Raw genomic sequence first — 53965 nt, 5'->3', positions numbered from 1 at the left:
ACGACGCAGGATGGGGCATCACGTAGGTTGGCTGCTCCTGGCAGCCAACATCCCGGTGCCGTTACACCGGAGTGAAAACGTCGGCTGCCGGGAGCCGCCGATCTGCGATCGCGACAGGCACCTCCCCCATTGCGGGGGAAGGCACGCTATCCCAGCGCCCGGCGGGCGTTGCGGAACAGCCGCATCCAGGGGCCGTCCTCGCCCCAGCTCGTGGGGTGCCAGGCGTGCTGCACGGTCCGGAAGACCCGTTCGGGGTGGGGCATCATCACGGTCACCCGGCCGTCCCGGGTGGTGAAACCGGTGAGCCCCAGGGCGGAGCCGTTGGGGTTGACGGGGTAGGCCTCGGTGGTCTCGCCGTGGTTATCCACGTAGCGCAGCCCCGCGAGGCCGGCGCTCATCACCTTGCGCGGTCCGGAATCCGCGGCGTAGACGGTGCGCCCCTCGCCGTGGGCGACCGCGATGGGCAGCCGGGAGCCGGCCATGCCGGCGAGCACCAGCGATGGCGAGTCCATCACCTCCACCAGCGCCAGCCGGGCCTCGTACTGCTCCGAGCGGTTGCGCACGAACCGCGGCCAAAGCTCGCTGCCGGGGATGAGCTCGCGTAGCGCGGAGAGCATCTGGCAGCCGTTGCACACGCCCAGGGAGAGGGTGTCCGGGCGCTCGAAGAACGCCGCGAATGCCTCGCGCAGCTGCTCATTGAAGAGCACGGACTTGGCCCAGCCGCCGCCGGCACCGAGCACGTCGCCGTAGGAGAAGCCGCCGCAGGCGGCGAGGGCCTGGAAGGCCGCGAGGCGGTGGCGTCCGGCCATGAGGTCGCTCATGTGCACGTCGACGGCCTCGAAGCCGGCGCGGTCGAAGGCGGCGGCCATCTCGGTATGGCTGTTCACCCCCTGCTCGCGGAGCACCGCTACCCGGGGCCGGGTGCCCTCGTTGATATACGGCGCGGCGATGTCGTCCGCGGGGGCGAACGAGAGGCTGGCGTTCAGGCCCGGGTCGGTGTCGTCGTCCACCGTAGCGAGGGCCTCATCGGCGCAGGCCGGGTTGTCCCGCAGGCGCTGGATCTGGTGGCTGGTCTCCCGCCAGAGCCGTTCCAGCGTGGCCCGGGGCTCGTCGAGCAGCGTCTGGTCACCGGCGGTGACGCGCAGGTGCTGGTCATCGCGCAGGCGGCCCACGCGGTGGAGGTGGTGTCCCAGGCCGGCCTCGTGGAAGGCGGCCTCAACGGCCTCGATCTCGCCGGCGGAGACCTGGAGCACCGCGCCGAGCTCCTCGCTGAACAGCGCCGCGAGCGGGTCCCGGTCGAGGCCGGCGACGTCGAGGTCCACACCGGTGCGCCCGGCGAAGGCCATCTCTGCGATGGTGGTGAAGAGCCCGCCGTCGGAGCGGTCGTGGTAGGCCAGCAGCCGGCCGTCCGTATTCAGGCGCTGGATGGTGGCGAAGAAGGCGGCCAGCCCGCGGGGATCGTCAAGGTCCGGGGTCTCATCACCGATACGGCCATAGACCTGGGCCAGCGCGGAGCCGCCGAGGCGGTTACGACCCTTGCCCAGGTCGACGAGCAGCAGCTCGCTGCCGTCCTCGTCCCGCCGCAGCTCGGGGGTGAGGGTCCGCCGTGCGTCGCCCACCGGGGCGAACGCGGAGATCACCAGCGTGAGCGGGGCGGTCACGCTGTGCTCGCCGTCCCCGTCCTCCCACACGGTGCGCATGGACAGGGAGTCCTTGCCCACCGGAATGGTGACGCCGAGGCTGGTGCACAGCCGGCCGACGGCGCGGACGGTGTCGTACAGCCGGGCGTCCTCGCCGGGGTGGCCGGCGGCGGCCATCCAGTTGGCGGAGAGATTGACGTCACGAAGGTCGTCGACCGGTGCGGCCGCGAGGTTGGTGAGGGCCTCGCCGACGGCGAGTCGGCCCGAGGCCGGCGCGTCCAGCACCGCCACCGGCGGGCGCTCACCCATGGCCATGGCCTCGCCGCTGTAGCCGTCGTAGTCGGCGAGGGTCACCGCGACGTCGGCCACCGGTACCTGCCAGGGCCCGACCATCTGGTCTCGCGCCACCAGGCCGGTGACGGAGCGGTCGCCGATGGTGATCAGAAACTCCTTGGAGGCTACCGTGGGCAGGCGCAGGAGCCGGGTCACGGCCTCGGCGACGTCGACGCCCTCGAGGCCGAGGGCGGGTTTCGCGAAGGGGTGGTGATGGACGTCGCGGAGCATCTTCGGCGGCTTACCGAGGAGCAGCTCCATGGGGATGTCCACCGGGGTGTTGTCGAAGTGGCCGTCGCCGACCACCAGCTGTGCGTCGTCGGTGGCCTCGCCCACCACTGCGAAGGGCGCGCGCTCGCGCTCGCAGATCGCCTCGAAGGCGGCCAGACGGTCCGGGTCCAGGGCCAGGACGTAGCGTTCCTGGGCCTCGTTGCACCACAGCTCCATGGGCGACATGCCGGGTTCGTCGTTGGGGACGGTGCGCAGCTCGATGCGCCCGCCGCGCCCGGAGTCGTCGAGGAGCTCGGGCAGGGCGTTGGACAGTCCGCCGGCGCCCACGTCGTGGATGGCGACGACGGGGTTGTCCCGGCCCAGGGCCCAGCAGGCGTCGATCACCTGCTGGCAGCGGCGCTCGACCTCGGGGTTGCTTCGCTGCACGGAGGCGAAGTCCAGCGCCTCTTCGCTCTCGCCGCTGGCCACCGACGAGGCGGCGCCGCCGCCGAGGCCGATGAGCATGGCGGGCCCGCCGAGCACCACCACCGGAGCGCCGGCCACGGCACGGCCCTTGTCGACGTGCATCCCGCGGATGTTGCCCATGCCGCCGGCGATCATGACCGGCTTGTGGTAGCCGCGGACCTCCTCGCCGTCCGGGCCGGGCACGCGCTGCTCGAAGCTGCGGAAATAGCCGGCGAGCTGGGGGCGGCCGAACTCGTTGGCGTAGCTCGCCGCGCCCACCGGGCCGTCGATCATGATCGACAGCGCCGGGGCGATGCGCCCGGGCCGCGCCGGCTCGTTCTCCCACGGCCGGGGGGCGTCCGGGAGGTGGAGATTGGAGACGGTGAATCCGGCGAGTCCCGCCTTGGGCCGGGCGCCGCGGCCGGTGGCGCCCTCGTCACGGATCTCGCCGCCCACGCCGGTCGCCGCGCCGGCGTGGGGCGAGATCGCGGTGGGGTGGTTGTGGGTCTCCACCTTCATGACCAGATGGGCCGCCTCCTCGTGGCGGGCGTACGCGCCGGTCTCCGGGTCGGCGAAGAACCGCTGCGCCGGATGGCCGGCGGCGACCGCGGCGTTGTCGCTGTACGCGGAGAGGACGCCTTCGGGGCGGGCCTCGTGGGTGGCCCGGATCATCGCGAACAGCGACTGCGGCTGGCGCTGGCCGTCGATGACCCAGTCCGCGTTGAAGATCTTGTGGCGGCAGTGCTCCGAGTTCGCCTGGGCGAACATCATGAGTTCCATGTCCGTGGGGTTGCGCCCGAGGGTGCCGTAGCTCTCCACCAGGTAGTCGATCTCGTCCTCGGCCAGGGCCAGGCCCAGCTCGGCGTCCGCGTGCACCAGCGCGTCGCGGCCGCCGCCGAGCAGGTCGACGGTGACCACCGGGCGCGGTTCGTGCCGGGTGAACAGCGCCGCCGCCTCGTCCGGGCCGGCGAGCACGGACTCGGTCATGCGGTCGTGCAGCGCGGCGAGCAGCCGGGCGCGGGCGCCGGCGTCCAGCGTGGCGCCGTCGGCGAGCTGGATGTTCCAGAGCACGCCGCGCTCGATCCGCCGGATCCCGGTGAGCCCGCAGTTGTGGGCGATATCGGTCGCCTTGCTGGCCCATGGCGAGATGGTGCCCAGGCGCGGCACGACCAGCAGGATCTCGTCCGCCCGGGCGGTATCCGGGCCGGGCTCGCCGTAGTCGAGCAGCGCCTCCAGGACCGCGCGCTCCTGCTCGTCCAGTGCCGAATCGGTGTCGACGAAGTGCACGTGGCGTGCGGACAGGCCTGTAAGGGCTGGGGTCCCTGGAGCGAGGTCGCCGAGGAGGCGCTCGATGCGGAACTCGGAGAGGGCGGGGTTACCGGTAATTTGCAGCATGGGTGTGGCCCTGCAGGCGACAAAAGGGGGCACGATGGCCCCCCGGCTGTTGATCGGCTTGTCCTGCGCCGGGGCGTACCGGAAGGGTACGCCCCGGCGACGCGGGGCGCCGCGCTAGCGCAGCTGCTCCGCGATCAGGGAGAGCATCCGCTCGACGATCTCCGGATCAGCGGTGGTGTCCGCTTTGTCCGCCTCGACCCGCACCCGGGTCTCGCCGTCGGCGCTGTCGAGGACGACGCGGTAGGTCCGCACGGTATCCGGCACTGGCTCGTCCCGCCAGAAGGCGAAGGATTCCAGGAAGCCCTCCTCCGGCGGTTCCGCCCCGGTCTCCGCCTTGGTGTCGTAGCGGACGTAGTAGATGCCATCGCTGCGGTTGCGGTCGCTCACGGTGAAGCCGGCCCGATCGAGGGCGAGGCCGACGCGGCGCCATGCATTGAAGAAGTCATTGCCGAGCACCAGGCGCGGCGCGCCGTCGACGCGGGTCACGTTGGCCTGGGGCTGGGTCGCGCTCGCCGCGGCGACCGCCTCGTGGCTGCGTTCCTGCGCGTAACCGAAGTAGACGAGCATGCTGCGCAGGAACTCCGCTTCGAGGAACGGGTCGTTGCCGGCCAGCGTCCAGCCGTCGCCTTCGCGCCGTACCCGGCGGTGGGCGACGAATACCTCTGCGGAGTCCGCCTCGCGGCCGGGCTCGACGCGGATGAGGTAGCGATCCGCCACGGTGGCGTCCTCGGGGCCGGGCAGGGTCGGCGCGAATACGCCGCCGGTCACCGGCTTATTGGTGAACAGCCACTCGGTCTCGGCGATGCCGACGGCGGGCTGGCTGCGGGCCTTCTTCACGCCCTGGTGGTCGAGGAAGTCGGACACCCACTGCCAGACCTTCTTCGGCGGTGCGCTGACGTTGAGCCAGCGGTCGTCGCCGGCGCGCTGGACGGTGACCGAGTCCGGCTGGGGCAGGACGGCGTTGTTGCCGCCCCGGGCGGTCGCCACGCCGTCTTCGGGGATCAGCATGCTTCCGGAAGCCTGATCCCTGGTGAGATCCGGCGGCAGCTGGAGCTGCTCGATCCGGGACTGCGACGACGGGGCGTCATCGCCCCAGCCGAACCAGCTGCAGCCGGACAGGGTGACCGTCAGGGCAACGGCGGCGGTGAGGGCGAGGGAACGATTCATGTTTTTCACAGGCAGCCCGCGAGCTTCATCGCTTGCAGCACCGTCTCGTGGTGCTGCTCGGAAAGCGGCGTCATGGGCAGACGGATGCCGGGCCCGATGAACCCGAGCTGCTGTACCGCCCACTTGACCGGAATGGGGTTGGTCTCGACGAACAGCGCCTTGTGCAGCGCCGCCAGCCGCGCGTCGATGCGCTCGGCCTCCTCGCGGTCGCCGCGCAGCGCCGCTGCGCACATCTCGTGCATCTGGCGCGGGGCGACGTTGGCGGTCACCGAGATCGCGCCCTTGGCGCCCACGAGCATGAGCGCGAGGTTCTTGGCGTCCTCGCCGCAGAACACGTCGATGCGGTCGCCGCAGCGCTCCACCAGCTCCTGGGCGCGCTCGACGCTGCCGGTGGCCTCCTTGATGCCGACGATGTTGGAGATATCGGCCAGGCGGTCGACGGTGTCCGGCAGGATGTCGCAGGCGGTGCGCCCGGGGACGTTGTAGATGAGCTGCGGGATCGGGACGTCCTCGGCGACGGTGCGGAAGTGCTGGTAGAGCCCTTCCTGCGTCGGCTTGTTGTAGTACGGGGTCACCAGCAGGGCCGCGTCGCAGCCGCCCTCCATGGCGCAGCGGGTGAGCTTGACCGCCTCCCAGGTGGAGTTGGCGCCGGTGCCACCGATGACCACGGTACGCCCCTGAACCATCTCCACCACCCGGCGCATCACGTAACAGTGCTCGTCGTAGTCGAGGGTGGCGGACTCGCCGGTGGTGCCGACGGCGACGATGGCGTCGGTGCCGTTGGCGATGTGAAACTCCACCAGCCGCTCCAGCGCCGCCTCGTCCACCGAGCCGTCGTCGTGCATCGGCGTGACCAGAGCCACCATGCTGCCGCGGAACATTTGCGCGATCTCCCCGCTGGAACCCGATAAAGGCCGCATAGTAGCGACGGTGCCGGGGTGTGACAAGCAAGCACCGGGCGCGTGCTACACTCGGACGCCGTTGTTCCACCGCGCACGGAAAATCCCAGCATCATGCACAACAGTCTCCTGGTTATCTCGGCGCTCGGTGAGGACCGTCCCGGCCTGGTGGACGAGCTGACCCGGCTGGTGGCGGACGCGGGCTGCAATATCGAGGACAGCCGCATGACCGTGCTCGGCGGCGAGTTCGCCGCCATCGTGCTGGTCTCGGGGCGCTGGAACCAGCTCGCCAAGCTGGAGGCGACGCTGCCGAGCCTCGAGCGGCGCCTGTCGCTGACCGTGCAGACACGGCGCACCGCACGCAGCCGCCGCGGCGGCGAGCTCCTGCCCTATGCGGTGGAGGTGGTGTGCATGGACCAGGGCGGGGTGGTGCACCAGCTCTCGAACTTCTTCTCGGTGCGCGAGATCGATATCCGCGATCTGGCGACGACGACCTACACCGCGGTGTATACCGGCACCCCCATGTTCTCCGTGCGCATGACCGTCGATGTGCCGGCGCGCATGCAGATCGCGCGGCTGCGCGAGGAGTTCATGGACTTCTGCGACGAGCTCAACCTGGACGCGATCATCGAGCCGGCCAAGGCCTGAGCGGCGGCCGGTGCGCCGCCGGCGTGCTCCCCGCGGCGCGATTCCCTATGATCGGGATGGACGTGATCGCCAGGCGAAAGGAGGTTCCCGGATGTCCGATATCGAGATTGACCGTCCCGTCCCCGACTTCGAGCGCCCGGCCACGGGCGACACCGCCTTCCGGCTGTCCGGCTGCCGCGGCCGGCAGGTGCTGCTGTTCTTCTATCCCAAGGCCAACACTCCGGGCTGTACCCAGGAGGGCAAGGACTTCCGCGACCTTCACGACGCGTTTGCCGCGGCGAATACGCTGGTGGTCGGCGTCTCCCGCGACGGCCCGAAGGCGCAGCAGAACTTCAGCGACAAGTACGACTTCCCCTTCCCGCTGCTCTCGGACAAGGACGAGGGCGTGTGCACCCTCTTCGGCGTGATCAAGGAGAAGAACATGTACGGCAAGCGCGTGATGGGCGTGGAGCGCAGCACCTTCCTCATCGACGCCGACGGCGTGCTCCGCCGCGAATGGCGCGGTGTGAAGGTGAAGGGGCACGCCGAGGAGGCACTGGCGGCGGCGAAGGCGCTCCATGACGGCGAGTGATCAGCCCCGGGCCTACGTGCTCGACACCTCGGTGCTGATGCACGACCCGGCGGCGCTGTTCCGTTTCGAGGAGCATGACCTCTACCTGCCGGTGGTGGTGCTGAGCGAACTGGACGACGCCAAGCGCGGGGTCTCGGAGGAGGCGCGCAACGTCCGCCAGGTCAGCCGTTTCCTGGACACGCTGCTCGCCGACGCCGGCCCCGCGGAGCTGGCCGAGGGGCTGGTGCTGGCGCAGGCCGCGGTGGGCGCGGCCCCGGCCGGGCGGCTGTTCTTCCTGCGCGACGGCACCGAGTCCGGCGACGAGGGCATCCTCGCCGCCGCGCTGGCGTTGCGCGAGCGCCTGGCCGGCCATACCGTCGTGCTGGTCAGCAAGGACATCAACCTGCGCATTCGCGCGACCGTCGCCGGCCTGCGCGCCGAGGACTATCACAGCGACCAGGTCCTGGACGACGTCGACCTGCTCTACACCGGCGTGCGCGGCCTCGACGAGTGGCCCGGCGAGGGCGGCACGGCGGTGGCGCCTTCCGGCGAGCCGCCGCTGGCGCCGCGGGAGTGCGTCCACACCGGCGAGCGCGAGGCGGTGGTCAGCACCGTGGACGAGGCCGGCCGCGCCACGCTGGCGCCGCTGAAGGACTACCGTGCCGGGGGTGAATCGGTGTGGGGCGTGCACGCCCGCAACCGCGAGCAGAACTTCGCCCTCAACCTGCTGCTCGATCCGGCAGTGGACTTCGTCACCCTGCTCGGGCCGGCGGGCACGGGCAAGACCCTGCTGGCGCTCGCCGCGGGCCTGGCTCAGACCTTCGACGATGCGCGCTACCGCGAGATCGTGATGACCCGCGCGACCGTGTCCATCGGCGAGGACATCGGCCACCTGCCGGGCACCGAGGAGGAGAAGATGACCCCCTGGATGGGGGCGCTGATGGACAACCTGGAGGTGCTCTCCGGGCCCGACGGCGGTGGCTGGCAGCAGGCCGCGACCCGGGACGTGCTCCAGAGCCGCATCCGCATCCGCTCGCTCAACTTCATGCGCGGGCGGACGTTCATCGACCGGTACCTGATCCTCGACGAGGCCCAGAATCTCACCGCCAAGCAGATGAAGACCCTGATCACCCGTGCCGGGCCGGGCACGAAGGTCGTCTGCCTGGGCAACATCGCCCAGATCGATACCCCTTACCTTACCGGCACCACCTCGGGGCTGACCTACGTGGTCGACCGCTTCCGCGGCTGGCCCCACGCCGGCCACATCACCCTGCAGCGCGGCGAGCGCTCGCGGCTGGCGGACTACGCCAGCGAGATGCTCTGAGTCCGGCAACCCTCGTCGTGGCAATGCGTGCCGGCTTGACGACGGTCCAGGGCTGACGCCGCCCCCTGCTCCCCGGGGCAGCGGCGCTGTCGCACACGGCCTGCGGCCGTGCACGACCTACCTGAAGGCGCGGGTAGGTCGTGCGCCGAAGGCGTGCGACGTCTCTGCCAGGAGCAGCCAGCCTACATGATCCGCCGCCGTGTCCCCCGCCACATGCAGCTGATGTCCCGCCATGACCGTGCAGGCGTGCGAGAGTTCGGGTAGGTCGTGCGCCGAAGGCGTGCGACGTCTCGCCGGCCGGTTCGTGCGCGCCTGAGACGCATTCAGCCGGACGGCGCACCGTAGTGAGAACTGCTGCCCTGAATCCGGGGTGCCTTCACTCGCCGCCGAGCGCCGTGCGCCCGGCGTGGTCGCGGGCGAACTGCCAGGCGACACGGCCGCTGCGTGAGCCACGGGCGAGGGCATAGCGCAGTGCCTCGGCGCGCACCGCCTCCTCGTCGCGGGTGTCGGCGCCCAGCGTCTCCAGCCAGGCGAAGCAGATGTCCAGGTAGCGCTGCTGGTCGAAGGGGTAGAACGACAGCCACAGGCCGAAGCGCTCGGACAGCGAGATGCGCTCCTCGACCGCCTCGCCGTGGTGAATCTCGCCGTCGACGTTGCGCGCCTGCTCGTTGTCGGCCATGTACTCCGGCAGCAGGTGGCGGCGGTTGGAGGTCGCGTACACCAGCACGTTCGCCGGGGCGGCGGCCAGCGAGCCGTCGAGCACCGCCTTGAGCGCCTTGTAGCTGGCGTCGTCCGCCTCGAAGGAGAGGTCGTCGCAGAAGATCACGAACCGCTCCGGGCGGTCGTGGAGCAGGGCCACGATGTCCGGCAGGTCCACCAGGTGGTGGGCGTCGACCTCGATTACCCGCAGCCCCTCGCCGGCGTGCTCGGTGAGCAGCGCCTTGACCAGCGACGACTTGCCCGTGCCCCGCGAGCCCCAGAGCAGGGCGTTATTGGCCGGCAGGCCGGCCAGGAACTGCCGCGTGTTGCGCTGGAGCTCGTCGCGCTGGCGGTCGATGTTGCGCAGGTTCCCCAGGCGCAGCTCCTGCGGATGGTCGATCGGCTCGAGGTAGCCGTGGCTATTGCGGTGACGCCAGCGGAACGCGACGCTCGCGTCCCAGTCGGGTGCCGCGGTGGCGGGCGGGAGGACGGGGTCGAGGCGTTCGAGCAGCTGCTCCAGGGCGTCGGCGAGGCGGGCGGTGGGGTCCATGTGGCTGCGTTCCTCGTGTTCTGTCAGACTCGACGGGCGATCCATTCTGGCACATCACGGCGGCCCTGGCGGCGGGCCTCCGGCATCCGGAGAGGGCATGAGCGAGCGCGGCACCAATCTTTACTTCGCCTACGGGTCGAACCTGCATCCCCTGCGCCTGGGGCTGCGCACGCCGCAGTGCCGGCAGCTCGGCACCGCGACCCTGTCCGGCTATCGCCTGCGCTTCCACAAGCGCAGCGACGGTGACGGCTCCGCCAAGGCGGACGCGCACCGCACCGGCGAGGCGGCGGATCGTGTGCACGGCGTGGTCTACGCCATGGCCGACGACGAGATCCCGGTGCTCGACGACATCGAGGGCCTGGGCCCCGGGGGCTACGAGGTCCGCACGGAGACGCTCACCCTGGGCGGCGAGCCCCGCATGGTCTTCCTCTACACCGCCGTGACCAGCCATGTCGATCCCCATGGCCGGCCGTTCGCCTGGTACCGCGACCTCGTCTGGCACGGGGCGCGATGGCAGGGCTTCCCCGGCGACTACGTCGCGGCGATCGGGGCCGTTGCCGCCGGCGACGACCCGGACCCGGCACGCCGGGCGAAAAACGAGCGCCTGCTCGAGGCGATGCCCGGGTGGCATCCGGATCATGGCTACCACCTGCCCTGAGTCGCCATGCAACGCGTCTATACCGACAGCGACCCGCTGATCGTCGGCCACCTTGCGGAGGTGCTCCGTGGGCGCGGCATCGTGTGCATGGTGCGCAACTATTACCTCGGCGGCGGGGTGGGCGACCTGCCGCCTACGGAGGTCTGGCCCCAGCTCTGGGTGGAGCGGGACGAGGACGAGGCCGTGGCCCGGCGGCTCATCGACGAGGTGCTGTCCAACCACGACTCGGACGGGCCGGCGTGGGTGTGTCCGGGCTGCGGTGAGCGTGTCGAGGGACAGTTCGCGGCGTGCTGGCGCTGCGGGAGCCCGGCCCCGTGACGGGGCCGGGCGCGCGGATCACTCCATCCGGCCGGTGATCCAGTAGTTCACCCGTTTGGGGTGGTTCTCCACGTACTTGGCGGCGGCTTCCTCGTAGGAGGTCTGGCGCGCCTCGTACATGGCGCTCTGCAGATCGTCGATGGGCATCCACACCCGCGCGAGCATCGAGGCGACCTCGGGGTTGTCCTGGTAGAAGCCCTTGCGCGCGATCTTGTGCACGCGCTCGTAGGAGCCGAGCACACCCTTCGGATCGTCGATGTAGCGGATGTCGAAGGCGCCGAACATCCAGTGCGGGCTCCAGCCGGTAGCCACGATCCACTCCTTGCGGTCGATGGCGCGCTTGAGCGCGGCGGTCATGCCGGCGCCGCTGGAGAGCTGGAGGTTGTAGTCGTCGAGGCCGTAGTCCTTGATCGCCTTCTTGGACAGGCGGGTGAGGCCGGCGCCCGGATCGATGCCCGTGATGGTGCCGTCGAGCTTGTCGCGCACCTCGGGGTCGGAGAGGTCGTCGATGGAGTCGATCTTGTCCTCCGGGACGTAGCTCGGCACGACCCAGCCCAGCTTGGCGTGGTCGTAGATGAACCCGAGGTTGACCACGTCATCGCGGACCTTGTCCATGTAGTCCGAGTGGGTGGAGGGCAGCCACACGACGGTCATCACGTCCACGTCGCCGTTGGCCACGCCCTGGTAGAGCGGCGCGATGTCGGTCTGCACCAGCTCCACGTCCTGGTCCATCTTCTCTTCGAGCACGTGAGCGATGATCTTGGTGGTCATCTCGTTGCTCGACCACGCGGCCCAGCCGATGGTGACCGGCTCGTCGGCGGCCGTCGCCGGTGCGGCGATCCCCGCGGCCATGGCCGTTGCGGCGGCAATGCCGGCAAGACGCTTCCACATGGTTTGGCTCCTTTCTAATGGGTTGTTATTGACGCCGTGGACGCCAATGCCCGGGAACCTAGCACGGGTTGCGCATCGCCCCGGTTTTCAGGTGTCATGTCCGGTTACTTTGAATCCGCGCCCAGCCCGGGTACATTGCCGCGCCATGATCAGCCTGCGTGACATCACCCTGCGTCGCGGCCCCGAGCCGCTGCTCGAGTACACCGGTGTGACCATCCACGCCGGCCACAAGATCGGGCTCGTCGGTGCCAACGGCACCGGCAAGTCCACGCTGTTCTCGCTGCTTCGTGGCGAGATGGGGCTGGACGCCGGCGAGATGTCGGTGCCGCGGGACTGGGTGATCGCCCACATGGCCCAGGAGACCCCGGCGCTGGAACGTCCGGCGCTGGAGTTCGTGCTCGACGGCGATACGGCCTTCCGGGCGGCGGAGCGTGCCGTGGCCGAGGCGGAGGTCGGTGACGACGGCGAGGCCATCGCACGCGCCCATGCGCGCTACGAGAACGCCTCCGGCTACACCGCCCACGCCCGCGCGGGCGAGCTGCTGGACGGCCTCGGCTTCCCCGCCGAGCAGCACGGCTGGCCCGTCGCGCGGTTCTCCGGCGGCTGGCGGGTGAGGCTCAACCTTGCCCAGGCGCTGATGAGCCGCAGCGACCTGCTGCTCCTCGACGAGCCCACCAACCACCTCGACCTGGAGGCGGTGCTGTGGCTGGAGCAGTGGCTGCGCGCCTACCCGGGCACGCTCATGCTCATCTCCCACGACCGCGATTTCCTCGACGCCGTCGTCGACGAGATCGTGCACATCGAGCACCGCCAGCTCACGCTCTACCGCGGCGGCTACAGCGATTTCGAGACCCAGCGCGCCGAGCGGCTGGCCCAGCAGCAGGCGCTCTACGAGAAGCAGCAGCGCGAGATCGCCCACCTCCAGCGTTTCATCGACCGCTTCCGCGCCCAGGCCAACAAGGCCCGCGCCGCCCAGAGCCGGGTCAAGGCGCTTGAGCGCATGGAGCGCATCGCGCCGGCCCACGTGGACTCGCCGTTCCATTTCGACTTCCCGGAGCCGCCGGCGGCGGCGAATCCTTTGCTGAGCATGGACGGCGTGAGCCTGGGCTACGGCGGGGCGCCGTTGCTCTCCGGTATCGACCTCGGCCTGCGTCCGGGCGGACGCATCGGTCTGCTCGGGCCCAACGGGGCGGGCAAGTCCACCCTGATCCGCGCCCTTGCCGGCGAGATGGCGCCCCTCGCCGGCCGCATGACCCGGGCGCGCAACCTCCGCGTGGGCTACTTCGCCCAGCACCAGCTCGAGCAGCTGGACCCGGAGGCCAGCCCGGTGCTGCACCTGGCCCGGCTGGCGCCGGATGCCCTGGAGCAGACCCTGCGGGACTTCCTCGGCGGGTTCGGCTTCCACGGTGACCAGGCCACCGAGCCGGTGGCGCCGCTCTCCGGTGGCGAGAAGGCGCGGCTGGTGCTGGCGCTGCTGGTCTGGCAGGCCCCGAACCTGCTGCTCCTCGACGAGCCCACCAACCACCTGGACCTGGAGATGCGCCACGCCCTGACCCTGGCACTCCAGGGCTTCGACGGCGCCGTGGTGACGGTTTCCCACGACCGCCACCTGCTCAACAGCACGGTGGACGACTTCCTCCTCGTCGCCGACGGCGGCGTGCGGCCCTTCGACGGCGGCCTCCAGGCCTACCAGGGCTGGCTGGCGGAGCGCCGCCGCGGCGGGCGGAGCCTCGCCGAGGAAACCCCGGCCGGCGGGCGCAGCGCCGCGGACCGCAAGGCCGAGCGCCAGCGTGCCGCCGAGCGCCGCCGCGCGATGAAGCCGCTGCGGGATCGCGTCCAGCGCCTGGTCCGGGAGATCGAGCGCGCCTCCGCGCGTCTCGCCGAGCTGGAGACGGCGCTGGCGGACCCGGCCCTCTACGAGGCGGACGGCAAGGAGCGGCTCAACGAGCTGCTGCGCGAGCAGGGGGATCTCCGCCGTCGCCACGACGAGCTCGAGGCCGAGTGGATGGAGGCCGAGTCCGAGCTGGAGGCCGCGGAAGCGGACGCCGGGTGAGCCTCGCCACCGCGGAGACGTCCCGCGCCGTGACCATCCTCTACCGTGACGAGTCGCTGGTCGCGGTCAGCAAGCCCTCGGGCCTGCTGGTGCACCGCACCGAGCTCGACCGCGAGCGCGATGTCGCGCTCCAGCGCGTGCGCGACGCCCTCGGCCAGCGGGTCTACCCAGTGCACCGCCTGGACCGGGCGACCTCCGGGGTGCTGGTGTTCGCGCTGACCCCGGCGGTGGCGGGGCGTCTCGCGGCGTCGTTCCGCGGCCGCGACGTCGCCAAGGACTACCTCGCCGTGGTCCGCGGCTGGGCGCCGGAGACCGGCGAGGTCGACCGGCCGGTCCCCCGGGAGAAGGGCGGCGAGAAGCGCCCGGCGCTGACCCGCTTCCGGCGCCTCGCCACTGTCGAGCTGCCCATTCCGGTGGACCGCTATCCCGCCGCGCGCTACTCGCTGGTGCGCGTCGTCCCGCTCACCGGGCGGCGGCACCAGATCCGTCGTCACATGGAGCGGGCGAACCACCCGCTGGTCGGCGACACCACCTACGGCCACGGGCCGCACAACCGGCTGTTCCGTGACCACCTGGACAGCCACCGCCTGCTCCTGCACGCGTGGCGTATCGCCTTCCCGCACCCGGTGGACGGCACGCCGTGCCAGATCACCGCGTCGCCGGCCGCGGACTTCGCGGACGTCTGTGCCGCGCTCGGCTGGCCGCTGTCCGGATTGCTGGCGGATACCGGCCCGGTGGGCGGCGGGGCTCAGGCGGACTCGCGGGGAAACGCGGCCAGGGGGTGACCGGCGGTGATCCGTGCGCTGACCCGCTCCCCCGGGGCCAGGTGGGTCTCGTGGTTGGTGCGGACCTTGAGCAGCGGGCCGTCGTCCAGGCGCGCCGCGTACAGCCGCGTGCCGCCCTCGTAGCGGGACCACTCGACCGCGGCATTGGTGTCGCCGTCGGCCGCCAGGGTGACGTCGTCGGGGCGCAGGAGTACGTCCACCGGGCCGTCCCCGCTGTCCCCGGCCCGGGCAGTGCCGGCGCCGAGCAGGGTCCGCAGCTCGTCGCCGCGGCGCTCGCCGGGCAGGAACACCGCCTCGCCGAGGAACTGCGCGACGAAACGGCTGGCGGGGGCGCTGAAGCACTGTTCCGGCGGGCCGAGCTGCTCCAGCCGGCCGGCGCGCATGATGCCCACGCGGTCGCCGATGGACAGGGCCTCGTCCTGGTCGTGGGTGACCCACAGCGCCCCCACACCGGCCTCCTTGAGTGCCGCCCGGATCTCCCAGCGCAGCTCCGCCTTCAGCGCGGCATCGAGGTTGGACAGGGGCTCGTCGAGCAGGATCAGCGACGGCTCGTGGGCGAGCGAGCGCGCCAGGGCGACGCGCTGCTTCTGGCCGCCGGAGAGGGTGTCCGGATAGGCATCGGCGAGCGGCTCGATACCGAGCACCCGCATCCAGTGCGTGACCCGGGCGCGATCACGCACGCGGAAGCCGATGTTCTCGGCCACGCAGAGGTGGGGGAACAGGGCGAAGTCCTGGAACACCAGGCCGGTGCGGCGCTTTTCCGGGGGCACGAAGCGGTCGCGGTCGATGTGCACGCCGTCGATCTCCAGCGCCCCGGAACCCGGGCGCTCCAGCCCCGCGACCACGCGCAGCGTCGTGGTCTTGCCGCAGCCCGTGGGGCCGACCAGGGTGAGGATCTCGCCGTCATCGAGCTCGAAGCTCACGTCGTCGAGGACGGTGGTCCGCCCGTAGCGGACACAGAGGTCGCGAACCGCCAGCATCAGCGTTGCCTGTCTCTTGCCGGTGCGTTATCGATACGTTGCTCGCCCGCCGTCATGACCAGCAGCGCCAGCCCGGAGACCAGCACCAGCAGCAGCCCGGGGACCGCCGCGCGGCCGAAGTAGCCGGCCTCGTAGACCCGCCACAGCTCCGTAGCGAGGGATTCGAATCCGGTGGGCCGCAGCAGCAGGGTGGCGGGCAGCTCACGCATGACCTCCAGGAACACCAGCGCGGCACCGGCGATGATCCCCCGCAGCGTCAGCGGCAGGGTGATGCGCCGGAACGCCTCCGCCGGTGTGGCGCCGAGGCTGCGCGCCGCGCCCACGAGGTTGCGGTCCAGGCGTTCGTTGGTCGAGCGTACGGCGCCGACCGCGAGCGGCAGGAATCGTAGCATATACGCGAGGATCAGCAGGGCCAGGGTCTGGTAGAGGAAGGGCACGCGCAGGCCGACGTAGACCAGAGCCGTGCCCATGACGATCCCGGGGATGCCGAAGCCCAGATAGGTGACCCGTTCGAGGCCGCGGCCGAAACGCCCGGCGGAGGCGGCGTAGGCGACCGGCAGGGCGATGATGACCGTGCCCAACGCGGCCAGCGCGGCCGTGTAGGCGGAATTCAGCGCGATTGCCGGGTCGAAGCCGGCGGTGCCCTCGCGCGCGAGCCACGCCCCGAAGACCGCCAGCGGCAGGCCGATCGCGGCGGCGAGCACCAGCGCGGCGGGCACCAGGACCGCCGTCGTGGGCAGCGCCTGCAGGCGCAGGCTGAGCGGCCGTCCCGGGCGCTCGCGCTCGCTGCCCACGCGGGATTCGAGGAACAGTACCACCGCGACCAGGGTCAGCAGCTGCAGCGACAGCAGCGCGGCGCGGGAGAGGCCGAACGCGTTGTACTCGATGAAGATGACCCGGGTGAAGGTGTCGACCTGCATGATCGCCGGCGTGGCGAAGTCCGAGAGGGTGTACAGCGCTGACAGCAGCGCCCCCGCGGCAATGCCGTTGCGCACCCGCGGCAGCACCACGCGCAGCAGCGCCATGGGCAGGGACAGGCCCAGGGTCCGGGCGGCGTCCACGAGCCCGGCGTCCAGCCCCCGCAGCGAGGCACGCGTGGTCAGCAGCACGAACGGGTAGGTGTAAAGCGCCATGACCAGCGCCGCGCCCCACAGGCCCCGTACCGGCGGTGTGGTGAGACCCAGCAGGTTCTCGATCTCGCCGCCCGGGCCGAACGCCGCGAACAGCGCGAACGCGCCGATGTAGCTGGGCATTGCCAGGGGGGCGGTGAGGGCGACGAGCCAGAAGCGGCGCAGGGGCAGCTCGATGCAGGCGCTCGCCACGGCCAGCGGCACGCCGATGAGCACGGCGCCGGCGACGCTCAGGCCGGTGAGCAGGGCGGTCTCGCCGAGGATGCCCAGCGCGCGGGGGCTCAGCGCCGGGCCGGCCCCCACGCCCAGATAGAGCAGCACCGCCACCGGCAGCAGTGCCGCCGCGGCAACCACCGCCGCCAGGGGATAGGAGAGCGGCGCCCGCCTCACAGCACCCCGACGTCACGCATCAGGGCGAGCGTGGGCTGGAGCTCCGAGAGCCGGGTGAGGTCCATGTCCGGCGGCTGGATCCGCGACAGCGGCGGCAGGCCCTCGGGCATGTCCACGCCGGAGACCAGCGGGATCTCGTAGGCCTCGCGGGCAAGGTAGCCCTGGACTTCGCGCGTGAGCAGGTAGCGCACGAAATTGAAGGCCGTGTCCCCGGGGTTCAGCACCATGGCGCCCGCGGCGTTGAGCAGCGAGCCGGCGTCGCCGCGGGTGAAGGCCAGTGCCACCGAGGCATCCGGCATGCCCGCCTTCAGCCGCAGGGTGTAGTAGTGGTTGGCGAGCCCCAGGTCCACCTCGCCGCGCTCGGTGGCCATGACCACGCCGAGCTCGCCGGCGTAGCTGCTGGCCCTGGCCTGCATCCCCCGCAGCCATTCCCGGGTGCGGGCATCGCCCTCGGTCAGGCGCATGGCGGTGACGAACGACTGGAACGAGCCGTACGCCGGTGCCCAGCCAATGCGCAGGTCGGTCTCCGGCAGTGCCATGATGTCCTCGGGGATGGCGGCCGGGTCCACCCGCTCGGTGTTGTAGGGCAGGGTGCGGACCCGCCCGGTGACCGGGGCCCAGCCCGGATAGCGGAACGACGGGCGCAGGAAGGCGTGGATATCGTCGGGGATCGGACGGGCGGCGCCGGTATCCGCCACCAGTCCGAGTGAGCCCGAATCCACCGCCCAGAACACGTCGGCACGCTGGATGCCGGCCTCGTGCTCGGCGGTGATCGTGTTGGCGAGCGCCGCCGAGGGGCCGCGCCGGAGGTTCAGCGTCAGTGACGGGTTCCGTTTGCGGATGGCGTCCATCACGTTCTCGTAGAGCCCGCCCTCGCCGCGGCCGAGGTAGACGGTGAGCTCGCCCTCCAGCGGGGGCAGCTCGTCCACCGACACGGCGGTGCGGGCGGCACTGCCGGCCCCCGGCGTGGTGGCGGCGAGGGCCCGCAGGGGCCCGCCCATCACGCCCAGTGCCGTCAGGGCCTGGAGGAATCGCCGCCGCTGCATGATCAGAACACCTCTTCCTTGTCCCCGCCCGCCTTGGCTGCGAGGCCCTCCGCGCGCTCGAGTTTTTCCTTCATCGCGTCCACCGCCCCGCGGAGCTCGGAGAGCTCGGCGCCCTGGTCGATGAGCCGGGGCAGCGTCACGTTGAAGTCCTTCTCCAGGGCCTCGACGAGCTCGGCGTCCTGCTCGATGAGCAGTCCCTCGATGCCCTCGAAGCGCTCCATGTAGGTGCTGTGCACGAGCTCCTTGGCCTCCTTCGTCTCGCCCTCGGCATACTCGGCGACAACGCGGTCGAGATTGTGTTCGATCTCTCCGATCGTTGCCACCGGCCCGGAGGCAACGTGCCCGCGCGCATCGTCTCCGCCGGGCCCCCCGCCGCGCTTCTGCTGCATCGCGGCCAGGCGCACGGCACCCACGCCCTGCCAGAGCGCGTGATCCAGTGCGTCCACCTGCTCGCGGACGGCCTCGTCCGGGCGCTCCTTCTCGATGGCCTCCTTGACGCCGTAGATGCCCTGCCAGATCGATGCGTAGATCGTGGCGGCGGTGGTCTCGATGGCGGCGTGCAGCTTGACGGACTCCCATTTGTCGATCAGGGCCTGGGGATCCGCTGCTTCGCCCCCGGCGTAGGCATCGGCGAGGCCGCTGGCGGTCTCGGTCATGGCGCGGGCGTCGGAGACGTAGGTGTCGATGTGCTCGTGCATCGCCTCGACGTGTTCGCCGGCTTCACCGTCGGCCTGGGCGGCACCGCTGAACAGGGCGCCGGCGGCGAGGGTCGCGGTCGCGATGGCGCAGAGCGTGCGGCCGGTTCGGTTGGTCATCGGGGCGTCCTCCGTCAGTGGATCGATAATAGCGTGATTGAGGATGATAACGATTCGGTTTCTCTGGAAGAACCCCCCGGCGCTGCGCTGTAACAGTGCGCCCCTCGTAAATGGTTAAAATGCGACGAGAGGTATGACCGGGGCGAAGGACAGGCCATGAGCAGCGGATATCGCATCGATCCACGTCGCGGCGCCGACGAGGAGGTCCGGCGGATCGTCGAGGACCGAATCCAGCGTGCCGACGAGGCACTCGCCCTGCCCCGAGACCGGGGTGCCGAGGGCGTGCACGAGGCACGCAAGCGGCTGAAGGAGATACGCGCCGTCGTCCGCCTGGTGCGTCCGCACCTGGGCAAGCGTTTCGGTAGCGAAAATACCCGTTACCGTGACATTGCCCGGGGGCTGTCGGGCATCCGCGATGCCGCGGCCCTGGTGGAATGCTGGGACGCCCTCGTTGCCGACGAGCCCCGCCGGTTCTCCAGTACGGCGATGCAGCGGGTGCGTGAGCGGCTGGCGGCGCGTGCCGACGCGGCGGGGCAGGGCGCGGATGCCGACGCGGTCGCCGCCGCCCGGCAATCCCTCGGCGATGCGCGGGCAGCGCTGAGCGACTGGCCGCTGCCGCGGGACGGCTTCGCGCTGTTCCGCGGCGGCCTTGCCCGGACCTTCGGCGACGGCGCACGCGCGCTGGCGGCGGTGGAGAAGGGCATCACCGACGAGCGGTTGCACGAGTGGCGCAAGCGGGTGAAGGACCACTGGTACCACACCTGCCTGTTCGAGCGCTGCTGGCCGGAGATGCTCGAGGCCCGGCGCCGGTGCCTCAAGGGGCTGTCCGACGCCCTCGGCGACGATCACGACCTGGCCGTGATGCATGCGCTGATGGCTGAAGAGCCGGCGCTGTTCGGCGCCGCCGCTACCCGCGCCGCCATCGTCCGGGCCGTCTCGCGGCGCCGTACCCGGCTGACGCGTCGGGCCGTTGCCACCGGGCGGCGCCTATACGCCGAGGAGGGCGATGTGCTGGTGGCGCGCTGGCGCGCCTACTGGCGCCTGACCCGCAAGGGCCGATGAATGCTCCGCCTCCCGCGGGGTATTCGCTCGGAGGAGAGTGCCGCATGACCGGAGAACGCGTGCCGCCGGGCATCGCTGCCCACGGGCCGCGCCGCCCCGCTCGGCAAGGTTGTGGGCACCCTGAACGCACTCGTACGGGACGCCGCGGAGCGACATGAACATCCTGGCACTGCACAACCTCAAGGGCGGCGTCGGCAAGACCGCCGCCGCCGTCAATCTCGCCTGGGAGGCCGGACGCGCCGGCTGGCCGACGCTGGTCTGGGACCTGGACGCCCAGGGCGCAGCGAGCTGGTATCTCGGTGCCGACGGCGGCTTCGAGCGCAAGGCCAAGAAGCTGCTCGGCGGCAAGTCGCCGCTGGGGCGGGAGGTGCGGCCCACGCCCCACGACAACGTGGACGTGCTGCCCGCCGATCAGGCGCTCCACGAGCTCGACGACCTGCTGCGCCGGACCGCGGATTCCCGCAAGCATCTGGGCACGCTGCTGGAGCCGTTCGCCGAGCAGTACGCGCTCGTGGTGCTGGACTGCCCGCCGGGGCTGTCCCGCTTCGCCGAGCAGGTCGCGCGGGCGGCGGACCGGGTGCTGGTGCCGGTGGTGCCGAGCCCGCTGTCACTGCGGGCGTGGACGCAGATGCGCGAGCACCTGGGCGGCAAGAAGTCGGTGCGCCGGCGGCTCTCCCCGTTCTTCAGCCTGGTGGACCGCCGCCGCCGTCTGCACCGGGACTGGCTGGCGGAGCCGCCCGCGGCCTTCGAGGGGCTGATGGCCGGCTGGGTCCCCTATGCCAGCGTGGTCGAGCGCATGGGCCTGGAGCAGGCACCGGTGGGGACGTTCGCCCCGCGCAGCGCCGCCGCCAGGGGGTATGCCGGGCTCTGGGCCGAGGTCGCCGCCGGGTTCGGACGCTGATCCCCTGTCGCGGGGATCAGCCGGCGGCCGCGACCGGGGCGGCGTCCCGGTCGTCGGTCCAGCGCGTCCAGTGCCCGGCACGGTGGTAACGCCAGGCGAGCTGCCCGGACTCGTCCACTGCCAGCAGGTGCGCCCAGCGGTTGTCGAACATCGCGCGGACGTCGTCATGGCGCCGCAGGACCCGGTCTATGGCCTCCGTCGGGGCCTCGATGACCACCGTCAGCCTCAGGGGGTGGTGGGCGGGTCGGTCGCCGTCGTGTACCGACTGCCAGGGCAGTCCGGTACGCAGCGCACCACCGTTGCCCTCGACCACGCCGATACCCCCGGTGACGTTGTGCAGGACCTTGCTGCCCCCGCCGAACGTCTCCGGCGCCACCGTCGAGCCGTAATACTGCAGGTTGATCCAGCTCGCCACGACGACCGGTGCCGTCAGGATCTGCTCGAGGACGCGGAAGCCCTCGTCATCGCGCCATTCGTAGCTGTGCAGAAAGGCCCGGCCGCCGAGGTCACGGCCACGGGTGCGGTGCCTCGGCGCCACGATGAAGGCGCTGCAGCCGGCCAGGCCCCACTCCGGGCGCAGCTCGGCCCAGTTGCGGCCCCGGGCGGCCACGTCCGACCCGTGCCTGGCCCGGGGCAGCCGCCGCGCGCGTTCGTCGCGGGCGAGTTCGCCGGCGGTGTCGAACCGCTGCGCGAGCCTCGCCAGGTCATCCCGGTGCGCGGATGACGGGGCGTCACCGTCGAAGAGCATGACCCGGTCCGAGGTGGTGTCGTGGAGCGCGCCCACGAAGAGCGTGTCCGCGGGAACCGGTATGCCGCGCCCGGCCAGCCGCGCCCTGACATCCGGGTCGTTGAGCAGGCCGGCGAGCGCCCTGGCGTTGACGTCCCCGGCGTGTCCGCCGCAGGCGCCGCACTGCAGCGTGCCGGCGTGCGGATTGTTGGTGACCCCGGCGCCATGGCCGACGAAGACCACCAGTCGGGAGAAGTTGTTCGTGAGCGACATCGTCCGCAGGACGGACTCGGCGGTCTCCGCGCGTTCCTCCGGGCCGAGACCCGGAATGTCCGGGGCGGGGGCTGCGCCGCCCTGGTGGCGCCGGTGCAGACCGAGGCTGTCGCCCAGCAGCTTGCCGGCGTAGACGGGACCCATCGACTCCACGAAGGCGAAGGACGATACGGCTGCGAGCTTGAAGCGCTTCCACGCCCGTGACGCGCGCGCCCTGATCCAGTGCCCGGCGGTCCCGCCCGTCTCCGGTGTGCGGCTCTCCAGTGCCGGGGGCACGAGCCCCGGGCAGCGTGCCTCGCAGAGGTGCGAGCCGGCCTCCCGGTGTGCCAGCGGCAGACCGAAGAATCCCGCGAAGCCCAGCGTCTGTACCGACGGCGCGACCCGTTCCAGGCAGCGCCGGAAGACCTCCGAGCGGACATCGATGCAGAATACGGCCTGGGTGTCCGGCCGGTCGTCGTTGGCCTGACTGTCCGGCGTGAGCTGTTCGGGCAGCCGGCGCTGGGCACTGCGCTCCGCGGCGTCCTGCAGCAGCGCGTCGACGATGTGCCGTTCCTGCGGGGAAACCGGCCGGGCATGGCTGGCGCAGACGTCCCGCCAGTCGGCCTCGATCGCCTCGCGGTGGTGCCGGAACAGGGCCTGCTCCCACGCCATTCGTACCGCCAGCAGCCCCACCGCGGTGCGGTCCGTGTCGTCGTTCAGCTCGGCGCGCCAGAGGCGGTAACGTGCCAGCTGCGCCCATCCGCCGAGGTCCATGAGCAGCCGGTGGTAATAGGAGGTCAGCGCCTGCTCCGGTACGGCGAGGTATTGTGTGGCCGCCGTGAGGAGTGTCTCCGCGGTCGCCGGACCTTCCGCGATCTCCCGTGCGAAGCCCTGCAGCCCCGCGATCTCCGGGGTGAGGTCGCGCGTGGCTGTCTCCCGCCAGGAGACGAACGGGTCCCGGGCCGGCGGCATGGGCCACAGCGCCTGTCCTTCGTCGAAGTAGGCGGACGCCCAGGCACCGACACGCTCCTCGATGAGGGCCGGCCAGTCCGTGCCGGAGGCCCTGGCGGCCAGCTCCGCAACGCTCGGCAGCGGCCGCGGCCGCGGCTGCTCGGTCGCGGCCTTCAGGAATTCGACCGTGACGGAGCGCCAGTGCGGCGGGGCCGCTGCGAGCGCGGCCTCGAGATCCCCGTTGGTGATGCGGCCGTCGCGGATCGCCTCCAGGTGCCACGACCTCGGGGGCGTGACCGCACAGCCCGCCACCCGTTCCAGCCGCGCTATGGCGGTGGCGAGGTCGTCCCCGGTGTGACCGGCGAAGGGATTGACGGCGATCCACCCGGTCAGCGGCCAGGACGGCGGGACGGCCCTGACCGCGTCTTCCGCGGCGCGGTTGATGCTGCCGCTGTCGATGTTCATGAGGTCGTTCTCCGGTGTGCGTGGACGTCGTCGTTCATGCCCCAGGCGCCGAGCAGCCGGTCGAGCAGGGCATTGGCGTACAGGCCGTTCGAGAGATGGACTCGCAGCCCGGTCGCCGCAGGGTGGCAGGCCCAGAGGGGGAACAGCGTCTGCGCCACCGCCACGGCGGCGAAGCTCATCAACGCCAGGGCCATGAGCGCCCACGCGAGCGGGCCGGGCGCGGGCGGCGGTGGCAGAGTGGTCCCGGTCGCCGCGGTGGTCAGCGCGTGCAGGGCGAAGTAACCCAGCGTGGTCGCCAGGGCGTAGAGCGATGTGCGCCGGGTGAGTGCCCGGGGTGCGTGATCGGCGAAGCCCTGCGCCAGCAGGTAGGCGACGCCGAGGATCAGGATCAGTCCGAGGGCGATCACCTGGGGCGGCTTGGATTCGAGTCCGAACAGCAGGCCAACACCGATGTAGGTCGCGAGCGCCGTGGCGAAGGCGCCGCCGACCGCAGTCAGTCCCGGTACCGCCACGGGGCCCGGCCGGCGCGCCGCGGTGACCTGATCGACGCCCGAGCCGGAGGCGAGGAACGCGTGCGCCTTGTACAGCGAGTGGGCGATCAGGTGCAGCAGGGCGAGGGGGAAGAGGCCCAGGCCGCACTGCATGACCATGAAGCCCATCTGTCCCACGGTGGACCAGGCGAGCGAGGTCTTCACCGCCGGCTGGGTGAGCATCACCATCGCCCCGAACAGGGCGGTGAAGCCCCCGAGGGCCACCAGTGCCGCCATGACCAGCGGCGCCTGCAGGATGACGTCGGCGAAGCGGATCAGCAGGAAGCCGCCGGCGTTGATCACCCCCGCATGCAGCAGCGCCGAGACCGGGGTAGGGGCCTCCATGACCTCCGTGAGCCAGCCGTGGGTCGGGAACTGGGCGGATTTGAGCGCGGCGGCGAGGGCGAGCAGGAGTGCCGCCCAGCGCATGGCCGTGGTGGCGGACTCAGTGCCTGCGGCGGCCAGGATCGCGGCGATGTCGCCGCTGCCGCAGGCGACAGCCAGGATCACGGCCGCCCCGCAGAGGGCGGCGTCCCCGAGACGGGCCATCACGAACTTCTTGCGTGCCGCCAGCCGGGCCCGGCGCCGTTGCGGATAGAACAGCAGCAGCCGGTGCAGGCAGACGCTGGTGGCGATCCACGCCGCCACGAGCAGGAGCAGGTGCCCGGAGATCACCAGCACCATGACCGACGCGAGTGTGGCGCACAGCCAGCCGGTGAACGCGCCCTCGCGGGCCTCGCCGTCCATGTACGTCGCCGTATAGCGCAGGACGATCCAGCCGACGAGGCTGACGAGGGCGAGCAGGGCCACGCTGACCACGTCCAGCCTTATGCCGGCGAGTGTCGCCGGCCCGTAATGCACGAGCACCCCCACGGCGGCCAGTGCTGTGGCGACGGCCAGGAGCGCCGCCGATTGCGCACCGCGCGGGACCCCCCGCGGGCGCCGGCCCGGGCGTAGCAGGCCGAAGACCGCCGCGGCGGCCAGGGCGATCGGGGCGAGTGCGGGCAGGGCTTGAACGGGCATCGCGTACTCTCGGACGTGGGTGCGGAGACGTTGTACCAAGCTCCGGGAGAGATAAAAAATTCATTGTTTGCCCGTTTTAGTTAAATAAAATAGAACGGTATGCAGCAGCTCAACTATCACCACCTGCGCTATTTCTGGGCGGTGGCACACGAGGGCAGCGTCGCGGCGGCCGCGTCGCGGCTCCATGTGTCGCAGTCGGCGCTGTCGGTGCAGATCCGACGGCTGGAGGAACAGCTCGGTCACGCCCTGTTCGAACGTGCGGGCAGGCGGCTCCAGCTGACGGAGGCCGGGCGCATCGCGCTCGACTACGCGGACACCGTCTTCGCGGCGGGTGCCGAGCTCGTGAGCACGCTGCGGGGTGGCGCCGGGACCCGCCGGCGTATCCTGCGGGTCGGCGCGCTGACGACGCTGTCACGCAACTTCCAGCTGGAGCTGCTCCGCCCGCTCATCCACCGGGACGACATCGAGCTCGTGATCCGCTCGGCGGGGCGCGACGAGCTGCTCGCCGGGCTGCAGACGCACGCCCTCGATCTGGTCCTGTCCAACGAGCCGGTGCCCCGCGATGCGGGGTCGGACTGGTACAGCCAGCTGGTGGACAGCCAGCCCATCAGCATCGTCGGTCCCGCCGCTTCGGGGACGACGCCGCTGCGTTTCCCGGACGATCTGGACGGTCTGCCGTTGGTGCTGCCGAGCCTCGAGAGCGGGGTCCGGGCGAGCTTCGACCGGCTGCTGGAGTTCGCGGGCGTGCGGCCCGTGGTGCTCGCCGAGGTGGATGACATGGCCATGCTGCGCCTGGTCGCCCGTGAGGGCACCGGCTATGCGCTGGTCCCGCCGGTGGTGATACGTGACGAGCTGAATTCGGGCCGGCTGGTCGAGCGTTGTCGCGTGCCGGAGGTGCGCGAGCGCTTCTACGCGATCTTCCAGCGCCGGCAGTTCCCGAACCCGCTGGTGCGCGAGCTGCTCGACACGCTCGCAACCCCTTCCGATCAATGAATGCCCCGCTCCCCTGTCTGTTATCTTGCGGTAAATGACCGTGTCGTCACCGGAGCGGGTGTTTTGAGCGACATCCTCGATCTTCTCGAGAACAACCGGCGCTGGTCGGAGCGGCTGTCCAGCGAGCAGCCGGATTTCTTTTCCCGGCTGGCACGCCAGCAGAATCCGGACTACCTCTGGATTGGCTGCTCGGACAGTCGCGTGCCCGCCAACGACATCGTCGACCTGATGCCCGGGGAGCTGTTCGTGCACCGCAACGTGGGGAACGTGGTGGTGCACAGCGACATGAATGCCATGTCGGTGCTGCAGTTCGCCGTGGAGGTGCTGCACGTGCGCCACATCATCGTCACCGGTCATTACGGCTGTGGCGGGGTCCGTGTCGCCATGGGGCACCGGCAGTTCGGCCTGATCGACAACTGGCTGCGACACATCAGGGACGTCTATCACCTCCACGAGGCGGAGCTCGACGCGATCGAGGACGAGGAGCGGCGTACCGACCGGCTCTGCGAGCTCAACGTCGTCGAGCAGGTGCGCAACGTCTGCTACACGACCATCGTCCAGAATGCCTGGGCACGCGGGCAGACCCTGGCGGTGCACGGCTGGGTCTACGGGCTCGTCGACGGGCGGGTGAACGACCTGTCGGTGAGCGTGCGCGGACCGGGCGAGATCGGCCGCATCTACCGCATGGATCCCATCGGCGACTGAGCCCGCCGCGGCGGCGCTATACTCGGGGAACGCGCCTGTTTCGTCCCGGGTCCAAGAGCAGACAGGCGCCACTCAGGGAGGGGCGGGATCATGCGCCAGCTGTTCGCCATCGTCGTCGCATCCGCCGTCATACTCGGTGGCTGCGCCAGTGTGCCGGAATCCCTGCAGGACGCGCCCGCCGCGTCGCCGACGCCGGCGGATGTCCGTGCCGAGCCCGAGCGGTATACCGGCACGCGGGTGCTCTGGGGCGGGGAGGTTGCGGAGGTGATCAACGGCGAGGACGCCACCCGCCTGGCGGTGGTCGAGCACCCGCTGGACAGCAGTGCCCGGCCGGAACCCGCGTCCGCGAGCCGCGGGCGTTTCCTCGCGCGTTTCGACGGCTTCCTCGACCCGGTGGTCTACGCCCCGGGAGAGGAGGTTACCGTCACCGGCCGGGTCACGGGCATCGAGGTGCGCACGGTGGGGGATTATCCCTATCGCTATCCCGTGGTTGAGGTCGGCGGCCACGAACTCTGGTCCGAGCGGCCGCCGCCGGCGCCGCCGCCGGGATGGTATCCCGGCTGGTGGGACTGCCATTACCCGTGGGGCTGCCCTGCGTGGTGAGGCGTGCGGCCGCCGCCGCCCTGCTCGCCGGCGTGCTGGCCGGCTGTGCGGCGGGGCCGGTGCGCGAGGCGGGGGCGACGCGCGAGCCCCTGCCCGTGGCCCTGGCCGGCAGCGGTGACGCCGTCGGCCGCGAGGTGGTCTGGGGCGGTCGCGTCGTCGACCGGCATCCCGAGGGGGCGGGGACCCGCCTGGAGATACTCGCCTTCCCGCTCCGCGGCCGGCAGCGGCCGAACGTCTACTGGGGCGAGGCCGGCGGCCGTTTCCTGGCCGTCAGCGGGCGTGAGCTGTCCTCCGATGCCTATGCCCCGGGGCGGCGCGTGACCGTGCGCGGCGCGGTGACCGGTTTCGTGGATGTGCGCATCGGAGACTGGCGGAGCCGCTGGCCCCGGGTGGCGGCCGAGGCCGTGTACGCCTGGCCCCGGGAGCGCGATCCGCAGCGCGAGCCGATACGGTTTCACCTGCCCGGCCGTCCCATGTTCAGCGACTGAGCCGCCGGAGCGCTCCGGCTCCCGCGCGACCCGTCTGTGAGACGATCAGAATGCCACCAGCCCGACACAGGCGGCGGTCAGCCCGCCCATCACCCACTGGAACCGCCGGCGCGCGCGCAGGCTGCCGAGCCAGCGGCCGATCGCGGTACCGAAGCAGGCCCACAGGGACACGCACGGCAGGTTGATCGCCATGCAGATGGCGATCACCACCGCCGCGGAGAGCGCGTAGCCGTCGCCCGGGGCGGTGAACAGGGCCACCGCGGTCATGCCCATCACCCATACCTTGGGGTTGGCGAACTGGAACGCGAACGCCTCCGTGAACCGGATCGGACGGGCGCGCGCGCCGTGGCCGGCCGGGTCCGCCGTGGCGATGCGCCAGGCGAGATAGAGCAGGTAGGCCGCACCGATCCAGCGCAGCGCCGTGTGCACGGCGGGGTAGTGCTCGAACAGCCCGCCCAGCCCCAGCGCCACCGCTGCGGTGAGCGCACCGAAGCCCGCGGTCACGCCGAGCAGGTGCGGCACGGTCCGGCGCAGGCCGAAGCGCGCGCCGGAGGCGGTGAGCATGACGTTGTTCGGCCCCGGCGTGGCGGACAGGGCGAAGGCGAACAGCGCGGCGGCGAGGGCGTTCTCCAGGGTCATTCCGCCACCTCCGTCGCGGCCTCGTCGATCAGCGCCACGCGCCGGGCGCGCCGGCTCTTCTTGTGGATCCGGGCCACGCGGATGCCCGCGAGCTCGCCGGTGGCCCGCACATGGGTACCGCCGCAGGGCTGGCGGTCGAGCCCGTCGATGGTGACCACGCGCAGCGTGTCCCCCTCGCCCGGGGCGGCGCGGCGCGTGTATTCGCCGCCCCGGGCGCCGTCCTCCTCGCGGGCATGGACAGGACGGTCCTCGCCGATCACGCGCTGGAGTGCGGCGTCGAGGTCCTCCCGGCGCAGGCCGGATTCCGGCAGGTCGAAGTCGATGCGCCCGCGCCCGGCGTGGATCGCGCAGCCGGTGACCGGCGCGTCGACCAGGGCGCAGAGCACGTGCAGTGCGGTGTGCATGCGCATGTGGCGGTACCGGCGGGCCCAGTCGATCACGAAGGCAACCGTGTCCCCGGGCTGCAGGTTGCCCGGGTCCGCGACCTGGTGACCGATACGCAGCCGGCCGGGGAGGTAGCGGGTGTCCGTCACCCGCAGGGTCGCGCCCGCGGCGGTCTGCAGGGTGCCGGTGTCACCCGGCTGGCCGCCGCCCTCGGCATAGAAGCCGGTCTCGTCCAGCACGATGCCCCGTTCGGTGACCGCGACGACCCGCGCCTGTCCGTCGCGGCGATAGGCGTCCTGCTCGAAGCGGCGGCGTGTCGGGGTCGGCGTGTTCATCCCGGTTCTCCAGTGAGCAATAGTGACAATTTTTCGGTAAATGGATACAATTTCATCAATTAAACCGATACAAATAGAGAATAATCGCCAACTTTCTGATGTAAAGAAGATTTTTGTAATGAAGACAATCTGGGTGCCCGATCTCTCCGATCACGCCGGCCCCCGCTACCGGGCCATCGCCGAGGCCGTTGCCCGGGCGGTAGCTGCCGGCGAGCTGGCCGTCGGCGACCGGCTGCCCACCCATCGCGCGCTGGCCGATGCCCTTGGCGTGACCGTCGGCACGGTCACGCGGGGCTATGCGGAGGCGGAGCGGCGCGGACTGGTCAGTGCGCGGGTGGGCAGCGGGACGTACGTCCGCTCGCCGCAGGACGGCTCCGGGCAGGGGTTCAGCGTCGCCCCGGCGGCGGAGGACGGTGACATCGACTTCGGTCTCGCCTTCCCTGTGCCCATGGGCCGCACGCCGGCGCTGGCCGACGCCCTGCGCGACCTGGCCGGTGACGACGCGGCGCTCGCCGAGTGTCTCGGCTATCACCCGGAGGCCGGGCTGCCGCGTCACCGAACCGAGCTGGCCCGCTGGCTGCGGGGCTGGGGCTACGGCATCGATGCCGGGCACAGCCTGATCTGCCTCGGCGCGCTGCACGGGCTCAACATGGCGCTGCAGGCTGTCGCCCGGCCCGGCGAGACGGTGGCCTCGGCGGGCCTGGTCTATCCCGGGATGATCGCCGCCGCCCGCGGGCTGGGGCTGCGGCACCTGCCGCTGGCGAGCGATGGCGAGGGTGTACAGCCGGGCGCGCTGGAGGCCGCCTGCCGCCAGCACGCTGTGCGCGCGGTCTATCTCACGCCGGATCAGAACAACCCGACCGCCGAGGTGATCCCGGGGCACCGGCGTGACGAGCTGCTGGCGGTGGCCGGGCGCCACGACGTCGCCGTGATCGAGGACGCCGTGCACCTGGTGGCCGCGGCGGAGCGCCCGAGCGCGCTGGTGGACCGGGCGCCGGAGCGGGTCATCCATATCACCGGGGTCTCCAAGGTCCTCGCCGGCGGCCTGCGGGTGGGGCTGGTGCAGGCGCCGCCGCGCTGGTTCGACGACGTCGCCCAGGCCCTGCGGGGCAACTGCTGGATGGCGCCGCCGCTGAACGCGGAGGCGGCGTGCCGCTGGATCGACTCGGGCGCGGCCGACGAGCTGGCCCGGCGGCAGCGCGAGGAGATCGCCGCCCGCCAGGCCCTGGTCGCCGAGCACTTCCAGGGTCTGGCGTTTGCCGCGCAGCCGTATGGATTCAATGTCTGGCTCCACCTGCCCGAGCCCTGGCGGGCCGACGAGTTCGCCCGCGCGTGTGCTGCCGAGGGCGTGCGCCTGAAGACCGGTGAACCCTTCGCCGTGGGTCGCCATCCGGTACCGCAGGCGGTACGGTTGGCGATCAGTGCACCGGCCGCGCGCGAGCGGGTGGCCGAGGGGCTCGCCCGGGTGCGCCGCGTGCTCGAGCGCGGGCCCGGGCGGGGCGGCGCGACCCTGTAAGGCGGGGCGGAGTTGACACGCCGCCGGTGGGCGGCGAAGCTTTCCATACGCAAGCGTATGGGCGAATCGGGAGGCCAGTGTGGCAGCGAGCAGCAGTACGCGCAGACGCCGGCGCCGGGACGACCGCGTCGCCGTGGTGGACGGCTTGCGCACCCCCTTCGCGCGGCAGCTCACCGCGTATGCCGATACCGACGCCGTGGCCCTGGGGACGATGGTCGTCAACGAGCTGGTCACCCGCATGGACCTGGATCCGGCGGTGGTGGAGCGGCTGGTCTTCGGCCAGGTGATCATCCGCCCGGAGGCGCCGAACATCGCCCGCGAGGTGGTCCTCGGCGCAGGTCTGCCCGTGACCACGGACGCCTACAGCGTCTCCCGCGCCTGTGCCACCAGCTTCCAGACCACCGCCGACGTGGCCGCGGCCATCGCCCGCGGCGAGATCGAGGCCGGTATCGCCGGCGGGGCGGACTCGGCCTCGGTGCTGCCCATCGGCGTCAGCCGACGGCTCGCCGCGGCGCTGCTCCGCGCCTCGCGGGCGAAGGACTGGCGTGGCCGGCTCGGGGCCTTCTCGGGCGTGCGCCCGCGGGATCTGGCGCCGAAGCCGCCCGCCGTGCGGGACTACACCACCGGTCTCGGCATGGGCGAGATCGCCGAGCAGATGGCCAAGACCCATCGCGTCGGTCGCGAGGCCCAGGATGCCTTCGCGGTGCGCTCACACCAGCGCGCCCACGCCGCCTGGGAGGCCGGCAGGCTGGACGGCGAGGTCATGCACGCCTTCGCCGGGCGGGAGCAGGCGCATATCCACCGGGACAACACCATCCGCGCCGACGCCTCGGAGGCGAGCCTCGCCGGGCTGCGACCGGCCTTCGATCGCCGCCACGGTACGGTGACCGCCGGCAACTCGACCCCGCTCACCGACGGTGCCGCGGCGCTGGTGCTCATGCGTGCCGACCGCGCCCGGGCGCTCGGCTATGAGCCGCTGGGCTTCATCCGCACCTCCGCCTTCTGTGCCGTGGACCCGTTCCGCGACGCCCTCATCGGCCCGAGCCACGTGACGCCCCTGGCCCTGGACCGCGCCGGCCTGACGCTCGCGGACATGGACCTCGTCGACATCCACGAGGCCTTCGCCGCGCAGACCCTGGCGAACCTGCAGTACTGGGACGACCCGGATTTCGCCCGGGACTGGCTCGGGCGCGACGCCCCCATCGGCGAGGTGGACTGGGAGCGGGTCAACGTCAACGGCGGCTCCATCGCCTTCGGCCACCCCTTCGCCGCGACCGGGGCGCGAATGATCGTCCAGACCCTGCGGGAGCTGCGCCGCCGCGGCGGCGGCACCGCACTGACCACGGCCTGCGCCGCCGGCGGACTGGCGGCGGCGATGGTGCTGGAGGCGGCATGACGGAGACGATGGAACAGGCAACGGACACACCCGCCCCCCTGCGCCTGGAGCGCCGGGACGACGGTATCGCCCGGGTGTGGATCGACTGCCCCGGGCAGAGCCAGAACACCCTCGGCGGCGATGCCGTGAACGCCGCCGGGCATATCCTCGACGAGGTCGCCGCCGATGGCGGCCTGCGCGGGCTGATCTTCATCAGCGCCAAGCCGGGCTCGTTCATCGCCGGCGCGGACATCGGCATGATCCGCGCCTGCGAGAGCGCCGAGGAGGCCACGGCGGTCTCGCACACCGCCCAGCGGGTGTTCGACCGGCTCGCCGGGCTGCGGGTGCCGGTGGTGGCGGCGATCGACGGCGTCTGCCTCGGTGGCGGGCTGGAGCTCGCCATGGCCTGCCATGCCCGCATCTGCACCGATGCCGGCCATACCCGGCTCGGCCTGCCGGAGGTCCAGCTCGGGCTGCTCCCCGGGGGCGGCGGCACCCAGCGGCTGCCGCGACTGGTGGGGCTGCCGCTGGCGCTGGATATGATGCTCACCGGCCGCCAGGTGAGTGCGCGCTCTGCCGCCCGCAGCGGCCTGGTGGACGAGGCCGTGCCCGCCGACATCCTGGAGGACGTCGCCGTCGAGCGTGTCGAGGCGCTGCATGCCGGGCGCGGCCGACGGCGCGCCGGGTGGCGCGCCCGCCTCCTGCATGCGGTGCTGGCGCGCAACCCCCTCGGGCGGGCCGTCGTCTGCTCCCGGGCGCAGGAGAGCGTCCGCCGGCGTACCCACGGCAACTATCCCGCGCCGCCGCGCATCATCGAGTGCGTGCGCACCGGTCTGGCGCGGGGCATGGCCGAGGGGCTGGCGGCGGAGGCGCGGGCCTTCGGCGAGCTGGCGATGACCCCCGAGGCCGGTGAGCTCGCCGGGATCTACTTCGCCACCACCGCCATGAAGAAGGACACCGGTGCCGAGGCGGAGCCGCGCGCCGTGGAGCGGACCGCCGTGCTCGGCGCCGGCCTGATGGGGGCGGGGATCGCGTTCGTGACCGCCTCCCGGGCCCGGCTGCCGGTCCGCCTCTACGACGTCTCCACCGAGGGGCTCTCCCGGGGCATGCGCCACGCGCACGACGAGGTCCGCCGGCGCCGGCGCCGCGGTCGCCTGAGCGCCTACGAGGCGGGGCAGGTGAGCCGTCGGGTGACCGCGACCCCGGCGCTTACCGGTTTCGGCCGCGTCGGGCTGGTGGTGGAGGCGGTGCCCGAGGAGCTCGGGATCAAGCACCGCACCGTCGAGGCCGTGGAGGCGGTGACCCCGCCGGAGACCATCATCGCGAGCAACACCTCGTCGCTGCCCATCGTCCGCATCGCCGAGGCGGCGCAGCGGCCCGGCAACGTCATCGGCATGCACTATTTCTCGCCGGTGGAACGCATGCCGCTGCTGGAGGTGATCCCCCACGCCGGCACGGATGCGGCGGTCGTCGCCACCGCCGTCGCCGTCGGCCGGGCCCAGGGCAAGACGCCGGTGGTGGTCGGCGATACCCCGGGGTTTTACGTCAACCGCATCCTCGCGCCCTACATCAACGAGGCCATCCACCTGGTCACCGAGGGCGTGGCCATCCACCACGTGGACGGCGCGCTGGTGCGTTTCGGCTTCCCGGTGGGGCCGTTCAAGCTCCTCGACGAGGTGGGCCTGGACGTCAGCGCCCACGTCGCCACGGTGCTCCACGAGGCCTACGGCGAGCGCATGCGCCCCACCGACGCGGCGCAGCGGATGATCGACGACGGCCGGCTCGGGCGCAAGTCCGGGCGCGGCTTCTACCGCTACGGCGGCCGGCGCAGCGGCAGCGAGGTCGACGAGAACGTCTACGAGCTGCTCGGCGTGCACCGTCAGCGCCTCGCCGGCGACGACGAGATCGTCCAGCGCACCGTGGGCATGCTGCTCAACGAGGCCGTGCGCTGCCTCGACGAGGGGGTGCTCAGCAATGCGCGGGACGGTGACATCGCGGCGGTGTACGGAATCGGCTTTCCGCCTTTTCGCGGCGGCCCTTTCCGCTATATTGATAGTCTGGGGGCCGGCGGGGTGCACTGGTGGCTTGAGCGCTACCGCCCGCACGGGGCACGCTTCGAGCCGGCTCCGGGGCTGGAGGGCCGTGCCTCTCGGCAGCGGCCCTTCCACGCCGCGTAGGGCGTTTTGCACGCCCCCAGGTGCGTGGGTATGCTCCATAAAGGCCTCGCGCCGGGGCTACGGGCGGGGATCACAACGAAGACCGGCAGAAAAACAGGAGAGCTGTTGCCATGACGCTCAAGAAACAGATAATCGGCGCGGTCTCGGCGCTGGCACTCGTCGCGAGTGCCACGGCCATGGCCCAGCCGCTGAAGATCGGTGCGCTGGTGCCGCTGACCGGCGACCTGCAGTCCTACGGCGGGCCGTCGCTGAACGGCATCAAGCTGGCCGCCAAGGAGATCAACGCCGCCGGGGGCGTGCTCGGGGAGGACGTCGAGATCAAGTCGGGCGACACCCAGACCAGGCCGCAGGCCGGCGTGGATGCCGCCCAGAAGCTGGCCAGCATCGAGGGCGTGAGCGCCTTCGTCGGTGCGCTCTCCAGCGGCGTCACCATCCCGGTGGCCCAGAGCGTGTCCAAGTCGAACAAGATCCCGCAGATCAGCGGCGCGTCCACCTCGCCGGTGATCACGACCCTGGATGACGGCGACTACCTCTTCCGTACCGTGCCCTCGGACGCCTTCCAGGGCGTCGCCCTCGCGCAGATCGCCCACGAGAAGGATTACGGCAGCGTCGGCGTCATCTACATCAACAACGACTACGGCAAGGGCCTGGCGGAGAACTTCAAGTCCGCGTTCGAGGATGGCGGCGGCAGCGTCACCGGGATGGTGGCTTACGAGCAGGGCCAGCCCGCCTATCGTGGCGAGCTCCAGCAGGCGGCCGCGGGCGGTGCCGATGCGCTGGTGCTGATCGGTTACCCGCAGAACGGCCAGACCATCCTGCGCCAGGCGCTGGAGGGCGGTTACTTCCAGAACTTCGTGCTCTCCGATGGCCTCAAGGCGCCGGAGCTGGTCGAGAACCTCGGCGCACAGTATCTCAACGGCTCCATCGGCACCGCGCCGCAGGCGCGCGAGGATGCCCCGGGGGCGAAGCACTTCGACTCCGCCTACCAGGAGGAGTTCGGCGAGCGTCCGCCCAAGCCGTACATGGACACCGCCTATGACGCGGTCTATGCCATTGCCCTGGCCGCCCAGAAGGCCGGTTCCGTGGACGGCACGGCGATCCGGGACAATCTCCGCGACATCGCCAACCCGCCCGGCGAGAAGGTCTATCCGGGTGAGTTCGACAAGGCCGTGAAGCTCCTGGAGCAGGGCAAGGAGATCGACTACGAGGGCGCCTCCGGGTCGATCAACTTCGACAAGAACGGCGATGTCCCCGGCACCTTCGCCCACTGGGCGTTCGAGGACGGCGAGATCGTGACCAAGAAGGTCTTCGAGCCCTCGATGTAATACACGCGCCGCCGCTGTGGCGGCCCGTGTCAGGGCTGGATCCGCACCGACAGACCCCGGCCATGTGCCGGGGTCTTTGTCGTTCACGCCCCGACGTCATCGTAGATAAAGGCGAACGTCCTGTCCGCGGATACCGGGTGGGAGCCCTCTCCCCAAACCCCTCTCCCGTGAAGGGAGAGGGGCTTAGCGAGCATCTGTCGGTGATACGCGGTGCAATGGCGCGGTTTCGCGGGTTAGCCGGGACGGAGGAGTAGGCGCGGTCTTCCGTTCCCCTCTCTCCTTGCGGGAGAGGGGTCAGGGGAGAGGGGGGCCGCAGCAGATCCCGGTCCTCGCCAAGTAATGCGTCCAGCGCCTCGCCGCCCGCAGTAGCCTTTCGAGTGTGAGTGGCCATGGCTTCGCCCTCCCAAGGGGATTCAGGTGGTCGGTTAACCAACCCGAATACCACGGCCGCTCACCTCGCTCTAGCGTCTGCACATAATTCCGCGCACTACTTATCTGCCGGTGGTGAGCGGTGCAATGGCGTGGTTTCGCGGGTTAGCCGGAACGGGGGAGTAGGCGCGGTCTTCTGTTCCCCTCTCCCCTTGCGGGAGAGGGGCAGGGGAGAGGGGAAGCCCGCCGGGATCCCTGTCAGGCATCGGTCTGCCTGGTCCGGGCCGCGGGCCGCGGTGTGCCCCGGTCCCGTTCGTCCGGCGTTAGCCCTTGCCGCCGTTGATCACCCCGTACTCAGCGGGCGTGCGCATGTAGAACAGCGGCACGCCTTCGTCGGAGACCCGCGAAAGCAGGGCGTCGACCTGATCGGTGGACAGCGCGAACATCACCGCCACCGGCACGTCGCCGGCGAGTTCCAGGAAGTGCTGCTCATGCTGCACGCCGTGCCGGCCGAAGCCGGCGATTGCCCGGAATGCCGAGCCGCCGTGCAGCCCCATATCCTGCGCGGTGTCGAGGAGCCAGCGGTATAGCAGCTTGCCGTGAAGCCGGCGGTTTTCGTGCACAAAGAAGGTCAGTCGTTCACCGTTCATGGTTCCCTCCGTCGGATTCACGCGTTCACCCGGAACAGCCAGAAGACCAGCGCCATACCCATCGCGGTGAGCAGCAGGCTGCCCAGCACATGGAGGCCCACCGCGGCGGAGGCCCAGAGATAATCGGCGCGGCGCAGCGCCGTGACCACTTCCGCAGAGAACGTCGAAAACGTGGTCAGCGCCCCAAGAAAGCCGGTCACCACCATCAGTCGGAACTCCGGTGGCACGGCCGTCGTGCGCGAGAACAGCTCCAGTGCCAGGCCGATGAGTAGGCCGCCGCACAGGTTCGCGGCGAGGGTGCCCAGGGGCAGCGAGGGGAAGTAGGGATTGAGCCAGGCCCCGAGTGCCCAGCGGCACCACGCACCCAGCGCGGCGCCGCCGCCCACGGCGGCCATCGAAATCCACGGCATGAACAGGACCTCCTGTCGGCGACCCGGGACGGACGTGTGCCGTCACGGGGATTAACAGTGTTCAGGTCCCATCAGCTCCGCTGGAGCGGTTCGGGGAGGGGAGCCATCTCCGCGTGTGTCGTCGGAGGACAAGGATACCGTCGCGTGTGCGCCGGGGGAATCCCCGTCGCGGCGGGGCCCTCTCCCCAACCCCTCTCCCGTGAAGGGAGAAGGGCCCGGACGGGCGTTTGCCGGCGACAAACGATGTTACGGCGCTGTTCCGCCGGGTGCAGGGTGGGTCCCGTAGGTCGGCTGCTCCCGGCAGCCGACACGTGTCGTGGGGCCGGTGTTCTGCGTCTCCCGCCCCCCGCTCGAAAGCGGACGGACGTGGACGGGCATGGTCACGGCCCTTGGCGCGCGATGCCCCCGACGTTGTGGGCGGCCGTCGCACACGGCCTGCGGCCGTGCACGACCTACCCGAGGGGGCGTTGGCCGGCAGGAAGGTTGGGCGCGGAAGGCCTGCAACGTCCCCGGGCCGAACCGGGGAGGGGCCGGCGCAGTGAGCCGGGCCGCGGATGCGGTGTCACGGGGCCCTCTCACGTGAAGCCGGAGAAGCGTGGTGCGTGCCGGTCGGAGGACTCTTTGCGAATTGAATCGGGCGGTTCCGGGGATGTCGCACACGGCCCGTGGCCGTGCACGACCTACCCGCGTTCGCGCCTTGCGAGGGGGGTGGCGACTCCCTGGTAGGTTGTGCGCCGAAGGCGTGCAACGTCCACGTGAGCCGAACGCCGGCTCAGCCTGAACCCATAGGGGCCGGGGGGTGCCGTCCGTGGCATTGTACGCCCCGCCCTCGGCCGCCTAACACGGCCCCCGCCTTTACTGTTTATCCCGCCGACGTGCAATGAGCCGTGGTGCCTTCTCCGGGAGGATGCCCTCCGGGCGGGTGACCAGGATGACCTGGAGCAGTGCGCCGATGAGCAGCACGCGCAGGGCCGCCGCCTGGGTGGAGTACTCGGAGGGCAGCATGCCGGTGAGCATCTCGGTGCCGGACCACAGGCCCCAGACGATCACGGCGCCGAGGATGGCGCCCCGGTTGTTGCCGCTGCCGCCGGCGATGAGCATCACCCAGATGAGGAAGGTGCCGTATAGCGGCCGGAATGCCTCGGGGCTGACGAAGCCGAAGAAGTGGGCGTACAGACCGCCGCCAAGGCCCATGATCGCGGAGCCGACCACGAAGGCCTGCAGCCGGAAGCGGGCGATGTCCTTGCCGGCGGCGGCGGAGGCCGGCTCGTTCTCCCGGATCGCGCGGAGCACCCGGCCCCAGGGGGAGACATAGGCCCGCTCGACCAGGAAGTAGACGCCGACGACGAACAGCGCCACGACCAGCAGGTAGGTGAGCGGCGAGTCCAGCGCGGTGTCCGCGAACGGCCGCTGCACGGCGGGGATGCCGCGCACGCCGTTGGTCAGCCAGTCCTCGTTCTTGAGGAACAGCCGGATGATCTCGGCGATGCCGATCGTGGCGATGGCGAGGTAGTCCGTTCTCAGCCTTGCGGTGATCAGGCCGATGATGACGCCGATGATGCTGGAGGTGATCACCGCCCCGCCGAGACCAACGAGGAAGGGCATGCCGAAGCCGCCGAGATACGCCGGGCTGCCGGGGGTGGTGAGGATCGCGGTGGTGTAGGCACCCACCGCGAAGAAGCCGGCGACACCGATGTTGAACTGCCCGGTGAAGCCCCACTGCATGTTCAGGCCCAGCGCGAGCACCGCGTAGATGCCCGCGAAGGTGAGGAAGGAAACCAGATAGGCGGAAAAGCCGGAGAGTTCCATCACAGCGTCCCCTTGAACAGGCCCTGCGGGCGGACGACGAGCATCACGACCATGATCGCGAAGGCGACGGCGGGCTTGTAGGCGGCGGGGATGACCAGGGTCGACATCTCCATGGCGATGCCGATGACCATGCCGCCGGCGATGGCGCCGTAGGGCCGGCCGATGCCGCCGAGGATGGCGGCGGCAAACACCGGCAGCAGTGCCGTCCAGCCCATGACCGGGTAGAGCCGCGTGTCGATGCCGAGGAACACGCCCGCGGCCGCGGCGAGCCCGCCGCCGATGACCCATGTCCAGGTGATCACGCGCTCCGCGGGGATGCCGGTGATCAGCGCGAGGTCCATGTTGTCGGACATCGCGCGCATGGCCTTGCCCATCTTCGTGCGCGTGAGGAACAGGTGTACCGCCACCACCAGCGCGAAGGCGATGAGCACGATCCAGACGTGGTCCGGCTTGATCCGCAGTCCGCCGAGGATGTCCAGCCGCCACGGGAACTGGATGCCCTTGGCGTAGGACTGGTTGTCCGAGCCCCAGATGAGCTGGACCGCGGCGCGGATGACCAGCGCCATGCCGAACGAGGAGATCAGCAGGATCACCGGCTGGGTGCGCCGTATGCGCTGGTAGAGAACCTTGTCGATGAGTACGGCCACGGCGGCCATGCCGATCATCCCCGAGGGCAGCGCCCACCAGGGCGAGAGCCCGAAGGCGGAGATGAACGCCAGGCCGATGTAGGCGCCCAGGGTCATGAAGTCGCCGTGGGCGAAGTGGGCGAAGCGCAGGATGCCGAAGATCATGGACACGCCGATGGCGCCCATGGTCAGGATGCTGCCCAGCACCACGCCGTAGATGAGCAGTTGGACGATCTCGTTCATCGGGGTCAGCCTCCCAGGAACATCTCGGCCACTTCCTGGTTCGCCAGGAGGTTCGGGCCGGTATCCTCGTAGCGATTGCGGCCGGTGGCCAGCACGTAGCCGCGGTCGGCGATGGCGAGCGCCTGCTTGGCGTTCTGCTCTACCATCAGCACCCCGATGCCGAGATCGCGGATCTCGCGGATCCGCTCGAAGGTCTCGTCGATGAGCAGCGGCGAGAGGCCCGCGGTGGGCTCGTCGAGCATCAGCAGGCTCGGCTCGATCATCAGCGCCCGGCCCATGGCGACCATCTGGCGCTCGCCGCCGGACATCAGCCCGGCCTGCTGATGGCGCCGCTCCCTGAGCTTGGGGAAGAGGCCGAAGACCCGCTCCATGCGCGCGCTGATATCGCCGGACATGAGGTAGGCCCCCATCTCCAGGTTCTCGCGCACGCTCATCGACGGGAAGACGTTGTGTTCCTGGGGCACGTAGGCGATGCCCCGGCGCACCATCTGTTCAGGGCGGGCGTTGGTGATGTCGTCGCCCCGGTAGCGCACATGCCCCTGGCGGACATGAAGCAGGCCGAAGACCGCCTTCATGGCCGTGGATTTGCCCGCCCCGTTGGGCCCGACGATCACCACGATCTCGTCGTCGCCGACGGTGAGGTTCGTCCCGTTGAGGATGTCGACGCCACCGTAGCCGCCGTACAGCCCGCTCGCCTCGAGAAGCATAGTCATTACTCGCCTGCCCTCCCGCTCACGCCGCCGCCGAGGTAGGCCTCGCGGACCTGTTCGTTCTGGCGCAGCTCCGCCATCGGCCCGGAGGCGATCAGCTCCCCGTTGGCCATGACGTGCACCGGCTCGCAGAGTGTGGAGATCAGGTCCATGTCGTGCTCGATGACGCAGAAGGTATAGCCGCGCTCGGTGTTCAGTCGCTGTATCGCGGCGGAGATGCGCCCGAGCAGCGTGCGGTTGACGCCGGCGCCGGGCTCGTCGAGGAGCACGGCCTTGGCGTCGGTCATCATCGCCCGGCCGAGATCGAGGAGCTTCTTCTGGCCGCCGGAGAGGTTGCCGGCGAGCTCGTCGGCGACGTGGCCGATCTCGAGGAAGTCCAGCACCTCCTCGACCTGCTCGAGCACCCGGCTGTCCTCGCGCCGCACCCGGGCCCAGCGGAACCAGGCATTGAAGAGGTTCTCACCGGACTGACCCGCCGGCACCACCATGAGGTTCTCGCGCACGGTCATGCGGGAGAACTCGTGGGGGATCTGGAAGGTGCGAACCAGCCCCATGTGGAAGAGGCGGTGCGGGGGGATGCCGGTGATGTCCGTGCCTTCGAGGGTGATCCGGCCGCTGTCCGGCGGGATGAGGCCGGCGACGATATTGAACAGCGTGCTCTTGCCGGCGCCGTTCGGGCCTATCAGGCCGGTGATGCTGCCGCGTTCGACCTCGAACGAGACGTTCTGCACCGCCTTCAGGCCGCCGAAGGCCTTCGAGACGTTGTCGATGGTAATCAAGGGCGGAACCCCCTAACACTGTCGTCTTAATCGTTATAGACCATGGCCCCAGCGCCACGCCCGCCCGGGACGTCCCGCCGGTGCTGGCCCCCGCGTGCCGTCGCCGCACGCGCCCCGGCCGGAGCCAAACCCGTGATTCTAAAGCCTGTCACCGATATCGCAATCCATGCCGGGCGTGTCCGATGGCCGGCGGGTGCCCGCGATGGTTGCGTTTCTGCAACAGCAGGCGAGGGGAGTCAGTGGGGCAGCCTGTAACCGTCCGTAACGTTTCGGGGTTGGGGTGTGGTGTCAGCGCAACGAATTACACCAAAATGCGAAGAAAGATGTTGCAAAAAGGTGAACCTCTTGGTCTATACTCCCCTCTGTCGGGTGACGGACCTGGCGTGTTGCACGCAAACAACAGCAGTGCAATCTGATCGTTTTGAACGCAAACCGCTATCAGGAGGGAGTCAGCATGGCTCGTCATATCATCAAGGGTGCCGCGATCGGCACCGTCTCCGCCCTGGCGCTGGCCGCCGCCGGTCAGGCCGCGGCCGTGGACTTCCAGGCCGGTGACACCACCGTGTCCATTTACGGCTACGCCATCGGCAAGATGTCCTACGACGTCGACGAGCAGCTCGGCGACGCGACCCAGGGCAACTTCGGCAACCTGGTCGACGACGAGGACGCCGATGGGTACAGCGATATTGACGCGACCCAGAGCCGCGTCGGCTTCCAGACCAGCACCGACATGGAAGGCAGCGACCTCGTGACCCGCATCGAGGGCGACTTCCGCGGCAACGGCGGTGGCGGCTTCCGCCTGCGTCATGCCTACGGTTCCTGGAACGGCGTCCTGGCCGGTCAGACCTGGTCGAACTACAACAGCTTCGTGGGCAACACCGCGACGCTGGACTTCAACAGCCTGGCGGGCACCGCCGGCTACCAGCTGCGCACGGCCCAGTTCCGTTACACCATCGGCGACTTCTCCGTCGCCCTCGAGGATCCGCAGACCAACATCTACTCCCAGGCTGCCGGTGGTACGAGCGACGACTACAAGAAGGACTCCCTCCCGGCGCTGTCCGCCCGTTACGAGGGTTCCCAGGGTCGCTTCGGCTACTCCGTCGCCGGTATCGTCCGGCAGATCGAGGACGCCGAGGAGAACGACGACGCCATGGGTTACGGTGGCTTCGTCGCCGGTTCTTATGACATGGGTGCCTTCTCCTTCCAGGGCACGGTCAACTATGTCGACGGTGCGACCAGCTACCTCTACCAGTCCGGCTACAGTGACTTCAACGCGCCCGACGCCTACATCGAGGCCGACGGCGACCTCGAGACCGTCAGTGCCTGGGGTGGCAGCGTGGGCGTGAGTGCCGACGCGGGTCCGGGTACGGTGAACCTCTCGTATGGCCGTGTGGAGGTCGACGACTCCGACGACGTGAGCAGCGCGGGCTACACCACGCCGGAGACCAACCAGAACGTCTTCCTCAACTACATGTGGCAGCCGGTCGAGCGCGTCACCTACGGCATCGAGTACTCCTACTGGAAGACCGAGGCCGACAACGGTGATGACGCGGACGCGAACCGCGTGTCCGTCGCCGCGCAGTACGTCTTCTAAGGACGCTGCATAGCGCTGACGATTGCAGAATCGTCGCTGAAGGCCCCGATCCGTCCCGGATCGGGGCCTTTTTCGTTTCCGGTCCTCCGTCCTGCTCTCTCTCCGTCTCTCTCTTCTTTTCCGTCTCTTTATCTGTCCCTCAGCGGTGGTGTCCTGCCGGCCGGTGCCGTCGTCCGCTCAGCGGATGTTGGCGACGGGTTGTAATATGGCTGTTGTATTTCATGTTGGTTTCATTTACGTTTAAACCGTTGTGCAACGGTTGTTGCTCTGCTGCAACAGGGGAGCCCCGGCACAGCGGATGATTGCGCATCGTTCAGAACCCAGGAGGAATGTCGTACGATTTCGACGAGAACATCGGCGACGCCACCGGTGGCGGGTTCGCCGGGCTGACGGATGACGACGATGCCCCGGACGGCTATACGGACCTCGATGCGAGCCAGAGCCGCATCGGCTTCCAGACGGCGACCGACATGTCCGGCAGCGACCTGGTGACCCGGATCGAGGGTGACTTCCGTGGCAACGGCGGGGGCAGTTTCCGGCTGCGCCACGCCTACGGCACCTGGAACGGGCTGCTCGCCGGCCAGACGTGGTCCAACTACAACAGCTTCGTGGGGACCACGCCGAAGATCGACTTCGGCGGCCTGGCGGGTGACGCCGGCTATCAGTCCCGCCTGGCGCAGTTCCGCTACACCGTGGGCGACTTCTCCGTCGCCGTCGAGGACCCGCAGTCCGAGATCGCCGACGGCGACGGTTCGGCACCCGCCGGCGCCACGGGCGCGAAGGACAGCCTGCCTGCCTTCACCGCGCGTTATGAGGGCAACGCGGGTAACTTCGGTTACTCGTTTGCCGGTCTGGTGCGCCAGGTCGAGGACGCGGGCGAGAACGACGACGTCACGGGCTACGGCGCCTTCGCCGCCGGTTCCTACGACTTCGGTGCCGTCTCGGTGCACGGCGCGATCAACTACCTCGACGGCGCGGGCAGCTACCTCTACCGCTCCGGTGCCCCGGACGCCTACTGGGACGGCGGCGATCTCGAGACCGTCGGTGCCTGGGGCGGTACCGTGGGCGTCAGCGTCGACGCCGGGCCGGGGACGATCAATCTCTCCTACGGCCGTACCGACATCGACGACGCCGAGGAGGCCGGCACCGACGAGGTCCACGAGAACGCCTTCCTGAACTACATGTGGCAGCCGGTCGAGCGCGTCACCTACGGCATCGAGTACGCGTACTACAGCGCCGACGACATGAACGGCGACGATCGCGGCGACGCGAATCGCATCTCCGTGGCGGCCCAGTACGTCTTCTAGGGCATAACAACAACAACGAGATCGATGACATTCGCCCCGGCTGGCGCCGGGGCTTTTTGCGTGCGCAGCCGATACACCCAATGCGTGCTCGTTGACCTGGATCAAGGCGGCGGCATCCCCGGGATGTTTCCATAATTCCCGGGAAGAGATCGGGGATTGGTGGCAGTTCGCCTCGACTCATCCCGCGCGCCCGCTGCTGACCTGGGTGGGTGTCCTTGCAGCGGGCGCGTCTCCTATTTCCCCGTAGCTCTCGTGCTGCCGGCCCTCACGGGCCGGCATTTTTTTGCCCGGTCCGCCTTCCCCGTCGCTCGTTCCGGGCTGTCGCACAGCTTCGCCGCGGGGCCTCCCCGTAGGGCGGCTGCCTGTCAGCGGCCGACCGTCCGGGAGCCCGCCGGGCTGCCCACGATATCGAAATGCTGCAGGCCACGAACGGCCGCGTGCGACGTGATCCGTGTTCCGTATCGCCAGGGCTAACGCCCTGGTGTCATCCGTGAGCAGGTGCCGGATACGTCCGAAGGGCGCTCACCGTGGCCCGCTACGCCAGCGTTGCGCGGTAGCCGTGCCAGGTGGCATAGCCGAGTACCGGTACGGTCACTGCCAGGCCGATGAAGGCGGTGGCGAAGCCGATCATCACGCCGGCGACGATCAGGGCCGCCCACACCGCCATCGCGGCGCGGTTCGACAGCACCGCGCGGAAACTGGTGATCACGGCCGTGATCACGTCCGTGCCGCGGTCCATCATCATCGGCAGCGAGAACGCCGAGCCGGCGAACCCCAGCGCCGCGAAGACCGCGCCCACGGCACTGCCGATGCCCAGGAACGGCACCCAGGAGCGCCAGCCGGGCTCGGCCATGGCGGGAAAGAACACGTGGACCATGGCAGCGGCACGGGCCCAGAGCAGGAAGAGCACCAGCAGCACCAGCGCGAAGATTACGTGGTTGCTCAGGTTCGCCCGCATGCTGCGCAGGCAGATGCGCACCGACGGGGGCTGGCTCTGCTCGAGCGCCCGGCTGGTGGCATACAGGGCGAAGGCGATCAGCGGGCCCACGAGCAGGAACCCGCCGGCGGTCACGTACAGGATCAGCAGGTTGCCGCTGATCCAGCTCCCCGCGGCGATGATTACCCCGATCAGGGTGACGAGGAGGCCGAACGTCAGGCTCTCGAAGGGCGCGGCGCGGAAGTCGCGCCATCCGAGGCACACCCAGGTCAGCGGTGCGGTGGCCGCGAGCCGGCGCGGCTCCGGGATCCAGTCCTCGGTGGTACCGGTGTCGTTATCGGTATGCTCGTCCATGGCGGGTTCCTCCTTCCGTCGTTGTTGTAGTGTTGTCATAGCACTCTCCGGTACGGCAGCGGAAGGTCTCGCGCATGGCCGCGTCGGCGTCGTAACATGCCGGCAGTAAGGAGGTGTAGACGATGGAGATGGACTTGCCGGCCGTGCAGGCCTTTCTCGCGGAGCATTTCCCCCAGGGGTACGGACGGGTGGAGACGGTGGGGCCGCTCACGGCCCGGCTGCGCCTCGCCGTCGGCGATGAGCATCTGCGCCCCGGGGGTACGGTCTCCGGGCCGACCATGATGGGGCTGGCGGACACGGCGCTGTACGTGGCGATCCTGGCCAATCTCGGACCGGTGGCCCAGGCGGTGACGACCAACCTCAATGCGAATTTCCTGCGCCGGCCGCCGGTGCGCGATCTCATCGCCGAGGCGCGCATGCTCAAGCTCGGCAAACGCCTCGCGGTGGGGGAGGTGACCGTATTCTCGGAGGGCGACGACCAGGCCGTGGCCCACGTGACGGCCACGTACTCGATACCGCCGCGGGAGGCGGGCACGGCATGAACCATGCGGCCACGGTGCGCGGTTTCCGCCGGGACGCCGAGGGCCACTGGGTGATGGAGCTGGCCTGCGGTCATACCCAGCACGTGCGGCACCTGCCACCATGGCAGAACCGGCCGTGGGTGACGACGGAGACCGGCCGGCGCGCGATGCTCGGGCGCCGGGTCGATTGTGGCTGGTGTGCGCGGGCACGGGAGCGCGATGCCCGCGATGACCGGGAGGAGAGGGAACAATGCTGATACGTGCACCGGAATCGGTACTCCTGGTGGTGGACGTCCAGGAGCGTCTCGTGCCCGCCATCCATGACCATGGCAACGTGGTGGACGGGATCGAGTGGCTCATCGGCGTGGCCGGCGAGGTCGGCGTGCCGGTGCTGGCGACCGAGCAGTATCCCAGGGGGCTGGGGCGGACCGTCGACCAGCTCGGGCGTTACCTCGCCCCGGAGGCCGTGGCGGAGAAGACCGCCTTCTCCGCGGCGGACGAGCCCGCCTGCCACGATCTCGTCGCCGGTGCCGGCCGCCGGCAGGTGGTGATCTGCGGCATCGAGGCACACGTGTGCGTGCTGCAGACTGCCCTCGGCCTGCACCACGCGGGCTACGAGGTCTTCGTGGCGGGGGATGTCGCGGGCTCGCGCAATCCCCGGGATCGCGACCTCGCCCTCGACCGCATCCGCGCCCTGGGCGTGCAGGTGGTCAGCCGGGAGATGGTCGCCTTCGAGTGGCTCCAGCGTGCGGGCACCGACGTCTTCCGCGAGGTCAGTCGCCGTTTCCTGCGATGAGTCTCACTGCCGCGGACGTCATGACCCGGCGGATGTTCACGCTGACTGGCGACGACAGCGTGGAGCTTGCCCGTGAGCTCTGTCGCAACCACCGCGTGCGGCATATCCCCATCGTGGACGGGCGTTACCGGCTGGTGGGGCTGGTCTCCGACGGCGACGTGCTCCGCAGCCTGAGCCCGTTCACGCACACCGCCGCGGAGCGCGACCGCGACCGCTTCACCCTGCGCCGGCCGATCCACCAGATCATGACCCGGGTGCCGGAGACGATCATCGCGGACGTCGATCTGCGCGAGTGCGCGCGGCGGATGAGCGGGCGTGGCGTGGGGAGCCTGCCGGTGGTGGACGGCGAGACGCTGGTGGGGATCGTGACCTGGCAGGACGTGCTCGCCGCGGTGGCGGACGGCCGGATCTGACGTCCCCCTTGCGAGTAGGCCGGCATCCGGATGGAGCGTTAGCGGGTTTGCCGGCAGGCACCCCTTGCAAGATGCTCGTGAAGGGGCCGGTTGTAGGTTGGCTGCTCCTGGCAGCCAACACCCCGCCTTGCGGCACCGGAAATGTCGGCTGCCCTGAGCAGTCGACCTACGGGAGTTACAGCGCTAGCGGGTTTCCCGGCAGGCGCCCCCTTGCGGGATGGCCGGGATGGCCGCCCTGGTCGTGGCCATGCGCAACCCCGTCCCCACCTGTTCCGGCGTCGTCAGGCACCAGACACCCTATACCCCGCAAATCGCCTTGGCTGGTCGTTTCGACGGTAGGCCGATGGCGCGAGGGCGACCGGCGATCGCCGGGGCGGGGAGGGCGTTTGCGGGCCGTGGCGCCGCCAGGCCCGCTGTCCGCTGCCGGCCCACGCGACCGCGGGGCCAGGAGAAGCCAACAAAAAAACCCGCCGGCTGTCGTCGGCGGGTTTCGGTATTCGGCCGCAGGCCGGGGCGTGTCGGCTCACTCCTCGTGGATGTGGCCGTGCTCCAGCTCCTCGTCGGTGGCCTCGCGCACCTCGGAAACCTTGACCTCGAAGTTGAGGGTCTGGCCCGCGAGGGGATGGTTGGCGTCCACGGTGACCGTCTCGCCGTCCACGGCGGCCACGGTGACGACCTGGGTGCCGGCCTGGGTCTGGGCCTGGAAGCGCATGCCCGGCTCGACCTTGTCGACGCCCTGGAACATCTCCATCGGGACTTCCTGCTGGAGACGGTCGTCGCGCTCACCGTACGCCTCGGCCGGCTCGACGGTCACGGAGACGTCGTCGCCCGCGGCCTTGCCCTCGAGCGCGCTCTCCAGCCCGGGGATGATGTTGCCGGCACCATGGAGGTACTGAAGCGGCTGCCCCTCGGGGGAGGCGTCAAGGACCTCGCCATCGTTGTCCTTCAGCGTATAGTCGATGGCGACGACCTTGTCCTTGGAAATCTGCATATCAACCTCTGGGCATCGAGTGTGTTGACCGCACACTGTAACTGTCACGGCAGGCGCAGCCCAAATCGCGCTGTTTTCGCACCGACGAATGGTGGGCCGGCACGGGCCCGGCGGTGACGCTCAGGGATCGAGCCGGAAGTGCTCCGCCACCGCCCGCAGCTGCTGGCGCACCGTATCGTCGTCGCTCACCAGCTCGAAGCCCACCCGGTGGAAGACCGCGTTCCGCTCCTTGCGCGTCCATACGCAGCGCGCATCGAAGGCGATCCGGTCGGTGCCCTCCACCGGCGTCTCCAGCGCCAGCTCCAGCGGGTATACCTCGCCGCTGTCCAGCGGCTCGTGGGCCTCCAGCATGCCGCCGTCGACGCTGACGTCCGTGAGATAGCCCACCAGTTCCCCGGTCTCCCGGTGATGGATTGGAAAGAACTGACCGACGACATCACGCGGCCGTCGCCTGGCATCACGCATTCCCCGTCTCCATGCGATTCAATCCCAGATTCACTATGGCCGCCGCTCATCACTTTGTCCACAATTCGGTCGCCGGTGGACGCAGTGCCGGTCATGCCCGCCGAAGGGCGCGTCCCGCCGCGGCGGCGATACGCGCAGGCGGGTTAGTGTTAATCTGAAAAGCTGCCATTCACTCCCCAGCCGAGGAGCTTGCCGTGCCGGACCGGCCCGTCCCGCCGGTGGCCCTGTGCCGCCCCGTAGAGATCTCCCACCATGGCCACACCCGGATCGACGAGTACGCGTGGCTGCGCGACCCGGACTGGCGCGAGGCCATGCGCGATCCGGATCGCCTGGACCCGGCGATCCGCGAGTACCTGGTCGCCGAGAACGCCTACGCGGATGCCGTGACCGCGGACACCCGGGGGCTGGAATCCGCGCTGTTCACCGAGCTGCGCGGGCGAATCCGCGAGGACGACGCCTCCGTGCCCCTGCGCGACGGGCCCTGGTACTACTACAGCCGGTACCGCGAGGGGGGCCAGCACCCGCTGCTGTGCCGGCGCGATGCCGGGGGCAGTGAACAGGTGCTGCTCGATGGCGACGCGGAGGCCGCCGATGCGGCGTATTTCCGCCTCGGCGGGGTGGAGCACAGCCCCGATCACCGCTATCTCGCCTACGCCGTCGACGCCGCCGGCGCCGAGGTCTTCGAGATCCGGGTGCGCGACCTCGAGACCGGCGAGGACCTCCCGGACCGTATCGGCGACTGCAATGCCAGCTTCGTGTGGGCCGCGGACTCGTGCACGCTGCTTTACACCCGTATCGACGGTGATCACCGCTCCCGCTGGGTGCACCGCCACACCCTCGGCGAGCGGGGCCCGGATCCGCTGGTCTACGAGGAGCAGGACGCCGGATTCTTCCTGGGCGTGGACAAGACCGAGAGCGGGCGCTATCTGCTCATCGACAGTCACGACCACACCACCTCGGAGGTCTATTACCTCCCAGCGGACGATCCTTCCGCCAGGCCCACGGTATTCGCGCCGCGTCGCGCCGGCACGGAGTACGGTATCGCCGACCGGGGCGAGGCCTGGTACATCCTCACCAATGCCGGGGACGCCGAGGACTTCCGCATCTGCACCGCGCCGCTCGATGACCACGCCCCCGAGCGCTGGCGCACGCTGGTCGCCCACGAGCCCGGCCGGCTCATCCAGGGCATGCTGCTGTTCCGGGACTACCTGGTGCGCCAGGAGCTCCAGGACGCGGTGCCGCGGATCGTCGTCCACCGCCTGGAGGACGGCGCCGAGCACGCCATCGAGTTTTCGGAGGCCTGCTACAGCGTGGGCCTGTCCGCGGGCTTCGAGTTCGTCACGGACACCCTGCGTTTCGCCTACAGCTCGTTCACGACGCCCGCCGAGGTCTACGACTACGACATGGCCGCGCGCACGCGGACCCTGCGCAAGCGCCAGGAGGTGCCCTCCGGGCACGATCCGGCGGCCTACGTCAGCGAGCGGCTGACCGCGCTGGCGCCGGACGGCGAGGCCGTGCCGGTGTCGCTGTTCCATCGCCGCGACTGTCCGCCGGGGCCGGACACGCCGCTGCTGCTCTATGGTTACGGGGCCTACGGCATCAGTGATCTGCCTTCGTTCAGCCCCAACCGCCTGTCGCTGGTCGACCGCGGCGTGACCTACGCCATCGCCCACGTGCGCGGGGGCATGGAGCGCGGCTACCGCTGGTACCGCGAGGGCCGTATGGCGGACAAGCCCAACACCTTCAGCGATTACATCGCCAGCGCCGAGACGCTGATCGGCGAGGGCCGTACCGGCCGTGGCCGTCTGATCGCCCACGGCGGCAGCGCCGGTGGCATGCTGGTGGGGGCCGTGCTCAACCAGCGCCCCGAGCTTTTCGGTGCGGCGGTGGCGGACGTGCCCTTCGTGGACGTGCTCAATACCATGCTCGACGAGACCCTGCCGCTCACGCCCCCGGAATGGCCGGAGTGGGGCAATCCCCTGGACGACGAGACCGCGTACTTCCGCATCCTCTCGTACTCGCCCTACGACAATGTCGCGGAGCAGGCCTACCCGCCGCTGCTGGTGACCGCGGGTGTCTCCGACCCGCGGGTCACCTACTGGGAGCCCGCCAAGTGGGTGGCGCGGCTGCGTGCCCGCGCCACCGGCGACGCCCCGCTGGTGCTGCGTACCAACATGAGCGCGGGTCACGGCGGTCCCGGTGGGCGCTTCCAGTATCTGGAGGAGGTGGCGCAGCGCTACGCGTTCATCCTCCGGGCGCTGGGGATCGAGTAACCGGCTATGACGAGCCTCGCGACGGTCGTCGCACGCTGGCGTTGGCTGGTCCTGGCCGTGGTGCTCCTCGTCGTCGCCACCGTGCTGCTGCTCGCGGGCAATCAGCTCCTCGCGCTCAAGGCCCGGCTGGCCGACGAGCCACTGGTCGTGCGCGTGGTGGTGATCGCAGTGGGGCTGGCCGTGCTCGCCGCCGCCGGCTGGGCGGTGTGGCGAACGCTGCGGGTGCCGGCGCCGCCGGCCCGGGACGGCTCGGTGCCGGACGAGGCCGGACTGCGCGCCCGCGCGGCCACCTGGGCGGAAGCGGGCGCCGACATGGCCGCCGTGCGCACGGAGCTGGACGAGCTGGATCGGCGCCGTGAGGCCGGCAGTGTGCACGTCGCGGTGTTCGGCAGCGTGAGCAGCGGCAAGTCGGCCCTTATCCGCGCCCTGGCACCGGGCGCGGCGGCGGACTCCGATGTGCTCGGTGGCACGACTCGCGACGTGGTCCACTATGAGTGGCGGGACGCCGGGGGCGACCGCCTCGTGCTCACCGACATGCCGGGCCTGTCCGATCCCGTTGCCGGCCTGGACCGGACGGCGACCGACGAGGCCGGCAGGGCGGACGTGGTGGTATTCGTCGCCGAGGGCGACCTGACGCGCGAGGAATGGCAGGCACTGGACGCCGTACGCGCCCTCGACAAGCCCCTGGTGGTGGCGCTGAACAAGGCGGACCGCTACGAGCCGTCGGAGCTGGAGGCGATCCGCGCCCGCCTCGGCGAGCGCTTTGGGGCGTCGACGGAGATCGTACCGGTCATCGCCGGGGGCGCCGAGACCGTGATTATCAGGGACAGTGACGGCCATGAGCGCGAGGAACAGCGCGAACGGCCTCCGGACGTGCGCCGGCTGCGCCGGGTGCTCCAGCACGCGGTCGACCGTGACGGCCTGGGCGCCGGTCGCGACCGGGCGGTCCTGCTGCTCGCCGCGCGCAAGCTGGAGGGCGCCGTGCAGGCCCACCGCCGCGACGCCGCGGAGGCCATGGTCAGCCGCTACGCCCGCCGCGCCGTGGTGGGTGCCATGGCCGCGGTGGCGCCGGGCAGCGACCTCGTCATCCAGGGCGGCCTGGCCGCGGGCATGGTCCGGGAGCTGTGCACCCTGTACGAGGCGGACTGGCGCGAGGTCGGTGTGGAGCGCTTCATCGCCGGGGTTCGCCGGCGTTCGCACACCGTGACACCACTGCTGCTCGGCGTCGCCGGCAACGCCCTCAAGGCCTTCCCCGGCGTGGGGACGCTGGCTGGCGGCGCGGTCCACGCGGTGGCCTACGGGCTGCTGTTCCGCACTGCCGGGCGGGCGCTGATCGTGTCCCTGGAGGACCGTGGCGAGCTCGCCGCCGACGACGCCCTGGCACGTTTCGAGGAGACCCTGCGTGAGGATATGGGAACGCCTGCGCGCTCGCTTGCCCGCGTGGCGCTGGACAGCGAGGCGCCGAAGCGGGACGGATGAGTCCGCCGACGCGGCCTCGCGGGAGGACACCGCGATGCCCCCGCCGGCGGGCGAGGATACCGCGCTGCTGCAGGTCCGCGAGAGCCTGGAGGCGCTGCTCGCCGACCGCCGTGTGCCCGAGGCGGTGCGCACCGAGCTCGACGGCGAGTACCGGGCCGTCGCCGAGATGCTCGAGCGCCTGGAGCACGGGCACATCTACATCGCCGCTGTCGGCCGGGTGAGCGCCGGCAAGTCCTCCCTGCTCAACGCCCTGCTGGGGCGTGCCGCGTTCACCACCAGCGCCCTCCACGGCGAGACCCTGGCCGCGGACCGGGCGATCTGGCGGGCCAGCGACGACGGCCATTGCTTCCTCTACGACACCCCGGGCCTGGAGGAGATCGCCGGCGAGGCGCGCGAGGCGACCGCCCTGCGCACGGCAGCCTCGGCGGACCTGGTGGTGTTCGTCGCCGACGGCGACCTCACCCGCGCGGAGCGCCGGGCCCTGGAGGTGGTCTGCGCCGAGCGCCGCCCGGTGATCCTGGTCCTCAACAAGGCCGACCGGTATACCGACGACGAGCGCGACCGACTGCTGGCCCGGCTGCGCGAGCACGCCGCCGGCCTGGTGGTGGCGGAGAACGTCATCGCCTGCGCCGCCGACCCGGCACCAAGACGTGTCGTCGTGGTCGCCCCGGACGGCAGTGAGACCGAGCGCCGCGAGCGCCCGCCGGCGGCCGTATCCGACCTGGCGGACCGGCTCTGGGCGGTGGTCGAGGCGGAGGGCAAGGCCCTCGCGGCACTCAACGCGGGCCTGTTCGCCAGCCGTGTCAGCGATCGTGTGGCGGCGCGAATCACCGAGCTGCGCCGCAGCGTCGCCCGGCGCGTCACCGACGCGTACGCCCTGGGCAAGGGCGTGGCGGTGGCGGTCAACCCGGTGCCGGTGGCGGACCTGGCCGGCGCGGCGGCGCTGGACGTGACCCTGGTCTTTCACCTGGGCCGGGTCTACGGCCTGCCGGTGACCCGGCGCGAGGCCGGCAGGCTGGTGGCGGTGATCATCGGCCAGCTCTCCGCCCTGCTGGGTGCGGTGTGGAGCGTCAACCTGTTCGCCTCCCTCGCCAAGCTCGGCACCGGCGGCGCGGCGACGGCGCTCACCGCCTCGGCCCAGGGCGCGGTGGGTTACGCCAGCACCTGGATCCTCGGGCGCGTGGCGGAGGACTACTTCCGCCGTGGCGGCAGCTGGGGCGAGTCCGGCCCCAAGCGTGCGGTGGAGGCGGTGATCGACGGCGTCGACACGGAGTCCCTGCTGGCCCAGGCAAAGGAGGACATCCGCCGGACGCTGCGCGGGGGGTAGGGGTCGTTTCCCCCTCTCCCGCAAGGGGCGAGGGGGGCAGGACGCTCCCCGACAGGCCGGCCGCTGTGGCAGCCGGCGACCGCCGCCCGCTCCCCGGCAAACGGGGTGCCACGCCGGCCGTATGCATCGCGATGGCGGCCAGGGCATCGCGTAGGTCGTGCGCCGAAGGCGTGCGACATCCCCGGTCGGTCACCGAAGACGTCGCACACGGCCTTCGGCCGTGCCCGACCTACGGGATGGTGGTGTGCTCCCGGCAGCCCGGCGCGTGCGGTCCTTACCGGACGGGAAGGAAGGCCTCTACCCACCGGCGCACGGGGTGCCACGCGGGCCGGCACGCATCGCGACGGCGGCCAGGGCATGGCGTAGGTCGTGCGCCGAAGGCGTGCGACATCCCGGGTCGGTCACCGAAGATGTCGCGCACGGCCTTCGGCCGTGCCCGATCTACGGGATGGTGGTGTGCTCCCGGCAGCCCGGCGCGTGCGGTCCTTACCGGACGGGAAGGAAGGCCTCTACCC

Annotated in this window: 48 protein-coding genes; 26 read left to right on the top strand and 22 right to left on the bottom strand. The window is 70.7% G+C overall.

The window, feature by feature from the left end; genetic code table 11:
* Positions 1-146: 146 nt before the first annotated feature.
* The 3 genes from purL to dapA form a co-directional block, all read right to left on the bottom strand.
* Positions 147-4043, bottom strand: coding sequence for a phosphoribosylformylglycinamidine synthase (gene purL, locus C516_RS0115935; RefSeq protein ID WP_026321240.1), 3897 nt, complete (start codon positions 4041-4043; stop codon positions 147-149).
* Between the two features lie 114 nt (positions 4044-4157).
* Entirely contained in the window at positions 4158-5210 is a 1053-nt protein-coding gene (gene bamC, locus C516_RS0115930) for an outer membrane protein assembly factor BamC (protein ID WP_018719414.1), read from the bottom strand.
* 5 nt (positions 5211-5215) lie between these two features.
* Positions 5216-6091: a 4-hydroxy-tetrahydrodipicolinate synthase gene (gene dapA / locus C516_RS0115925; RefSeq protein WP_018719413.1), complete on the bottom strand. Its 876-nt coding sequence runs from the start codon at positions 6089-6091 to the stop codon at positions 5216-5218.
* A 132-nt stretch (positions 6092-6223) separates the two neighbouring features.
* On the opposite strand from dapA, the gene C516_RS0115920 reads away from it, so the two are divergent.
* From C516_RS0115920 to C516_RS0115910, 3 genes are all read left to right on the top strand, one after another.
* Entirely contained in the window at positions 6224-6757 is a 534-nt protein-coding gene (locus tag C516_RS0115920; RefSeq protein ID WP_018719412.1) for a glycine cleavage system transcriptional repressor, read from the top strand.
* 91 nt (positions 6758-6848) lie between these two features.
* Entirely contained in the window at positions 6849-7328 is a 480-nt protein-coding gene (locus C516_RS0115915; protein WP_018719411.1) for a peroxiredoxin, read from the top strand.
* Complete coding sequence (locus C516_RS0115910) at positions 7315-8631, top strand: PhoH family protein (RefSeq protein WP_018719410.1); 1317 nt, start codon at positions 7315-7317, stop codon at positions 8629-8631. Before C516_RS0115915 ends, C516_RS0115910 begins: the two co-directional genes overlap by 14 nt.
* 376 nt (positions 8632-9007) lie before the next feature.
* Here C516_RS0115910 and C516_RS0115905 read toward each other — a convergent pair whose 3' ends face one another.
* Positions 9008-9880, bottom strand: coding sequence for an ATP-binding protein (locus C516_RS0115905; RefSeq protein WP_018719409.1), 873 nt, complete (start codon positions 9878-9880; stop codon positions 9008-9010).
* Between the two features lie 97 nt (positions 9881-9977).
* Here C516_RS0115905 and C516_RS0115900 point away from each other — a divergent pair, with 97 nt between their 5' ends.
* Both C516_RS0115900 and C516_RS0115895 read left to right on the top strand, forming a co-directional pair.
* Positions 9978-10538: a gamma-glutamylcyclotransferase family protein gene (locus C516_RS0115900; RefSeq protein ID WP_018719408.1), complete on the top strand. Its 561-nt coding sequence runs from the start codon at positions 9978-9980 to the stop codon at positions 10536-10538.
* A 6-nt stretch (positions 10539-10544) separates the two neighbouring features.
* The gene (locus tag C516_RS0115895) at positions 10545-10856 is read left to right on the top strand and encodes a putative signal transducing protein (protein ID WP_018719407.1); all 312 of its coding nucleotides are present in this window, start codon (positions 10545-10547) and stop codon (positions 10854-10856) included.
* Positions 10857-10874: 18 nt separating this feature from the next.
* Here C516_RS0115895 and C516_RS0115890 read toward each other — a convergent pair whose 3' ends face one another.
* Positions 10875-11747 (bottom strand): glycine betaine ABC transporter substrate-binding protein, encoded by an 873-nt coding sequence (locus tag C516_RS0115890; protein WP_018719406.1) that lies wholly within the window; start codon positions 11745-11747, stop codon positions 10875-10877.
* A 145-nt stretch (positions 11748-11892) separates the two neighbouring features.
* On the opposite strand from C516_RS0115890, the gene C516_RS0115885 reads away from it, so the two are divergent.
* Entirely contained in the window at positions 11893-13800 is a 1908-nt protein-coding gene (locus C516_RS0115885; protein WP_018719405.1) for an ATP-binding cassette domain-containing protein, read from the top strand.
* On the top strand, positions 13797-14585 hold the full coding sequence (locus C516_RS0115880; protein WP_018719404.1) for a pseudouridine synthase: 789 nt from the start codon (positions 13797-13799) through the stop codon (positions 14583-14585). The genes C516_RS0115885 and C516_RS0115880 overlap by 4 nt, the downstream gene beginning before the upstream one ends.
* Here C516_RS0115880 and C516_RS0115875 read toward each other — a convergent pair.
* From C516_RS0115875 to C516_RS0115860, 4 genes are read right to left on the bottom strand one after another with little or no spacing between them, the layout of a single operon-like run.
* Positions 14549-15565 (bottom strand): ABC transporter ATP-binding protein, encoded by a 1017-nt coding sequence (locus tag C516_RS0115875; RefSeq protein WP_018719403.1) that lies wholly within the window; start codon positions 15563-15565, stop codon positions 14549-14551. The genes C516_RS0115880 and C516_RS0115875 overlap by 37 nt on opposite strands.
* Complete coding sequence (locus C516_RS0115870; protein WP_018719402.1) at positions 15565-17085, bottom strand: ABC transporter permease; 1521 nt, start codon at positions 17083-17085, stop codon at positions 15565-15567. Before C516_RS0115870 ends, C516_RS0115875 begins: the two co-directional genes overlap by 1 nt.
* Positions 17082-18131, bottom strand: a complete 1050-nt coding sequence (locus C516_RS0115865; RefSeq protein ID WP_018719401.1) for a type 2 periplasmic-binding domain-containing protein — start codon at positions 18129-18131, stop codon at positions 17082-17084. Before C516_RS0115865 ends, C516_RS0115870 begins: the two co-directional genes overlap by 4 nt.
* Positions 18132-18133: 2 nt before the next feature.
* A complete protein-coding gene (locus tag C516_RS0115860) occupies positions 18134-18946 on the bottom strand; it encodes a hypothetical protein (RefSeq protein ID WP_018719400.1) in 813 nt (270 codons plus the stop codon).
* A 156-nt stretch (positions 18947-19102) separates the two neighbouring features.
* On the opposite strand from C516_RS0115860, the gene C516_RS0115855 reads away from it, so the two are divergent.
* A complete protein-coding gene (locus tag C516_RS0115855) occupies positions 19103-20008 on the top strand; it encodes a CHAD domain-containing protein (RefSeq protein ID WP_018719399.1) in 906 nt (301 codons plus the stop codon).
* Positions 20009-20162: 154 nt separating this feature from the next.
* Positions 20163-20909, top strand: a complete 747-nt coding sequence (locus C516_RS0115850) for a ParA family protein (protein WP_018719398.1) — start codon at positions 20163-20165, stop codon at positions 20907-20909.
* 16 nt (positions 20910-20925) lie between these two features.
* Here C516_RS0115850 and C516_RS19825 read toward each other — a convergent pair whose 3' ends face one another.
* Both C516_RS19825 and C516_RS0115840 read right to left on the bottom strand, forming a co-directional pair.
* On the bottom strand, positions 20926-23304 hold the full coding sequence (locus C516_RS19825; RefSeq protein WP_018719397.1) for a YbcC family protein: 2379 nt from the start codon (positions 23302-23304) through the stop codon (positions 20926-20928).
* Positions 23301-24857, bottom strand: coding sequence for an NADH-quinone oxidoreductase subunit L (locus C516_RS0115840; RefSeq protein WP_018719396.1), 1557 nt, complete (start codon positions 24855-24857; stop codon positions 23301-23303). Before C516_RS0115840 ends, C516_RS19825 begins: the two co-directional genes overlap by 4 nt.
* 99 nt (positions 24858-24956) lie before the next feature.
* On the opposite strand from C516_RS0115840, the gene C516_RS0115835 reads away from it, so the two are divergent.
* The 4 genes from C516_RS0115835 (at position 24957) to C516_RS19815 (ending at position 27646) form a co-directional block, all read left to right on the top strand.
* On the top strand, positions 24957-25850 hold the full coding sequence (locus C516_RS0115835) for a LysR family transcriptional regulator (protein WP_018719395.1): 894 nt from the start codon (positions 24957-24959) through the stop codon (positions 25848-25850).
* A gap of 63 nt (positions 25851-25913) precedes the next feature.
* A complete protein-coding gene (gene can, locus C516_RS0115830; RefSeq protein ID WP_018719394.1) occupies positions 25914-26555 on the top strand; it encodes a carbonate dehydratase in 642 nt (213 codons plus the stop codon).
* 90 nt (positions 26556-26645) lie between these two features.
* The gene (locus tag C516_RS19820; protein WP_018719393.1) at positions 26646-27158 is read left to right on the top strand and encodes a Slp family lipoprotein; all 513 of its coding nucleotides are present in this window, start codon (positions 26646-26648) and stop codon (positions 27156-27158) included.
* Entirely contained in the window at positions 27152-27646 is a 495-nt protein-coding gene (locus tag C516_RS19815) for a Slp/YeaY family lipoprotein (protein WP_169509157.1), read from the top strand. The genes C516_RS19820 and C516_RS19815 overlap by 7 nt, the downstream gene beginning before the upstream one ends.
* 45 nt (positions 27647-27691) lie before the next feature.
* Here C516_RS19815 and C516_RS0115815 read toward each other — a convergent pair whose 3' ends face one another.
* Positions 27692-28285, bottom strand: coding sequence for a LysE family translocator (locus C516_RS0115815; protein WP_018719391.1), 594 nt, complete (start codon positions 28283-28285; stop codon positions 27692-27694).
* On the bottom strand, positions 28282-29004 hold the full coding sequence (locus C516_RS0115810; protein ID WP_018719390.1) for an alanyl-tRNA editing protein: 723 nt from the start codon (positions 29002-29004) through the stop codon (positions 28282-28284). Before C516_RS0115810 ends, C516_RS0115815 begins: the two co-directional genes overlap by 4 nt.
* A gap of 118 nt (positions 29005-29122) precedes the next feature.
* On the opposite strand from C516_RS0115810, the gene C516_RS0115805 reads away from it, so the two are divergent.
* The 4 genes from C516_RS0115805 to C516_RS0115790 all read left to right on the top strand — a co-directional run bounded on the left by C516_RS0115805 (position 29123) and on the right by C516_RS0115790 (position 35397).
* On the top strand, positions 29123-30520 hold the full coding sequence (locus C516_RS0115805) for an aminotransferase-like domain-containing protein (protein ID WP_018719389.1): 1398 nt from the start codon (positions 29123-29125) through the stop codon (positions 30518-30520).
* Between the two features lie 79 nt (positions 30521-30599).
* Entirely contained in the window at positions 30600-31916 is a 1317-nt protein-coding gene (fadI, locus tag C516_RS0115800) for an acetyl-CoA C-acyltransferase FadI (protein ID WP_018719388.1), read from the top strand.
* Positions 31913-34072, top strand: a complete 2160-nt coding sequence (fadJ, locus tag C516_RS0115795) for a fatty acid oxidation complex subunit alpha FadJ (protein ID WP_018719387.1) — start codon at positions 31913-31915, stop codon at positions 34070-34072. Before fadI ends, fadJ begins: the two co-directional genes overlap by 4 nt.
* A gap of 110 nt (positions 34073-34182) precedes the next feature.
* The gene (locus C516_RS0115790) at positions 34183-35397 is read left to right on the top strand and encodes an ABC transporter substrate-binding protein (protein WP_018719386.1); all 1215 of its coding nucleotides are present in this window, start codon (positions 34183-34185) and stop codon (positions 35395-35397) included.
* A gap of 692 nt (positions 35398-36089) precedes the next feature.
* Here the strand turns inward: C516_RS0115790 and C516_RS0115785 are convergent.
* The 6 genes from C516_RS0115785 to C516_RS0115760 form a co-directional block, all read right to left on the bottom strand.
* Positions 36090-36416 carry a DUF190 domain-containing protein gene (locus tag C516_RS0115785; RefSeq protein ID WP_018719385.1) on the bottom strand — a complete coding sequence of 109 codons (327 nt, stop codon included), beginning with the start codon at positions 36414-36416 and terminating at the stop codon, positions 36090-36092.
* Positions 36417-36433: 17 nt separating this feature from the next.
* On the bottom strand, positions 36434-36826 hold the full coding sequence (gene crcB, locus C516_RS0115780) for a fluoride efflux transporter CrcB (protein ID WP_018719384.1): 393 nt from the start codon (positions 36824-36826) through the stop codon (positions 36434-36436).
* An 855-nt stretch (positions 36827-37681) separates the two neighbouring features.
* Positions 37682-38635: a branched-chain amino acid ABC transporter permease gene (locus C516_RS0115775; protein WP_018719383.1), complete on the bottom strand. Its 954-nt coding sequence runs from the start codon at positions 38633-38635 to the stop codon at positions 37682-37684.
* Positions 38635-39504: a branched-chain amino acid ABC transporter permease gene (locus tag C516_RS0115770; protein ID WP_018719382.1), complete on the bottom strand. Its 870-nt coding sequence runs from the start codon at positions 39502-39504 to the stop codon at positions 38635-38637. Before C516_RS0115770 ends, C516_RS0115775 begins: the two co-directional genes overlap by 1 nt.
* 5 nt (positions 39505-39509) lie before the next feature.
* Positions 39510-40217, bottom strand: a complete 708-nt coding sequence (locus C516_RS0115765; RefSeq protein ID WP_018719381.1) for an ABC transporter ATP-binding protein — start codon at positions 40215-40217, stop codon at positions 39510-39512.
* Positions 40217-40993, bottom strand: coding sequence for an ABC transporter ATP-binding protein (locus tag C516_RS0115760; RefSeq protein WP_018719380.1), 777 nt, complete (start codon positions 40991-40993; stop codon positions 40217-40219). Before C516_RS0115760 ends, C516_RS0115765 begins: the two co-directional genes overlap by 1 nt.
* 454 nt (positions 40994-41447) lie before the next feature.
* Here C516_RS0115760 and C516_RS0115755 point away from each other — a divergent pair, with 454 nt between their 5' ends.
* Both C516_RS0115755 and C516_RS0115750 read left to right on the top strand, forming a co-directional pair.
* Positions 41448-42587 carry a DcaP family trimeric outer membrane transporter gene (locus tag C516_RS0115755; RefSeq protein WP_018719379.1) on the top strand — a complete coding sequence of 380 codons (1140 nt, stop codon included), beginning with the start codon at positions 41448-41450 and terminating at the stop codon, positions 42585-42587.
* Between the two features lie 329 nt (positions 42588-42916).
* Positions 42917-43894, top strand: a complete 978-nt coding sequence (locus C516_RS0115750; RefSeq protein WP_018719378.1) for a DcaP family trimeric outer membrane transporter — start codon at positions 42917-42919, stop codon at positions 43892-43894.
* A 535-nt stretch (positions 43895-44429) separates the two neighbouring features.
* Here the strand turns inward: C516_RS0115750 and C516_RS19810 are convergent.
* Positions 44430-45185, bottom strand: coding sequence for a DUF2189 domain-containing protein (locus C516_RS19810; protein ID WP_018719377.1), 756 nt, complete (start codon positions 45183-45185; stop codon positions 44430-44432).
* Positions 45186-45307: 122 nt separating this feature from the next.
* Here C516_RS19810 and C516_RS0115740 point away from each other — a divergent pair, with 122 nt between their 5' ends.
* The 4 genes from C516_RS0115740 to C516_RS0115725 are packed head-to-tail and all read left to right on the top strand — an operon-like array spanning position 45308 to position 46915.
* The gene (locus C516_RS0115740) at positions 45308-45727 is read left to right on the top strand and encodes a PaaI family thioesterase (protein ID WP_018719376.1); all 420 of its coding nucleotides are present in this window, start codon (positions 45308-45310) and stop codon (positions 45725-45727) included.
* Complete coding sequence (locus tag C516_RS0115735; protein ID WP_018719375.1) at positions 45724-45963, top strand: DUF3565 domain-containing protein; 240 nt, start codon at positions 45724-45726, stop codon at positions 45961-45963. Before C516_RS0115740 ends, C516_RS0115735 begins: the two co-directional genes overlap by 4 nt.
* Complete coding sequence (locus C516_RS0115730; RefSeq protein WP_018719374.1) at positions 45957-46502, top strand: hydrolase; 546 nt, start codon at positions 45957-45959, stop codon at positions 46500-46502. The genes C516_RS0115735 and C516_RS0115730 overlap by 7 nt, the downstream gene beginning before the upstream one ends.
* Positions 46499-46915 (top strand): CBS domain-containing protein, encoded by a 417-nt coding sequence (locus tag C516_RS0115725; protein ID WP_026321236.1) that lies wholly within the window; start codon positions 46499-46501, stop codon positions 46913-46915. The genes C516_RS0115730 and C516_RS0115725 overlap by 4 nt, the downstream gene beginning before the upstream one ends.
* Before the next feature lie 523 nt (positions 46916-47438).
* On the opposite strand, the gene C516_RS0115720 is transcribed toward C516_RS0115725, so the two are convergent.
* Positions 47439-47906, bottom strand: a complete 468-nt coding sequence (locus tag C516_RS0115720) for an FKBP-type peptidyl-prolyl cis-trans isomerase (protein ID WP_018719372.1) — start codon at positions 47904-47906, stop codon at positions 47439-47441.
* Between the two features lie 120 nt (positions 47907-48026).
* Complete coding sequence (locus C516_RS0115715) at positions 48027-48371, bottom strand: PilZ domain-containing protein (protein ID WP_018719371.1); 345 nt, start codon at positions 48369-48371, stop codon at positions 48027-48029.
* A 194-nt stretch (positions 48372-48565) separates the two neighbouring features.
* On the opposite strand from C516_RS0115715, the gene C516_RS0115710 reads away from it, so the two are divergent.
* The 3 genes from C516_RS0115710 to C516_RS0115700 are packed head-to-tail and all read left to right on the top strand — an operon-like array spanning position 48566 to position 53450.
* On the top strand, positions 48566-50644 hold the full coding sequence (locus C516_RS0115710) for a S9 family peptidase (protein WP_018719370.1): 2079 nt from the start codon (positions 48566-48568) through the stop codon (positions 50642-50644).
* A gap of 6 nt (positions 50645-50650) precedes the next feature.
* A complete protein-coding gene (locus C516_RS0115705; RefSeq protein ID WP_018719369.1) occupies positions 50651-52123 on the top strand; it encodes an Era-like GTP-binding protein in 1473 nt (490 codons plus the stop codon).
* Between the two features lie 34 nt (positions 52124-52157).
* Positions 52158-53450 (top strand): DUF697 domain-containing protein, encoded by a 1293-nt coding sequence (locus C516_RS0115700; protein ID WP_018719368.1) that lies wholly within the window; start codon positions 52158-52160, stop codon positions 53448-53450.
* The last annotated feature ends 515 nt before the right edge of the window (positions 53451-53965 follow it).

It is taken from the genome of Arhodomonas aquaeolei DSM 8974 (genome assembly GCF_000374645.1).
In the GTDB taxonomy this organism is placed as follows: domain Bacteria; phylum Pseudomonadota; class Gammaproteobacteria; order Nitrococcales; family Nitrococcaceae; genus Arhodomonas; species Arhodomonas aquaeolei.
This window is presented reverse-complemented; position numbering and strand designations above follow the sequence as displayed.

Coding starts and splice junctions, on each gene's coding strand:
- C516_RS0115835 (WP_018719395.1), top strand. CDS start 24,957: ATGCAGCAGCTCAACTATCACCACCTGCGCTATTTCTGGGCGGTGGCA.
- C516_RS19820 (WP_018719393.1), top strand. CDS start 26,646: ATGCGCCAGCTGTTCGCCATCGTCGTCGCATCCGCCGTCATACTCGGT.
- C516_RS0115905 (WP_018719409.1), bottom strand. CDS start 9,880: ATGGACCCCACCGCCCGCCTCGCCGACGCCCTGGAGCAGCTGCTCGAA.
- C516_RS0115715 (WP_018719371.1), bottom strand. CDS start 48,371: ATGCGTGATGCCAGGCGACGGCCGCGTGATGTCGTCGGTCAGTTCTTT.
- C516_RS0115910 (WP_018719410.1), top strand. CDS start 7,315: ATGACGGCGAGTGATCAGCCCCGGGCCTACGTGCTCGACACCTCGGTG.
- C516_RS0115785 (WP_018719385.1), bottom strand. CDS start 36,416: ATGAACGGTGAACGACTGACCTTCTTTGTGCACGAAAACCGCCGGCTT.
- C516_RS0115790 (WP_018719386.1), top strand. CDS start 34,183: ATGACGCTCAAGAAACAGATAATCGGCGCGGTCTCGGCGCTGGCACTC.
- C516_RS0115815 (WP_018719391.1), bottom strand. CDS start 28,285: ATGACCCTGGAGAACGCCCTCGCCGCCGCGCTGTTCGCCTTCGCCCTG.
- C516_RS0115885 (WP_018719405.1), top strand. CDS start 11,893: ATGATCAGCCTGCGTGACATCACCCTGCGTCGCGGCCCCGAGCCGCTG.
- C516_RS0115720 (WP_018719372.1), bottom strand. CDS start 47,906: ATGCAGATTTCCAAGGACAAGGTCGTCGCCATCGACTATACGCTGAAG.
- C516_RS0115900 (WP_018719408.1), top strand. CDS start 9,978: ATGAGCGAGCGCGGCACCAATCTTTACTTCGCCTACGGGTCGAACCTG.
- bamC (WP_018719414.1), bottom strand. CDS start 5,210: ATGAATCGTTCCCTCGCCCTCACCGCCGCCGTTGCCCTGACGGTCACC.
- C516_RS0115895 (WP_018719407.1), top strand. CDS start 10,545: ATGCAACGCGTCTATACCGACAGCGACCCGCTGATCGTCGGCCACCTT.
- C516_RS0115775 (WP_018719383.1), bottom strand. CDS start 38,635: ATGGAACTCTCCGGCTTTTCCGCCTATCTGGTTTCCTTCCTCACCTTC.
- C516_RS0115810 (WP_018719390.1), bottom strand. CDS start 29,004: ATGAACACGCCGACCCCGACACGCCGCCGCTTCGAGCAGGACGCCTAT.
- fadJ (WP_018719387.1), top strand. CDS start 31,913: ATGACGGAGACGATGGAACAGGCAACGGACACACCCGCCCCCCTGCGC.
- C516_RS0115740 (WP_018719376.1), top strand. CDS start 45,308: ATGGAGATGGACTTGCCGGCCGTGCAGGCCTTTCTCGCGGAGCATTTC.
- C516_RS0115700 (WP_018719368.1), top strand. CDS start 52,158: ATGCCCCCGCCGGCGGGCGAGGATACCGCGCTGCTGCAGGTCCGCGAG.
- C516_RS0115725 (WP_026321236.1), top strand. CDS start 46,499: ATGAGTCTCACTGCCGCGGACGTCATGACCCGGCGGATGTTCACGCTG.
- C516_RS0115865 (WP_018719401.1), bottom strand. CDS start 18,131: ATGCAGCGGCGGCGATTCCTCCAGGCCCTGACGGCACTGGGCGTGATG.
- purL (WP_026321240.1), bottom strand. CDS start 4,043: ATGCTGCAAATTACCGGTAACCCCGCCCTCTCCGAGTTCCGCATCGAG.
- C516_RS0115730 (WP_018719374.1), top strand. CDS start 45,957: ATGCTGATACGTGCACCGGAATCGGTACTCCTGGTGGTGGACGTCCAG.
- C516_RS0115750 (WP_018719378.1), top strand. CDS start 42,917: ATGTCGTACGATTTCGACGAGAACATCGGCGACGCCACCGGTGGCGGG.
- crcB (WP_018719384.1), bottom strand. CDS start 36,826: ATGCCGTGGATTTCGATGGCCGCCGTGGGCGGCGGCGCCGCGCTGGGT.
- C516_RS0115770 (WP_018719382.1), bottom strand. CDS start 39,504: ATGAACGAGATCGTCCAACTGCTCATCTACGGCGTGGTGCTGGGCAGC.
- C516_RS0115755 (WP_018719379.1), top strand. CDS start 41,448: ATGGCTCGTCATATCATCAAGGGTGCCGCGATCGGCACCGTCTCCGCC.
- C516_RS0115765 (WP_018719381.1), bottom strand. CDS start 40,217: ATGACTATGCTTCTCGAGGCGAGCGGGCTGTACGGCGGCTACGGTGGC.
- C516_RS0115890 (WP_018719406.1), bottom strand. CDS start 11,747: ATGTGGAAGCGTCTTGCCGGCATTGCCGCCGCAACGGCCATGGCCGCG.
- C516_RS19810 (WP_018719377.1), bottom strand. CDS start 45,185: ATGGACGAGCATACCGATAACGACACCGGTACCACCGAGGACTGGATC.
- C516_RS0115875 (WP_018719403.1), bottom strand. CDS start 15,565: ATGCTGGCGGTTCGCGACCTCTGTGTCCGCTACGGGCGGACCACCGTC.
- dapA (WP_018719413.1), bottom strand. CDS start 6,091: ATGTTCCGCGGCAGCATGGTGGCTCTGGTCACGCCGATGCACGACGAC.
- C516_RS0115735 (WP_018719375.1), top strand. CDS start 45,724: ATGAACCATGCGGCCACGGTGCGCGGTTTCCGCCGGGACGCCGAGGGC.
- C516_RS0115705 (WP_018719369.1), top strand. CDS start 50,651: ATGACGAGCCTCGCGACGGTCGTCGCACGCTGGCGTTGGCTGGTCCTG.
- C516_RS0115840 (WP_018719396.1), bottom strand. CDS start 24,857: ATGCCCGTTCAAGCCCTGCCCGCACTCGCCCCGATCGCCCTGGCCGCC.
- C516_RS0115805 (WP_018719389.1), top strand. CDS start 29,123: ATGAAGACAATCTGGGTGCCCGATCTCTCCGATCACGCCGGCCCCCGC.
- C516_RS0115855 (WP_018719399.1), top strand. CDS start 19,103: ATGAGCAGCGGATATCGCATCGATCCACGTCGCGGCGCCGACGAGGAG.
- C516_RS0115850 (WP_018719398.1), top strand. CDS start 20,163: ATGAACATCCTGGCACTGCACAACCTCAAGGGCGGCGTCGGCAAGACC.
- C516_RS0115915 (WP_018719411.1), top strand. CDS start 6,849: ATGTCCGATATCGAGATTGACCGTCCCGTCCCCGACTTCGAGCGCCCG.
- C516_RS19825 (WP_018719397.1), bottom strand. CDS start 23,304: ATGAACATCGACAGCGGCAGCATCAACCGCGCCGCGGAAGACGCGGTC.
- C516_RS0115860 (WP_018719400.1), bottom strand. CDS start 18,946: ATGACCAACCGAACCGGCCGCACGCTCTGCGCCATCGCGACCGCGACC.
- C516_RS0115920 (WP_018719412.1), top strand. CDS start 6,224: ATGCACAACAGTCTCCTGGTTATCTCGGCGCTCGGTGAGGACCGTCCC.